Source organism: Haloferula luteola, from assembly GCF_014201715.1.
In the GTDB taxonomy this organism is placed as follows: Bacteria; Verrucomicrobiota; Verrucomicrobiia; order Verrucomicrobiales; family Akkermansiaceae; genus Haloferula; species Haloferula luteola.
Genome location: NZ_JACHFD010000004.1, coordinates 1 through 57671, shown reverse-complemented (window position 1 = coordinate 57671; position 57671 = coordinate 1). Strand labels below are relative to the sequence as shown.

Sequence of the window (57671 nt, the reverse complement as noted above, 5' to 3'; positions counted from 1 at the left end):
TCTCATAATCCACTCCATTGTAAAAATACAATGATCTCTCCTCTGGAATACCATAGTTCCGACGCAAATTCCCAATCGCCGTTTCACTCGGCACGATCACGACATCGGCTTGCCGCGCAGCCAGTCGATCCTTCCGGCCCGCCAGCATTTCCTTCCATTGCCTGTGATAAGGAGGCACCAGCTTGTGCTGCCACTTGCAAGGAAAACACTTGGGAGATCTTACTTCGTAAATCGATGGAATCCCCAGGCTCCGACAAGACTTCAATGCCTCAAGAGATTCACTGCGCATGCAGTGAAAAATGTCCGGCCGCGCTTCCCTGAGGCAATCAGCAAGCTCCTTGGGGGAACGGATTCCGCGGACCTTGACACCATTGTGCACTCCCTCCGAATCGCATGAATCCTCCTCCCGCATCGGGAAGGCCACCGTCAAATCGATGCCTTCCACTTTCGCGATCGCAGAAAGCCCATACCAAATCGCCAGTGCCCCTCCACCATCGGCGTAGCTCGCAGGTGGATAGCCACTGTATGCCAGAACATTCATCATTGCAAATACCTTATCCTCCAACGATATCACCGATCGAATATTGGCGTCTCTCTCTCTGCAACCAAGCCTTTGCCCGATAGGCAACGCCTTGAGAAACCCTTTTTCGGAAGCCAAGTATTCCTCGGTAAAGCGGACTCTTCACAAAGAGCCATCTTTCGAACGTGGAGCCCAAGCGGAACTCCTGAAGGACTCTGGAAAGCTCGTCCAGAATCGCTTGTCGCTCTCCTACCTGAACGGACTCCTGAGCCAAATAGGCGATCCGATAGTACCATGCCCTCCGCAAGGTGAAGGACCATTGTTTGTGGGCCGCCAACTGCTGAAGGCAAATCTCATACGTCTCCACCAGCCTTGAGGCAATCTTCTCACGTCCGACAAGATCGACCATTTGACCATCCTCGTGCTGAACATGCAGAGAATGAACACGGGGCAGGAACCTGACTTTTACGCCGGACAATAAGGTCCGGATGCCAAATTCAAAATCCTGACCTTTCTTCAGTCGTTCATCCCATGGACCGATTTTCGCAAGAATCGCCTTTCGATACAACGGACACATGGTCTGCCACTTCAATTGACAATAGTCACTCGCTCGGGCTTTCAAAGCCGATCCATACCTCATCGGGATGATTCTCATCGAAGCGTCCACCATTTGGGCCACAGAGTAGACAAGATCGACAGGGGAACCCCTCAAATCCAGTTCCTCAAACACAGCAAGTTCCGTCTCGAACTTTTCCGGCAAGAGCAGATCGTCGGAATCCAGAAATTGAACGAAATCGCCCTTGGCAGCCATCGCTCCCAGGTTCCGCGCATACGGTGCGCCTTTGCGCCCTCCCGTTGACAAAAGCCGAAGTTCGCATCCCAAGTGCTGAAATCGCTCAAAAAGCGACTCCACTACCGCCTGAGTTCCATCGACCGAGCCGTCATCCACAACAATGGCTTCGATGGGCCGGTGAGTTTGCGCAGCAACGGACTCCAAACAACGCCCAATATGCCGCTCTCGGTTGAAAGCCGGAATGACTACGCTCACTAGCTGGTCGCTCATCGTTATCATCCAGCTTCAAACTCTCAAGCCTTTGAATCATTGCCAAGATCGCCCAGTTCCTGAGTCAGCTCACGGCTGATAAAGAGAATGTCTTCCTTCCCATCCGGAATATCAAAGACTTCGTTCACCCTCCGAATAGAAGACCTCAAAGAGTCCCCTTGTTCAGTGATGAGGTAAATGTCCCCTTTGGCTTGAAGACCCTTAAAAACTTCTCCCGGATCGGTGCCGGCCTGCTTCAAATTCTGGTGATTGAATTCAATCAAGCCCATGCACCGTTTCATCTCCAGAGCTTTGCGCATTCCCTGAAGAACCTTCCCCTCAAAGCCCTCAACATCAATTTTGAATAGAAGAGAATCACTTGCATCCACCTCCCCAAGAATCTCATCGACGGACGTCATCGGAACCCGCTGGCTTTCCCACGCTTCCGAATCCGTGGGCCCTGCTGCAGTCGATGTTCCTGACCAACGACTATTCACGAAGAGCTCCCCTTCGGTTCCACTATTCAACCCATCGGACGCAAGCGCATGAATAAGATGGATCTTACCGGCCTGGGGATGCCGACTCTTCGTTTTCTGAAGGAATTCATGGAGCGATCGATTTCCTTCAACAAGGAAGATATCCCGAGCCGTGGGATATCCGGTCCCCATCCCAAATTCACCATAGTTCGCACCCACATCCAAAAGGATCGTTGGCTTGCAAATCTGCTCCAACTCCTTCCATAGACGCATGAGAGATGGCTGACTGAAACCATGGGAAGCGAGGAAGCGCCCTCGCTGATCCTTAAGGTTAACTGCCAATCGCCACCGATGCGGACCCCACGCGACTTTGAAGCACGCAGGGTCCATCGTTCTCTCCCTCAGCATGCGGCTGGCGAGCTTCAACAGGGTGCCGGATCGACTCATATGATCTATTGAGGTAAGAAGTTTTACTTTTTGTACCAACAATCAGGAAGAGGCAGAGGGCACCGATCCGTATTCTCCCGATCGATCGGCAGGGGGAATTGGCTTAGAAACTGGCCATCTTCCACAAGATCAAGCCGACAGAAGGTAAACTCCATCAGTCTTGGGAAAACCAGGTCACCCTGCTTCAAAGCCCCCGAACAGTTATTAGGGTGAAGGTGAACACATCGATGCGTTGAATTTAACTTCCGGAAAACCGCAGAGACGAGGTCAAAATATCCGAGGCTCCACCATTGATCAAGGCGATGAAATTCGATGACCATGTACCGGAATCGATTTTGAAGGTCCATGGACAGGGCGAGAAGCGCCTCATACTCCGCACCTTCAATATCCATTTGAAGAAGAAGATCATCACTCGTTCCACTCAATCCTTCCAACTGAGCCCAGCGGTCGAGTGATAAGAAGCCATCACCGACTCCTACAAACTCCTTTCGAAAATGGAACCGTGGATGCTCTAGGGCAGGCCCTTCCACCGATTTGTCGGCAAGATACACTTCCATTCCCATCTCCGCGCAAGCGAGCTCAAAACCAGACTCATCACTCACTCCAGGAGAAATACATGCGCGAATGCCAGAAAAATTGTCGGGCAAAACGTAACCTCCGTCGCTGTCAGGACCCACGCGAATCAGGCGATCTTTAGGCTTCCGCGGCCAAAGCGATTCGAGCAATTGTCGCATGTTGTCCTCGCTCGCTCGCCGGGCGGGGAAGATCGTTGAATTCTGTAAGACGAACTCAAGCTTGTCTCTTAATTTTAGCTGCATTTTATTTTGAGGTTTTATGAAGCCAGTCCTAGAATCTCCCATTTCTCATTCGCCTCATTGAGGCCGACTTCTGAATCAAAATCACTTAAATCAAAACTTCGAAGATCTCTCCCCATCTCCAAGCGTGGAATGTCTCCAAAGAAGGCTGCCCATCGGTTGAAGGAGGACCAGGGACCGATCAAAGCATCGCACTGAGATAGAGCATAAAGATCTCCCAGGAAGCCGAAGTTCAGACAGTGGCAATGGACTTGATTGAATTCTCCGACGCTTCTCGTCTCATCCGAAAAGACCAAAAACTCGATGGCGACGGTCGGATTTGATTCGACCACCGATTTCATCACACGGTGATACTCTTCGACATCAAAATAGAAGGCTCCATTCGCAAACTCTTTATAGTCAGTCCTTCTTATGTGCACACCAATGAGCACCGTTGAGGGGTTGGTCCGGAGATCTTGGAAACGCCGATTGACTGGCTCTCTGATCGCTTCTTCAAAGGAGAAATACTTCCTGATGACGTCGGCGTTCTCCCTCAAGAGACTTTTGCTGGTATAGACCCAATATCCACGAAGGATGACCACCTCCTTGCCTTCGAGGAGACCATTAATCGAGGGGTGATCTAAGATCAGGGGTCGCTCTCGGTGGCCTTCGAGTACCAGATATCTCCGAAAAATTCGCCAATTCCGATGCCTGGACACGATCCGATACCAGAGCCTTCTCCATCGCGTGATCGGGTTTCGAGGATCAAAATCGGATGAACCGTCGAAGAACTTCGCATACTCCCCCATTTGAAGAGGAATGAGCTCCGCCTTGAGATCCGTCGCGAACGCCAAGGAATAGGCTCCAAGCTGGAGGCGATTGCCGAGCCTTCCCAATTGTTCAAGAACTACTACTTTTCTCGACATTCCTGTTTCAATTCGACTTGGAAGCTTTGCCCAAATGGATTTTGATATATTCCAAAGACTCGGCGTAGAGCCATTTTCCGACTGAAGTCTGAAGCTGCATTAAGATATATACGGCGCAAAATAGCGCCCCCTTGAAGATCGTGCTTTGCCAATCATTCAAATCAGATGCCATCGCATTTTTGAGACTCAAGGATAGAGCCACAGCGACAACCGATGCAAATAGAGATGGCATGAAGGAACCTAAAAATCGACTGATTTTAACTTCCGTCCCAGCAAAACACCACATGGCAATAGGAAATGCCATCAAGTAATTCGCGATCGCATAGGAACAGGCAACACCATTGATGCCCCATTTCAATCCTATGACAATCGCACTTGAAAATAGCACCGACGAAACGACACCGATCGAAGCATACTTCCGGCCCAATCCCATGGATGAGACCACCACCGTGGGCAATGAGGTGACCGGCTGAATGATGCCCGCGATGGCAAGCCATCGGAAAACCGAAGCGACTTCCATCCAGTCGGGACCAAGCATGATTCTGACAACTTCGTCGGAGCAGGCATACATCAGGGCCGAAATCGGCATGGAAATCACTGCTAAGACGGAGCTTGCTTTGATGTAATAATTCCCAAATTTCTGGGTCTCGGTGCGAAGCCGACTTAACACCGGAAAAATCACCGCAATGATGGGCGTGCGAATTTGATAGATGGGCAGCATCATCAAATTGTACCCTCGGCTATAAATGCCGAGCGCACCGGATCCAATATATCTCCCAATCAGGATATTATCCAAATTTCGACTGAAGTAGTTGAATAGATTATAAAGTGAAATTCCCAGACCGAATCGAAGAAGTTCGCCAATGCTCTCTCCAGAATCGTACTTCCCCGGTTTGAACCCACTGGCACCGATAAGGTAAGCGGTGGTGACCGCTTCCCCCGCAAGCTTCCCGTAAATAATCGCCCAGAATGACTTGGATTGATACGCGATGGCCACGCTCACGATGATCGTGATCACCGCACCGAGAATCGTCGCACAGGCCTGGGCACGAAAATCGAGTTTTCGGGTCAAGTCCGCCTTATGCTGGGTTCCCAGCGAGGTCACAATGAAAGTGATCGACAGGACACGAATGGCGGTCGCGAGGTTCTCGTGATTGAAGAAACCGGCAGTCCACGTTGCGGTGAGTGTGGTCAAAGCACTCAGCGCGATCCCAACAGCGAGATTGATCCAAAATAGATTGGACTGTTGACCAATCGAAAGAGAGGCCTTTTGGATCGATGCGAAAGACAACCCGAAATCTCGGAGCAATCCAGCAAATCCAATGACCACCGTCGCCATGGCGACGATACCATAATCTTCTGGGGTCAGCAGCCGAGCAAGGATGGCGACCCCAATAAGATTGAGAACCGTCTGTCCAACTTGCGCGACCCCTGCAAAGATCCCACCGTGGATCGATTGCTTTTTATAATCGCTATTCACCTGGGTGGCATGGATACTCTAGAACTGGAAATCCCTCGAGCATTTCCTAGTTGGATCTTATGGTACGCGTGGATCGCGCCGATCAGGAGATCATCAAGCGAATCAGTGATGATCCGTTTTCCTCACTGCATTGCCGATCTTTCTCCGAATCCGTCCACAAAGGCTCTGGCTGAGATCCTCGGGCGAATGGAGATAGAAATCCAGGAGGCGAATCGCTTCGTTTCTCGAAAAGTTGCTCTTTTGACTCAGAATTGCCAGGTTATCGATGCGTTCTTCCAAATGGAGAAACTGCTCCATGATCTGATAATTCGGCCGATGGTAATCGTGGACCAAAACCGTTGCTTTTGGATGATGCAACGCTGCCAAAATGCTACACGCCACTCGAAATCGACCGTCAATTAATATCAAATCCGGTTTGAATGAGATCTCGTAAGGACACAAAGCATAAACAGGCCAGAGGTGCTGATCGCGATCATTGACAGGATACCCCCATTCTTTAGTAGGTCCAATGTTAGGGAAGAGAAATCTGAGCCTGCCATCGGCAAGCGATTTTTGGATGGTTGAATCTACGAATAATACCGATTCCGCAAATCCCCTATCCGATTCCACCGAGCGAATGACCTGGATGTTGTCATGACCCGCGGCGAGTCTTGTGCTGTTCCCTGAACCATATTCCAAATAGACTTTGGACTTGGATAATGCAAAATGCAGGCGCTCGATCTCTTTTTCAGTCATTGTATCTGGAGGGCAATCAATCGGAAACCTGAAGGTTTGATCACGAGGTGGCCATCTCAAAATACTCTGATACTCAATTCATAGAGAAGCTGGAAGCGGCCTCTGCTGATTCGCGGGAGGGCGCAAAGGAATTTTCTGCCTTTTATCGGAGCTCCCTCTTCGAATCTCTAGGACGCCGCGATGATTCGAGATTTTGACCTGTGGCGCCGTCCTTTCAGCTCCCATGATGCGAAATCATGATCGCTCACTTTTCCTTGATTTTGAATACCTTGAGGGAATTCAATCTGACCTTCGGATGGCGGCGGCGTGGCGTTCTTCAGAGGCTGCTCCAACCGTGGAAAGTCATTCTCGAAAGTGCGAAAGAGTGGATTTGAGAGACGGCGACGCTCGTATGGATGAAGGGCCGATCGGGCGAGCCGCTCTGCGGAGGGGGAGAGTTTTTTCACGAGAGCTCGTCGACGCTCCCAGCTCAACGGTTCTCGTCGGGGGAGGAGGTCCGCCCGACGCCCCATCAACTTGACCTCAGGGGAGAGACAGGTGAATTCAAACAATCATCCCCGCCGCCACGGTTTCATTGGTGCCGGGATCGACGAGAATGAAGGAACCCGTGTGGCGATTGCGACGGTAGCTGTCGTGAATCACCGGGCTCGCCGTGCGAAGACTGATCCGACCAATGTCGTTCATCGCAAATCCATCGACGCCCTCGATCTTGTGAAGGGTGTTGATGTCGACCTGGTATTTCACTTCAGTCACAATCGCCTGCATTTCTCGGGTTGTGTGACGCATCAGCAATTTGGCCCGGTGGCCCATGGGCTTGTTCGAGAACCAGCAAATCATGGCCTCTAGGTCTTGCTCGACCTTCGGCGGATTGTTGGCCTTCACAATCATGTCCCCCCTGGAGATATCGATCTCGTCTTTGAGGGTGATGGTTACGCTCTGAGGAGCGAAAGCTTCCTCAAGGTTGCCCTCCGCCGAATGGATCGCCTTGATCGTGGACTTGAAGCCACTGGGGAGTGCGACGACTTCGTCGCCGGGTTTGAAAACGCCTCCTGACACTCGTCCCGCGAAACCTCGGAAGTCGTGCCATTCGTCGCTTTGAGGGCGGATCACCCACTGCACCGGGAACCGAGCATCGACGTGGTTCTCTTCACCCCCAACGTAGACGGTCTCCAAATGGTAGAGCAGGGAAGGGCCCTGGAACCATGGCATCTTGTCGGACTTGTCGACCACGTTGTCGCCATTCAGAGCCGAAATCGGAATCGGAGTGATGTCGACGATGTTATCGAGGCGAGAGGCAAACTCCTGATACTCCTTAACAATCTGGTTGTAAGTCTCCTCCGAGTAGTCGACCAGATCCATCTTATTGATGGCCACGACCACGTGTTGAATCCGCAGAAGGTTGGCAATGAAGCTGTGACGCTTGGTCTGTTCGATCACACCCTTCCGTGCGTCGACCAAAATGATCGCGAGGTTGGCGGTGGAGGCCCCCGTCACCATGTTGCGGGTGTATTGAATGTGCCCGGGAGTGTCCGCGATGATGAACTTGCGCTTGGGAGTCGCGAAGTAGCGGTAGGCCACATCGATCGTGATGCCTTGTTCCCGTTCGGCTTTGAGTCCATCGGTCAGAAGCGCCAGATTGACGTGTTCGTCGCCGCGGCGGCGGGAGCTCTCTTCGACCGCTTCAAGTTGATCTTCGAAGATCGACTTGGAGTCATAGAGGAGGCGGCCGATAAGGGTGGATTTTCCGTCATCAACGGAGCCGGCGGTGGTGAAGCGAAGAAGGTCCATGGGAAAGGAAGGTATTGAGGTCGAGTTGCGAAAGGAGGAAAGGAGGGCCGAAGGCCACCCAGCCAAGGATCAGAAGTATCCTTCTTTCTTACGGTCTTCCATGGAGGTTTCGGAACGTTTGTCGTCTGCGCGATTGCCACGTTCGGTCTGCCGGGCAGCAGCCACTTCTTCGATGATCTTGTCCATGGTGTCGGCTTCCGACTCCACGGCACCCGTGATGGTGGCGTCTCCCATGGTCCGGAATCGGATCATGCGTCGGACGACTTCTTCGCCCTCACGAGGCTGAACAAATTCGCTCACCGCCAAAATGGTATGATTGCGCACCAAGGTATCGCGTTCGTGAGCGTAGTAGAGACTGGGGAGGACGATGCCTTCCCGCTTCATGTACATCCAAATGTCCATCTCCGTGAAGTTGGAGAGAGGGAAAACCCGGAAATGCTCTCCTGGATGCATGCGGCCATTGAAGAGGTTCCACAACTCAGGGCGCTGATTCTTGGGATCCCATTGGCCGAAATCATCCCGGTGGGAGAAGAAGCGTTCTTTGGCGCGGGCCTTTTCTTCGTCCCGTCGGCCTCCACCCAAAACAGCGTCGAACTGTTGCGCGGCGATGGTGTCCAAGAGGGTCGTCGTCTGCAGGCGGTTGCGTGAGGCATCCGGTCCCTTCTCTTCCACCACGCGACCTTGGTCGATGGACTCCTGCACCGATCCGATCACCAACCGCGCACCGATCTGCTCTGCAAAGGCATCCCGGTATTCGATGGTCTCCGGGAAGTTGTGGCCGGTGTCGATGTGCACCAAGGGGAAGGGCAACCGTGCGGGATGGAAGGCTTTGCGAGCAATCCAAGCCATGACGATTGAGTCTTTCCCGGCCGAAAACAAGAGGCCCGGATTCTGAAACTGGGCCGCAGTTTCGCGCAGAATGAAAATCGCCTCAGCTTCGAGCTGATCCAGATGCGACAGATGGTAGTTGGGCATGAAATCCGGGAAGTCTTGGATTCAAAACGAGTTCTGGAGCCGAATGAGCCCCGCGGGGCGGGAAAAATACCGTTCCCGACCCTCTTGGCAACATTTAATTGGTAAACTAAGTGATTTACTAATTATTTGATCATGCCGAGCTGACGGGACCACTCAAGGACCTCAAACACAGAATCTTCAACGGTGAGCTGCTCGGTATCGAGGACCAAACCGGGATCTTGAGGCTCTTCAAAACCGCTATCGCGGCCGGTGAAGTTGGGAATTTGGCCCGCGCTGGCTTTGGCATACAAGCCCTTCGGGTCGCGGGCCTCACAGGCCGCGTAGCTGGCCTTGACGTAGATTTCGTGGAAATCCTCACCGAGGATGCCTCGGGCGAGGTCACGAAATGCTCCCTTCGGGGTGATCAACGAACAGAGAACGATCACACCATTGTCCACCAAGACCTTCGCGAGTTCCGAGGTGCGCCGGATGTTCTCAAGGCGATCCTCATCGGTGAACGACAGATTCGCATTGAGTCCGGAGCGAAGATTGTCGCCGTCGAGCCGGATGACGAATCGGCCTTGGTCGTGGAGAACATGTTCCAAAGCACCGGCGATGGTGGACTTTCCAGAACCCGAAAGCCCGCAGAACCAGAGAACCCCTCCCTTCTGGCCCAGAAGAGTTTCCTTGTGGTGGCGCGGCAGGGTGGCGTGGGGATGAATATGGCTCATGGCGGTAGATGGAATCTTGGTGGGTAATCCCGGAAACCGACTCACGGAAAGAGAAAACTCAAGCTCTGGAGTGATCCAGAAGCGAGTAAAAGATGTAGAGGGAATTGTGAACGAAGTACCTCCGGAACAGTCTCCGGGGTTCCTTCGCGATGCGGTAGGCCCACTCTAAGCCTCGTTTTTGGAGAAAGGCTGGAGCCTGCGAAACCTCTCCTGCGTGGAAGGCAAAGGCCGCTCCAATCCCGAAATAGATCGCGGGAACCAATCGATCTTTGTTCTGGGCAATCCAAAGCTCCTGCTTGGGACAGCCGAAACACACCCAGACGAGATTGGCTCCGGAACTCCAAATCGCCTCCTGAATGCGCTCAAACTCCTCCTCATCCCACTCGCCAAACGGAGGTGAATAAGATCCGACAAGGGCGGTCTCAGGAAACTCTCGAGCGAATCGTTTTTCGAGCTTCTCCAAAGTCCGCGGACTGCCCCCGAGGAGAAAGTGGCGGTAGCCCTTGGTGCGCTCCGCTGCCTTAAGAGTTTCCAGCATCAAAGTCGGACCATAGACGCGATCGTTCAGGCGCTCCTCCTCCGGCAGTTGAAAATTGATCGACCAAACCAACGGCATGCCATCGGGCACGACCAAGTCGAAGCGTTTCATGGCCGCACCAAACTCCGGGTCATGGCGCGCCAAGGCGGCAACGTGAGTGTTGGCAGCCTCAACGGCCAGGGGAGCATCGAGCTTGAGAGCCCGATCAAGAATCCATTGAACCGCCCCTGCATAATCAGTAACGGCCACAGGCAGGCGGATGACGTCAGCCGTTTTCATCGGATTTTGAATCGTTGAAGGGATCGGATTCAGGAGACTCTCCCCACCCGTCCAGAAGTCCATCAGGCATGGAGATTCCGGATCACCATGGCCAAACCGCGAATGAGACTTTCGGCCGCAACGGCCAGAGCTTCTTCATCGGGATTCAACTCTCCCGACTTCATGTCCAGCAGGTAGAGAAACGTCAGGGCATCCCGCTTCGCAAGGCGCAGGGAGGCGAGGAATCCCGCGCCATCCTGGGCGAGAAATCCCTCAGCCAAACGAACCGCCGGAGCTGCGCCCGCATGAGCCAGAGACTCGGAGTCGGCACCCCGAGCCCATCCTTCCAATGAACGACTCAGGATCGCCAGCTCTCTGGCCTCCTGCCAGAAAGCGAGGTTTCCTTGCTGAAATGGTTGCTGAGATCCCATGGAGGATGTTCGTCCGCTGGCTCGCAAGCGGATTATTCCTTGGCCACGGAAACGTGGTGACCGTGCGACTTCAGCAGCGCGTGGCGCTTCGCCTTGTCCAGATCCGACGCCACCATTTCGGCGCACATCTCCTCCACCGTGATCTCCGGTACCCAGCCCAGCTTCTCTTTCGCTTTCGCCGGATCGCCCAGCAGCGTCTCCACTTCCGCAGGACGGAAATAGCGCGGGTCCACTCGCACGATCACGTCTCCCACCTTCACTCCGGGGGCATTCTCGCCGGTCACCGCCGTGACGGTCGCGTGCTCGTCCACTCCCTCGCCACTGAATTCCACCGTGATCCCGGCTTCCTGCGCCGACATCCGCACGAACTCACGCACCGAGATCTGCTTGCCCGTGGCAATCACGAAGTCCTCAGGTTGCTCCTGTTGCAGCATCATCCACTGCATCCGCACGTAGTCCTTGGCATGACCCCAGTCACGCAGCGAGTCCATGTTGCCCAGATAGAGGCAGCTCTCAAGGCCTTGCGCGATGTTGGCGATGCCGCGGGTGATCTTCCGCGTCACGAAGGTCTCGCCACGGCGCGGCGACTCGTGGTTGAAGAGAATCCCATTGCACGCGTAGATCCCATAGGACTCCCGGTAATTCACCGTGATCCAGTAGGCATACATCTTCGCCACCGCATACGGTGAGCGAGGATAGAAGGGCGTGGTCTCCTTCTGGGGAATCTCCTGCACCAAGCCATAAAGCTCAGAGGTCGAAGCTTGATAAAACCGGGTCTTCTTCTCCAGGCCCAGGAAGCGGATCGCTTCGAGCAGGCGCAGAGTGCCGATGGCATCCACATCCGCGGTGTATTCCGGCGCTTCGAAAGACACCGCCACGTGCGATTGGGCACCGAGGTTGTACACTTCGTCGGGCTCCACCTCACGCAAAATGCGGGTCAGGTTGGAGGTGTCGGTCAGGTCCCCGTAGTGGAGCTTGAACCGAGCATGTTCCACATGCGGGTCCTCATAGATGTGATCGACCCGTTCGGTGTTGAAGAGCGAAGCACGACGCTTGATGCCGTGCACCTCGTAACCTTTTTCGAGAAGGAACTCCGCAAGGTAGGAGCCGTCCTGACCTGTGATGCCAGTGATGAGCGCTTTTTTCATGAGAAGAGAAGAAGGGGGATCGGCGAAGGGTCACAGCCGTGCGGCACCGGTCTCAAGCGATGCCAGGAAATCCTGATAGGCGTCCGCCAGGCCCGCTTCGAGGGTGATGGCAGGAGACCATCCGGATTCGCGGAGCAAGGTATTGTCCATCAACTTGCGAGGAGTGCCATCGGGCTTGGTCGGGTCGGTCTTGATCTCACCTTCGTAACCCACGGTCTTGGCAACCAGAGACGCGAGGTCGAAGATCGTGACATCATCGCCGTAGCCCACGTTGACCCAATCGGGAGGGTTCTCCAAGGCGAGCAAATGGAAGCAGGCCTTCGCCAAATCTTCGGTATGAAGGAATTCACGCCGAGGCGTGCCGGTTCCCCAGATGGTGACCTCCGGTGCCGCCGCTTCTTTGGCTTCATGGAATCGACGAAGCAGCGCAGGAATCACGTGGGAATTCTCAGCGTGGTAGTTGTCGCCAGGCCCGTAGAGGTTGGTCGGCATCGCCGAATGATACATCAGCCCATGTTGGGCACGGTAATGCTGACACATCTTGAGGCCGGCAATCTTGGCGATGGCGTAGGCTTCATTGGTCACCTCCAACGGACTGGTCAGGAGGCAATCTTCCGGCATCGGCTGGGGGGCATGCTTGGGATAGATGCAGGAGGAACCCAGGAACAGGACCCGCTCCACACCGGCCCGCCGGGAGCCCTCAATGCCATTCGCGGCAATCGCCAGGTTCTCGTAAATGAAGTCCGCTGGATAAGTCGAATTGGCGTGAATGCCACCGACCTTGGCAGCTGCAATCACCACCACGTCCGGCTTTTCGGCAGCGAGGAAATCAAAAGTGCTCGCTTGGTCGCAGAGATCCACGCGATCTCGGCCTGCGGTTAGAATATCAAAGTTACCAAGTCGTTTCGCCTCTCGGACGAGAGCCGAACCTACCATGCCGCGATGGCCGGCGATGAAGATTTTTTTCATGGGTGAATGGATGGAAATCGCTGGGGGGAAGAGGTTTTTAGGCTTTCACGACCTGACCGCCCGGTGTGTCGATCCCCGCCATGGCATTGCGGGTGTCGACGATGAGGTCAGCAGTGGTGGCCAGCTGTAGCAGATTGAAGGCCTGATGATGGGTCGAGATGACAATGCAGTCCTGGGACCTCAGATTTTCCTCGGTCCAATCGAGGGATTTCATGCCGGCCCACTCCATGTGCTCGCGGGTCGGACCGACCACCGGAACATGCGGATCATGATACGTCACTTCGGCTCCAAGGCGCTTGAACCCGTCGAGCAAGGCAAAGGTTGGCGATTCCCTCATATCATCAACGTCCGCCTTGTAAGCGAGGCCGAGGAGCAGAATTCGGCTGCCTTTCACCGCCTTGCCGCGCGAATTGAGCGCTTCCATGGTACGATGAATCACATAGTCCGGCATCGAGCGGTTGATTTCCCCAGCCAACTCGATGAAGCGGGTGTGAACTCCATATTCCCGAGCCTTCCAAGTCAGATAGAAGGGATCAATGGGAATGCAGTGACCGCCAAGGCCTGGGCCTGGGAAAAACGGCTTGAAGCCAAAAGGTTTGGTCGAAGCCGCACGAATCACCTCCCAGATATCGATGCCCATGCGATCCGCGGCGATCTTGAGCTCATTGACCAAGCCAATATTGACCGCCCGGTAGATGTTCTCGAGAAGCTTGGTCAGCTCGGCGACTTTGCAGGAACTGACCGGCACCACCTGATCAAACACCGAGGTGTATAGGGCAATCCCCGCTTCCAAGCAGGCAGGAGTCACCCCACCGACGACCTTGGGAATGTTGGTGGCGGCAAAATCGGGATTCCCCGGATCTTCCCGCTCGGGCGAGTACACCACATGGATGTCCTTGCCGACCTGAAATCCCGCAGCCTCCACTCGGGTCACCAGTTCTTCATCGGTGGTTCCCGGGTAGGTGGTACTTTCGAGGCTGATCGTTTGCCCCGCCCGCATGTGGGGAACCAAGGACTCAATCGTCGAAACGACGTAGCTGAGGTCAGGCTCAAAGTGCTCGTCCAAGGGCGTCGGCACACAGAGAATCAAGGCGTCGCAATCACGCGCCCGGGAAAAATCCGTGGTGGCGTCCAGTCGACCAGCCGATTGGGCCTCCACAATCTGCGAGTCCGGGATGTGCTTGATGTAGGTTTTCCCCGCCTGAAGAGCCTCCGGCTTGCTCGGATCGATGTCCAATCCGACCGCGGTATAACCCGCCCGGGCATAAGCCAACAGCAAGGGAAGCCCAACGTAGCCGAGACCGACCACACCAACGACGCGGTCGATAGGAAGCTTGGTAGAAGAGTCGCTCATAAAGCGTGGGAGTAGCGTGGATGGACGGCAGAAACCTCGGCCGCCGCCACGGGATAGTGCGGTTCCAGGAAGGAAAGCCAGCCTTTCAAGAACTCGGAGGTTGAGGACGGCTCAATGTTGGCTCCTTCAGAATCCCAGGCCTTGCACGCCAGGGACTCCCTCCTTCATCGGCAAAAGATATCGAACACAACATCGCGAAACTTGCTGGGACCCGATCCCCGGAGATTCGCCACGAGATCCTCGCCACGCTGCCGCCCTTGGTCGCTTGCCCGCAAGTCGGACAAAACCAATGAGATGAGGAGGTTTTCTGGAGGGAGCGCCTGACAACGTCCATGACGTCGCGTGCGACGCCTCGATGCATGGCCGAACGGTACAATTGTTCAATTCAAAATGAACAAAAGGCCGACATCACGATCGGAAAATCGCCCTTTGGAACTCCTCATGAGGTTTCCCGAACTTCCTGAAAACGATAGCCCTCGTCGAAAATGGGCCGCCACCATTCTTCATGATCGAGATACCAATCGACCGTTTCCGCCAACCGCCGATCCGGATCCCTCGATGGCTGCCAGCCCAGTTCCCGTTGAGTCTGAGTCGTATCGAGCGCATAGCGGAAATCATGACCCGGCCGATCCACCACATGCACGATCCGCGATGCATGAGGGCGCCCATCTGAAGCCGGATGACGGTCGTCGACGCGTCGGCAAAGGTCGTGAACCCAATCCAGATTTCTGCGTTCGTGATTCCCTCCGAATAAGTAAGTTTCTCCCGGATTTCCCCGCTCCAGCAGGCAGCAAAGCCCCGCCACATGGTCCTCCACGTGCAACCAATCGCGGACCTGCAGTCCACTGCCATACACGGGAATTCGCTCGCCAGCCATCGCCCGGAGTATCACCTGCGGCACCAGCTTTTCGGGAAACTGAAAAGGGCCGTAGTTGTTCGAGCTGTGCGCCACCAAAACCGGCAATCCGTAGGTCGTGCCCCACGCCCTCACCAAGTGGTCCGAACCGGCCTTGCTGGCTGAGTAGGGGGACCTCGGCGCATACCGGCTTTCTTCAGTGAACTGACCCACCTCTCCCAGTTCACCGAACACCTCATCGGTCGAAACATGGATGAATCGCTTTCCTGCCCAGCTCCCTGACCCGGTCCAAGCCGCCAAAGTGGCCTCCAAGAGCACGAAAGTTCCCACCAGATTGGTCTGAACAAAAGCGGCAGGGCCCAAGATCGATCGATCCACGTGGGACTCCGCCGCAAGGTGCATCACCGCCTCGGGGCTCACTGCCGCAAAAATGTGGTCCAGCGCCATCCGGTCCGTGATGTCCGCTTGGAAAAACCTGAAGCCCGGATGGGAACTGAGCTCCTCCAGCGACGCCCAACGACCCGCATACGTCAACTTGTCGACCACGGCCACCTGATGCCCCTGCCCCAGCAGACGGCGGACGAGATTCGAACCGATGAAACCGGCACCACCAGTGACGAGAACATTCATGAAAAGCTCAGGGATGGGGCCGGGATGGCAAAAGCAGCGAGAACAGGTCCACCTCGACCACTTGCGGCTGCCCGAGAAAGTCCATCAACACGCGCACTCTCTCACGCCCCGGAAGCACTTCGACGACCCGCCCATGAAAGCCTCCAAGAGGCCCATGCGCTACCTCCACCTCGTCGTCCGCCGCAATCTTGGGGATCAGCGTCAGGGTCTCATCGGGACCTTCCTCCACTTCCCGCTCCCGCACCTCCCGGCGCAAAGCTTCGACAAACGCCGTCGCAATTTCTGGCACCTGTTGACCAAATTTGACCAAGCCAGTCACCCCCTGCGCATACTCCACGTGCCGCCGCTTCTCAGCGAGGTCAAAGCGAGCCAGCAGATAGCCGGGAAACATCGCCTCCACCCACCAGATCTTACCCCGTCGGGTGGCCTTTCGGTAGCGAAGCCGCGGGCAAAAAACCTCCACCCCCTCCAGTTCGCGCAGATGCCCCGCCGCCAGATGCTCCCGCTTTGGCGCAGTTTTCACGCAGTACCATTTCGGTCCCTCCTCCATCACTGACCCAGGAACTTCTGCAAAATCGGCAACACCATTCGGCCTCGGCGGATCCATCCTTCCAATCGCTCCACCCGCTCGTCGAAAAACGCTCGATCCGCCGGCTCAATATCCGCGGAAATCGCCTTCTGCAGCGCCGTGATCTTCGTTTGGCCGCTCTCCAAGTGCGGCCTTACCTGCTCACGAATGAACCCACCCACCAACGGTTTCAACTCCGCCGCTGCTTCAAAATAAGTCCGCCGCACCCCCACCACTTCCAACTCCCTCACCGCACCAAGGCTTTTCAAAGTTCGCAAGCCTTGGCTCGCCGAACCTTTGCTGATGCCCAAGCGCGCCACCAAATCATCCAGAGAAAGCGGCTCGCGACTGATGTACAAAAGCCCGTAGATTTCTCCAACGGACCCCGGAAGGCCGAGCACCCGGACGCCATCGACAAAGATATCGATCGCCCGGCGCTCCACCTCCGTCAGCGCCCTGTCCTCATCATCCTGCTTCAACTCCGGCACGCTCTCCCCATACGCGGTCGAGCGGGATTGTTCAATTCAAATTGAACAATCACCCTCCACACGGGCTGGACACCCCCTGCACGACTTCCAGCACTTGTCGTACATCCGATTCATCGTGAGAGATTCCCACCACAAACCGCACCAGCGTTTGTTCCCGGCCCACCTCGGCTTCCAGATCTTCCGGGACCTGCCATTCATAGAATCCCACTCCCGCCTCACGCCAGACCTGAGCCAAGGTGCGCGGGACCACCACGAAGACCTCATTCGTCCGCGGCTCGTAGGCCAAACGAACTCCCGAGCACTGCGCCAACCCCTGACCCAACATTTCGGTCAGGCGATTGGTTTCTTTCGCCAGATTCAGCCACAGCCCGCCTTCGAAATACGCTTCCAATTGGGCCGCAATGAATCGGGTTTTCGAAAACAAATGGGCGGCCCGCTTGCGGATGTAGGGCAATTGCACCGCCATCTTCGGATCAAAGAACACCAGGGCTTCCGCGCACCAACAACCATTCTTGGTCGCTCCGAACGAAAGGATATCCACGCCTGACTTCCAGGTCATTTCCGCCGGACTCACATCGAGCGCCGCCAGGGCATTCGCGAACCGCGCACCATCCATGTGCATGGGCAACCCAAATTCACGGCTCACCGCCGAGAGCGAAGCCACCTCGTCCGGCGAATACACCGAGCCCACCTCCGTCGCCTGTGTGATCGAAACTGCCATCGGTTGGCCGGCATGGATAAACGTCTCCGGATACCGGCCAATCCCCTCTCTCAAGCCACCGGCGTCGATCTTTCCCGCCTTGCCCGGCAGCGTGTGCAGGCGACCTCCACCGGTAAAAAAGTGCGGAGCCCCTCCTTCATCTCGGACGATGTGCGCCTCGCGATGGCAAAAGGTCACTCCGGCCGGCCTCGCAATCGCGCTCAGGGCCAGAGAGTTCGCCGCCGTGCCCGTCCCCACGAAATACACCGCCACCTCACGCTCAAAGATCTCATTGAAGATCCCTTCGACTTTTCGGTCCACCGGGCTCGTTCCATACGCAGGGGCCACACCGCCTGCATGGCGCTCCAGATTCCGCGAAATTGCCGGGTGAGCCCCCGACCAGTTATCCGATGTGAAATTCATGCTGTCAGAAGAAGAAAACGCCCGTTTTCCCGGGCGTCTTCCATCATCCAGCAAGCAAATCGTGGTCCGATTCCACCACCGAATTCCACATCAGGCGGAAACCTGCGCGATCCAATCCTCCAAATTGTAGTACGTCGTGATCCGCGAAATCCGTCCGTCCTTCAGTTCGAAGAACGAACCTGCCGGGAGCACGTATTTTTGCCCCCTCGCCTCCGGCAACCCCTCATCCGTCGTGAGGTATTCGCCATTCACCACAAACTCTGCCGCCGCACGCGTCGGGTCCTCCCCAACAAAAACCTCAACATCCGTCAGCAACTCTCGGTAGCACTTCGTCATGTGGGCGTTGAATTCGGCAAAGCGGGCCTTACCGCGACGCACCCCACCCTGGTTGACATGGTGAGCCACCTCCTCGCTCACCATCTCCAACATCGCCGCCGTATCCCCGGCATTGAAGGCCTCAAAATACGCATGGATTTGATCGCGGGTCGTCATGCCCGAAATCCACCGATCGAGCCCCACCCTGTCGAGAATTTCTCATCTTGTGCCTCAGGCGGTCCTCCCCATGCTGCGCGGTAGCATGACTGCTCCTACTCCGCGAACCGTCGGCATCATCGGCCTCGGCATCATCGGCGCCATCTGGGCCCGTCACTACCACCAAGCCGGGGCCCTCGCCGGGGCCTGGAATCGCACCGCCCAGCCCGATTTCCCCTGTTGGCAAGACCATCCCGCCGAAGTCGCCCGCGCCGCCGACGCTATCCAGATCGTCGTCGCCGACCCCGCCGCCGTGCAGTCGGTTCTCGATGCCATTCTTCCCGCACTCGACTCTACCAAGGTCGTCATCCAATCGAGCACCATCGATCCCGACAGCAGTGAAACCTTTCAGCGTCAGATCACCGCGACCGGCGCCCGCTATCTTGAAGCCCCATTCACCGGCAGCAAGCCCGCGGCCGAAGCGGGAAAGACGGTCTTCTATCTCGGCGGCGATCCCGCCCTTTGCCGCGAACTCGAGCCCCTCCTGTCCTTGGTTTCCGAAACCCGCATGCGCATCGGAATTCCGAGCCAGGCCTGCGCCCTGAAACTCTCGATGAACCTCAACATCTCCGCCCAAATGGAAGCACTGTGCGAAGCCCATGCCATCGCCACCGCTGCGGGCATCGCTGATGATGTGTTCTTCCAGGCGCTCTCCAAAAACGCCTCGCGTTCGGGTCTCAGCGACCTGAAAGAACCCCTTCTCCGGGCTCAAGCATACCCACCTATGTTCTCCGTGAAGCACATGCACAAGGACATGCGCCTCGCGTCCGGCATCGAGGCCGCCAAGGAGTTTCCTGTCCTAGCGGCGGTGACCGCTCGCTTGGCCCAAGCGGAGGCCCGTGGCCTTGCCGACGAAGACTTCGCCGCATTGCGGAAACTTCTCTAAGCTCCGAGCCCCCCCTTGTGCAGGGCTTCCATGGCTCCCTGCGGACATCCCATGGCTTGAGAAAGCGGACCCAAAACCCGCCGTATCCCTCTCATGCGGAAGTCCATTCTCAGTCTGACCCTCCCGTCCATCCTCCTCCATGGGAGCTTCGGCGCAGAGCCCGATTCGTTGGCCGACCGACAATGCCGCTCCGTACACCTCGCCTATCAGGCACCGCCTGCCCAATGGGCCTGCATCGAAGTGACTCCCACCCAGTCCTCCCCGGGCACCTACTTCTGTGCTCTCGGATTCAGCCGCGGCTACCTCGGCATGCAGGAACTGGCTGACGGGCGCAAAGTGGTCCTCTTCTCCGTCTGGGATTCTCCCGATGCCGGCAACCTGACCGATCGACCTGAGCACACCGACCCAGCCAAACGCACCGGCGTCGTCCAAATCGGCAAGGGCGTTCGTGAACAGCGCTTCGGCGGCGAAGGCACCGGAAGCCAGAGCTTTTTCGAATACCCATGGTCCCTCGAAAAACCGGTTCGCTTTGCGGTCCATTCCTACCCTGAAGGCTCCCTCACCACCTATACCGGGTTCTTCTACGATGATTCCCGCCATCAATGGCAACTCATGGCATCCTTCCGCACCGCCACCCGGGATGCGTTGACCGGCCTCTACTCCTTCATCGAAGACTTCCGGAGAAATCAACAATCCGCACACCAACAGCGCCGGGCCGAATTTCATCAAGCTTGGGCCCAAGACCTCGACGGAAACTGGCAGCCGCTGCTCGAAGCCCAATTCACCGCCGACTCCAACCCCTCCCACGCAATCGACGCCGGCACTGCCGGAACTCGATTCTTTCTACAGACTGGCGGCGCCACCCGAAACATCCACCAGCCCCTCGGGAGCTCGCTGTCCTGCGCTCCAGGACCATCCTCGCCACCTGACCTTCCAGTCCTCCCGAATCGGCTCAAATAAGAGAATCGTCGCCCTCCAACTCTCCGCCCTCTTCAAAGTCCACCTCCCGCACCCTCTTCCGATCGCGCCAGAATTCCACCTGCTTGCGCAGCGTTTCCCGCAACCCAATCCCGTCGCTCACCGCTTCAATCGTGACCTTAGGATGCGACCGGTCCGAGGTATCCAGATGCAGATTTGAGAGCCCAAACATTCGGAACCAAAACGGACGATCCATGGTCGTGTCCTTCACTCGGTAAAGTTCCACCTCGTCGATCGTCTGATTCAGCACCCCTTCATAAAGCCGCAGGCGCTCCGTCGTCAGTTCATAAGTCCGACACCGAACCACCAGATAGTTCCACAGCATCCACAGAAGCGGCAATGGAAGCGCAAACCATACCGGAGGAAATAGCATCCCACCCCACCCCAGACCACCCACCACCACCAGGGCCAGCAAATGCCTTCCCAGATGAAGAATCTGAGACGGGCTCCCTTTCCATAGAATTTCCTCACTCATGGCGAAATCCTGACGCCTCTTCTGAATCTCGACCAGTGGAGAATCATGGCGCAGTTGGAATCCGCTCCTGAAAGAAATCGACCGTTCCCTCAACCCGATCGCAACCCAGATCATCCGCCTACCCGAATCCACTTCCGGCCGGATGATTCGGGTCGACCGAGCCTGGTGCAGGCACGCCGCCATCCTGCCGCCGCTTGGCTAGGCATGAGCCAAAGGTCGGCAACTTGACGCCCCATTGCACGTCGAAGGCGCTCGCGCGGCCCCACGCCGGAGCGACGGTAGGGGTGACCCGGCAGGCACGGAAAAGGGAGCCCAAGCGACTGCAGGCCGGAGCTAACGAGGTTTGCGGGTGCCCACTTTTGATTTCGGCGCAAGCCGCACTCGGCACCCACTAGCACGAGGCGTGACGGAGCGGTCGTTTGCTCGTTGACCGGGTGGCCGTTGATCCACCGCCAGGCTCAGCGCGTGTAACAGCTATTCCCCGTTCCAGACTTCTTTGAAGTTCAGCCAAGGAAGCCAAACCAGTTTCGGAGCATCATCGCGTCGGTGGGGAGCGTGCCATGAATCGCGCCGAGTGATGGGAACGCTTCCGCCGTCTTTCAAAAATGCGGAATGCAAACACAGGTTGAGATGCTTCATAAGGGATGAGGAGAGAGATATCGTTGATGACGCTCGAAAGATCGCTTCCCACCCATCATTCATGTCTGGACCGGTTCGATTCTTATCAACCACCAGGAAATCGCACCGCTCGACACCGAAGTTCCCGAAATGCCGGCCGATTTCGACCCCCTCCGCTCATCCACGGATGAGGATCCCGTGCCGCACCGCCCTGGAGCTCCGGTGCCCTCCATCGGAAGCGGACGCGATGCTCTCCGCGATTCGGGGCGTCCTTAACGCTAGCTTCAGCCGTGCCACCCCATGAACGTCGATGCCATACCTCGCAGGGAAAACGGCATCTCACACTCACCCATCCATCCACCGCCCGAGGGCCGCTTCGAGCTTGGTTCCCCGGCGGACGCAGAAATTTTCACCCAGCTCAAGGGTGGCTCGCTTTCCCGCGGAGTTTTGGAAGTGGATCAGCACGGGCGTCTTTCCGGGATGGGCGGCGATGGCCTCCCGGATCTCTTGCAGGTCACGCTCAGAATGGCGCGCGGTCCAAAGCGCCAATTCCACGAATTTCGAATTCGATGCCCCACGGCTCTTGAGTTCATTGAGCTCCGCTCCGGTCAGACGACGGGAGTCCGTGCGGTCGTCGATCTGAATCTGTGCCTTGAATCGGATCACTTTGCCTGAAACGAGAATTCCTGCGTCTCGCGCCGGAACAAAACTCTCGCCCCATACCATCACTTCGCGCGAGCCCGTGAAATCTTCTATGACCAGAATGCCGAATGGCTTTCCCGATTTCGTGACCCGCGAATCAACGCTGCGGATCATCCCGGCAAAGGGAAACCGATCGCGCGGATGCTGGATCTCGATCTCGTCTACCAAGCCGAGTTTGCAGTAGCGGTCAGAGTCGAGCACCGCCCGGAATTTGTCGAGGGGATGCCCGGTGACATAGAAGCCGAGAAGCTCCTTCTCCATCGCCAGCCGATCATCCTTCGTCCACTCCTCGACCTCCACGGCAGAAACCGTACTAGGCGGAGGCGTCCCAAAATCCATCCCATCAAACATGGAAACCTGGCCCGAAGCCCGGTCGCGCTGAAGCGAGGAAGCACTGGCGCACACCTGCTCCAAGCGGGCGTGCATCGTCGCACGGCCTTCACGAGTCCAATCAAAGGCACCGGCCTTGATCAGGTTCTCCAAGATCCGCTTGTTGACCGCCTTCGAGTCCAACCGGTTGGCAAAGTCCTCCAGCGAAGCGAACGCTCCCTTCGAGTCCCGCTCAACAATGGCCTGAGCCATCGCACCCTCACCGACATTCTTGATCGCAGCGAGACCATACCGAATCGCCATCGAACCATTCGGTGCCAGCTCAGGAGCGAAGCGCAAGCGGGAGCGATTCATATCCGGCGGGAGAATCTCGATCTTCATCCGATGACACTCGGCCACAAAGACGCCAATTTTGTCAGTGTTGTTGATCTCGTTCGAAAGCAGGCCTGCCATGAACTCGACCGGGAAGTTCGCCTTGAGGTAGGCAGTCCAGTAGGAAATGTGCCCGTAACAAGCGGAGTGGGATTTGTTGAAACCATACCCCGCGAACATCTCGATCTTCTTGAAAATCGCGTCGGCCAGCTTCTCCTCAATGCCGTTGGTTTCGCGACAGCCTTGGACAAACTTGTCACGCTCTTTCGCCATCTTGGCAGGATCCTTTTTTCCCATCGCGCGGCGCAGCAAGTCAGCGCCACCGAGCGAGTAGCCGGCGAGGAGCTTGGCGGCATTCTGCACCTGCTCCTGATAGATCATGACGCCATAGGTGTTGCCACTCACCTGCTCGAGCAAGGGATGCTCGTAGAAAGGCCGGTTTCGGCCCTTCTTCACCTCGATCATCTGGTCGATGAACTGCATTGCCCCCGGACGGTAGAGGGCGAGAAGGTCAATGATGTCGTCGATCTTCTCGATCTGATATTTCCGGCAGGTCTCGACCATGCCACCCGACTCCAGCTGGAACACCCCCATGGTTTCCCCACGATTCAGAATCGCGAAGGTGGCTTGGTCATCAAGAGGCACATCCTCGATCACAAAGTCCGGCGTGTGGACCTTGATGTGTTCGACGGCGTCCTGAATCACGGTGAGGTTCTTCAGACCGAGGAAGTCCATCTTGAGCAAGCCCACCTCGGTGATCGCGCCCATGTCGAATTGGGTCACGACTTCCCCTTCGTTACCGCGAGTGAGCGGGACATGCTCGTCGAGCGACCGGTCTCCAATCACGACGCCGGCAGCGTGGATGCCGACGTTACGAGTGAGGCCTTCCAGCTTCATCGCGTAGTCCCAAAGTTCCTGATAGGTCGAGGAACTCTCAATGAGTTCGCGCAGCTCGGGCTTGGCATCCCACTCCTTCTTGAGGGTCACGCCAGGCTTGGCTTCGATCATTTTCGCGATCCGGTCCGCCTCTCCGTAGGAAACACCCATCACCCGTGCGACATCGCGAAGCACACTCTTTGCACCGAGAGTGCCGTAGGTGATGATGTGGGAAACACTGCGTTCACCGTATTTATGGCGCACGTAGTCGATCACCTCCGGTCGCCGGCTCTGACAGAAGTCGATGTCGACATCGGGAGGGCTGACCCGCTCTGGGTTGAGGAAGCGCTCGAAAAGAAGTCCGAACTGAAGCGGGCAGATGTTGGTGATGCCCATCACGTAGGCGACGAGCGAGCCGGCTGCCGAGCCCCGGCCGGGACCGACGGGAATGTTGTGATCACGTGCCCACTGAATGAAATCAGCGGTGATGAGGAAGTACGACGCAAAACCCAACTGATTGATGATGCCGACTTCGTACTTCAGGCGTTCCTGGATTTCCGCGCGAGCCGCCTTCTCCTCGCCATACCGTTTCACGAGACCCTCTTGGCAGACCCGCATCAGGTACTCCTCGCGGGGTGAGCCATCGGGAGAATCAAATTGGGGATATTTCTCCGAACTGGTGGAATCCAGCTTCAGCTCAACGTTGCAACGCTCGGCAATCTCCAGTGTCGCATCGCATGCCCCGGGGATCTCGGCGAACAGTTCTCGCATCTCCTCCGCCGATTTGAAGTAGACTTCCGGCGTGTAGCGCATGCGATTTTCGTCGATCAGCAGCTTCCCGGTGCCGATGCAAATCATCACATCATGGGCCTCATGATCATCGCGATTGACGAAGTGGACATCGTTCGCCGCCACGGGTTTGAGCCCGAACTCGCGGGCGAGTTCGAGGAGACCGGGGGTCACCTTCCGCTGGGGTTCCAGGTGATGATGGTGGACTTCGACGTAGACGTTTTCGCGCCCGTAGATATCGACCAACTCAGCCATCGTTTCGCGGGCTTTGTCCATGTCCCCCGCGAGAAGCCATTCATTGACCGGGCCGGAGATGCAGCCGGTGAGGCAGATGACTCCCGTGGAGAACTCGCGCAGGGCCTCACGATCGACGCGGGGCTTGCCGTAGTAGAGTCCTTCCAGATGGCCACGGGAAACGAGTTTCTGCAGATTGCTCCAGCCCTCCATCGTCTCGGCGAGCAGCGTCATGTGGCAGGCCCGCTTGCGACCGGGAATGTCCCGTTTTTCGTCGAGCTTGCCGGGAGCGAGGTAGATTTCGCAACCGAAGATCGGCTTCACTCCGGCGCCTTTGCAGGCCAGGAAGAACTCAATCGCGCCATAGAGATTACCATGGTCGGTCATGGCCACGGCAGGCATGCCGAACTCTTTGGCTTTTGCGGCCAATTGCTTTGTCCGCGCCATCCCATCAAGCAGGGAGAATTCAGTGTGGACGTGGAGGTGGACGAAAGAGTCGGACATCGGGCGCGGGCCAATCTGGAGGGACGGGCGCGGGAGGGCAAGAAAGGGGTGTCCAGGAGGGGGATTTCGCGGGTTTTCCGCAGGGGTCCAAGGCTCCGACGCCGACTTGCCCTTACAATCCCAGACGTGCGGCTTGACGGGCGGCTTCCGCCCGGTTGGAGATGCCGAGCTTTCGATAAATTGCCTTGATGTGGCTCGCTACGGTGCTCTCCGCAATCGCCAGATTCTCCGCGACTTCCGCATTTCGCAGACCGCGGGAAATGGCGGTGAGAATTTCCTTTTCGCGATCGGTCAGACGGGCCGCGACTTCTGGTCCTGCAGCGGGTCCGGTTTGCTGGAAATGCTCCATGATACGGCGAGCGACGCTCGGGGATAAAGCAGGGATTCCCTGCACGAGGTGCTGGAGTTGCCGCGCCAGCAGTTCTCCCGGCTGGTCCTTCAGCAAATACCCGGCGGCACCCAGCGACAGCGCCGCGACCATGGTGGCATCATCCGTGGCCACCGTCGTCACCACGCATTTCGCTGGCATCCCCAGATCCTGAAATCGCCGCAACAGATCCAGTCCCGATCCATCCGGCAACCCGAGGTCAATCAACGCCAAGTCGAAGGCATGCCTTCCGGCCAGTTCCAGGGCACCCGCGACGCTATCCGCCTCAAGGCGGTGGCAGCGGGGAAAGGCTGCCCTTGCCACTCCAGAAAGCCACTCCCGTGAGGCCGGCAGGTCTTCAACGATCAAAACCAAATTCATGATAGGACACCTTCTTTCATCATCGGAAAGCTCGCCCGCAGACGTACCCCATTTTGCAACCCCTTGCATTCGAAGGAACCTTTCAATCCTTCAAGTCGTTCCCTCATCCCTGCCATCCCCGTACTTCCTTTCCGCACCACGCCGTCCCAGCCTCCACCATCGTCCTCCACCACCAGTTGCAGGAACTGCTCAGAAACCTCAAGCGAGAGCTCAACCCGCTCGGCACCGGAGTGTCGGATCACATTGGAGAGCGACTCGCGAATCACCGCTCGCAGGGCTTTCATCGCGTCTCCGGACAGGCGCACATTTTCTACCAAGTCCTGCTTCCAGCGAAGATGGATGCCGCTCATTTCCAACCGTTCACCGCTTTCGCTTCGGAGATCCGCAAGCGCTTCCCCCAACGAAAGTCCGGCATGCCCACGATCATTGATCACCTCCCGTAAGTCGGCGAGGGATTCGCGAATGCGGAGGTCCTTATCGCTCGCCTCCTGAGCCTGCAAAGCTGCCAACAAATGAGCGCCGATATGATCGTGAAGATCCCGGGAAATCCGACCCCTTTCCTGCGCGACTCCCGATTGATATGAAGTATGGCTTTGAATCGCGTGCTCCAGCATGGATCGCAGTTCACCCGCCTGCCGCGCCTCCGCAGGACCGAACAACGCCCGCCCCCTTCGGAGAAATTCTAGCCGCAAGGCCGGCATGCCACCCACGCCAGGGAGCAGCAGAGACTGCCCGTCCTGGCCGATCTCCTCGATGCTCGATGTTCCCACTGCGACGTCCAGAGACAAGGGGTCGAAAACCCTTTGGATCAAATGCTTCCACCCTTCCCACCGACGTTCATCTCCGGGTGGCAGTGCGGAAAGATCGAGCACCTCGCGAAACAATCCCAAGCTCTCCGCTTCACGACGGCGCGTCATCCGCCGCCACACCCAGGCCCGAAATGGCAACCAAACCCCACCGCACACCAACAGCGCCGCTGATAGCGAAAAGCTCTCCGACCACTCCAGAGTGAAGACAAAAAAACCATCAAGGATCACGAGCAGCAGAACCATCGCCGCCCACCCCACAGATTGACGCCACCATTGACCAATTTCGAAGAGCCGAAATCGCAAGATCCCCACCGCCAACCCACCATACACTAAAAGAAAAAGCAAAAAGGCATACCCCTGAAGCGGCGAGGTATCGATCCCAAACATCTGTGGCAGCAGAATGAAACCCGCGAACAGAAAGGTGCCCAACAACCACGAGCCCAGAAACCACTGCAACGCCGCCCGTTCAACCGGCGATCGCGAGGTCCGAAACCAATGCCAACCCGCCAGCCCCAATGTGGCCGGCATCGCCAACATCACCAGAAACCTCCGAGCAAAGGTCATCGAGGAAAACACCCCGATCTGCTGAAGGACGAACCAAAGCACAAACACCCCCACCACCGAACGACCCACCCACCGGGGTGCCATCGGACGCGGATAATAGAGGAGCAAGCCCACGAAACTGGCAGCAAACAAGCTGCCACCGAAAAAATTGAGATCGCAGGCACTGTGAAAAATCCCTGCCGGAACCGCCAACTCGCGAGTGGTGTAAATTGCCGCCGCCGGCGCAAACAACAAGGTCGCAAAACCACTCAGCAACAGGTATCTCGCCCCATTTCCCCCGGGCCGGAATGCGATCACCGCGGCCGACACCCACCACGCCACCAGGCCCACAGCCAATTGGACCCAGAAGTCCGTTGGTAGGCTGCCCAGGGGACGCTGGGGCTGCGGACGAACGGGATACGCCCGGCCATCTTCCGCAATCCATTCCACCTCCTCCGCTCGCTGAATGGCGGCCAGACGATCCTGCCGCGCCAAGAATTCCCCATAGATCTCGTAAGTCCCCATGCTTCCATCGGGCTCGATGGTGAGGTCGAGGGGGCGCAAGTCCATCCGATCCCCCCCTCCCTGAATCGCCACCAATGGAGTCCCCACCGGCACCGCCGCAGAAGGGCCAGCCGTGTTCATCGCCACCACCGCCCTGGTGTCCGAGGCAAGACCCAGACGCATGCCCAATCCCGGCTGCTGGTGAGCCAATCCCACAACGACCCCCAGCACGATCACGCCGAGGATCCAGGACATCGCGAGCACCTTGGCCGGGGGGATGCGAAGCTTGGGGACAGGAGGCAAACTCACGCCCGCACGCTTTCACATCTTCACCCCCCAAGGCAACGTCATTGCCTCCTCCTTCTCCCCCATTCAGAAAGATTTCTTCGTCCTCTTCTGGACTCAAGTTCAGCCACCCCCGTACGATCCCTCTTTCACCACCTCAACGTCGATCACCTCACCCTCCAACTCGGCTCGGCGGGGTGCGCCCGGCGGTTCAGGAGAGACCGTAGTCGCTCCCGGAACCACAAGGCGAATACGATCCTTCAGTGCCGATTGGAGACGCTTGACCACCGCGGCGCGCACAGGCGGCGTCAGCAGAAGAAAGCCGATCGCATCGGTCAGGAATCCGGGAGTCAGCAACACGGCTCCGGCGATCAAAATTAGCAGGCCTTCGACCACCTCCTCGTGGGGAAGGCGACCTTCCGCCAGAGATTGCCGGTAGCCCTGCAGCACCTTCAGTCCCTGTTTTTTGGTGAGCCAAGCGCCAAGGAAACCGGTGAGTAGCACGATCGCCAAGGTCACCGGAAGGCCGATTCGCTCGCCCACCGAAAGAAACAAGGCCAGCTCGATCACCGGGACGGTAATGAAGAGTAGAAAAAGACGTCCGAACATCGCGCCAAGACCCTAGCACTCATCCCTCGCCGATCCAGAGAGACTGCTCGGCCCCCCATCACTCCTGCCTGCATCGATGGCCTCCGTCATTCAAACTTGTGTGCTCCACCGAGTTTGTCCGGATTGCGCACCACGAAGACCGCCTTCACCCGCCCATTCTCCAGCGCCAAGGTCATGGCGGATCGCGAGCCATCTCCGCTGCGGATCAAGGCACCGAGAGAACCATTGATGCGCACCCAACGCACAGGGGGTGGCGCCGTTTGGTGAAAACGCCGGAGGCCGATGAACATCCGAGCAATGCGGTCAGCTCCACGAATCGGGAGCAAGGCGGCACGAACTTTCCCGCCGCCGTCGCTGTAGAGCACCGCATCTTCTGTGAGCAGACGCAGCAAATCCGCCATCTCCCCGGTGCGAGTGGCTTCCACAAACTCCCGAACCAGCCGTTCAGCTTCGTCATGGGCGCTCGACTTTTGATCGTCTGGGCGGGCCAGGCGCACCTTGGCGCGCGAGACGATTTGGCGGCAGCTTGCCGCCGACTTGCCCACGATCCCCGCAATCGATTCGTAATCATGTCCAAAGGCCTCGCGGAGCAGAAACACCGCACGATCGATCGGAGAAAGCGTCTCCAACATCAGTAGGAACGCCATCCCCAGCGTGTCAGCGAGCGCCGCATCCTCGGAAGGAGGTGCCGAACGGTCCTCCAGCAATGGCTCCGGGAGCCACACCCCCACATACTCCTCCCGCTGACGGCGGGCGAGCCGGAGTTGGTCGATGCACAATCGGGTCAGGGTGGTCGTCAGCCAGGATGCCTCATTTCGAATCTGCGATGGCTCCGCACGGTGCCAGCGCAGGAAAGTCTCCTGCACCATGTCCTCGGCCTCCACCGCGCGACCGAGCATCCGGTAGGCGATTGAGAACAGGCGACGACGGTGGGCTTCGAGATCACTCATTCAGCTCAAATCAAAATCAGACGGCCAGCTCGACCGGCAAGCGGAAGCCGACTCCAAAACGATTCCAGGCGTTGATCGTGGCAATGGCCAGCGTGATCCAAGGGATCTGTTCATCATCGAAGTGCTCGCGCAATGCGGCGAAGTCTCCATCGCTCACCGCGCCGCCGGCGAGGCGGGTGAGCTTCTCCGTCCAAGCCAGAACCGCCTGCTCAGCGGGCGAGTAAAGATGGGCCACCTCTCGCCACACCGGCAGCAGCTGGAGTCGCTGCGGCGAAATCCCCGACTTCACAGCATCCTGAAAATGAAGATTCATGCAGTAGGCGCAGCCGTTGATCTGGGAGGCACGAAGCTTGATGAACTCGAGCTGCACAGGATCGATGCCGGCAGCACGCACGGCAGTTTCAAGGGAGAGCATCGCCTGCATCGCATCAGGTGCGGTTTTCCAATGCTCGAGACGGGCGCGTGTCGTGTCGGTCGTTTCCATACACCGTCATAGGACGGATTCGGCCGGGTGCTTGTGACAGGACGACGGAATTCGATCGAAAAACTCCTCTGGTGCCTTCCCCTTCACGACCAGGAATCCGGAAACAAGCCGCCAGCTCCCGACGTATCGAGAGCCATGAAGTGCCTCCATCGTTCTCAAACCGCGCCACTCCTGGCCCTGTGGTCGCTTTGCCTGATCCCAGCCGGCTTGGCTCAGAAAGTCGGAGATTCCGTCACCCCCGATGCGCTTCAGAAAGCCGATTGGGTGCAAGGAGAAGCTCCGACCGCCTGGGAGCCCGGTAAGCTCTACCTCATCGAATGCTGGGCCACATGGTGTGGCCCCTGCATCGCCGCGATTCCCCACGTCGACGAGCTCTTCGACAAGTATGCCAGCCAAGGCCTCCGCGTGATTGGCATGAATGTTTGGGAAGATGGGCGCGAGAAGGTCGCCAAGTTCGTCGCCGACAAAGGAGAAGGCATGTCCTACCCCGTGGCTTACACGGGACGCAACGGCGCCTTCGAAACCGATTGGCTCAAACCGGCAGAAGTCCGCGGCATTCCCCACGGCTTTCTGGTTCGGGATGGCAAGGTCATTGGCATGGGCCACCCCTCTGGATTCACGGACGAAGTGATTGGCACCCTCCTCAAAGGGGGGGATGCCGCTCAAGCCGCCCTTGATGAACTCCAGGCCAAAGCGCAACAACAACAGGCGGTTGCCGCCGCCCGTGCCGCCTGGAGCGAAGCGAGCAAGGCACAAGACCCCGTGGCCATGAAAGCAGCGGCCGACCAACTCGAAGCCGCCAGCCCGGGCGATCTCTACCTTCCCCTCCTCCGCAACGAGACCCTCATCGCGGCCAAGGATTTCGACAGCCTTGAAAAACGCATTGAAGAGTGGGGGCCCGAAGATTCGCTTCGCCCCCTGATCCTGACCTCGCTTGCCCGCTCCATCGAACAGGTGGAAGACCTGCCGGAGAGCACCTCAACCAAGCTCATCGCCGCCTATGAAGCGATGGTTTCCGAGCAAGGAAACTCCGCCAACCACTCGATGTTGCTGGCACGACTGAAATGGAAAGCTGGCGACGAGGATGCCGCGAAAGAAGACGCCGCCCGAGCCGGTGAGCTGGCCAACGATCCCTCCAACTACCTGCCGAGCGAACCTTATCAGAAATTCGCAGAGTCCATGAAAACAGGAACAATGCCCAGCCATGCGGAGTTCACCGCCTGGATGCAGGCAGCCATGAAAGCCGCCCGCGAGAAGAAGGAAGCCGAGAAAAAGAGCTGAGAGCAGAAGGGTTCCCACCCGCCAACTTTGCGTGGGAGCCACCCCGTCAGCGCAGTCCCTATCCCGTCCACGACCGATCTTCGGCCGAAAAATGGGAGAAGCATTTGACAACCCGTGGGACGAGGAGGCGAAGCTGGAGATCCTGACGCGATGAAGCCTGCGAAAAGCAAACTCATCCCCTCCCTCGTTCTTCTCTTCGTTCTTGCCACCTGCGGGATGCTCGGACGTTGGATCACTTCCCTTCGCTCCAACAACGAACTCCTCGACTCATCCAACACCCGGCCAAATTCGACCGAGACTGATGATTCAAAAGTCGTCAAACGGCTCTCGACCGCATCACGGGACAGGGATCTCGACCGCAATTTATTTCGGCTCCTGTCCATTGTCGGATCGATCCGAGAACAAGGAGAGTTCCGCCTACCGGTAGCCAGGGACCTTCAGGCCGCTTTGGATGAAATCCCGATCGATCAGCTTCTCGCATTGCTGGATCGGTTGGATTCAAAAGGCTTACCGAGTCAACATCATCAACAACTCATCGATTTCATCTTCGGTTCCCTTAGCCGACGGGATCCCGCGCTCGCTCTCAATACCTATCAGGGCCGGAAGCACCCCAGCGCGAAAGCCCATCAACACCGAATGGCAATCTGCCTTCGTTCCTGGTCCCAACGTGATCCCCAAGCGGCCTTGGAATGGTTTCAGGCAAAACAAGCCGAGGGTTCCGTCCTCCTCAGCGACGAGACGACGACGGTCGATTGCACCACCGTACTGAAAAGCATCCTCGTCCAGAGATTCGCCGCTGAAGATCCAACCACGGCGATCGAGCTCTGGTCGTCCATGAGCCAAGCCGATCAGGCGACCTGCCTGAAGGACGATTGGTTTTCGCGAGTTTCACCCGATCACCAAGTCGCCATCGCAAACTTCCTTCGAGAACAGTCCGATCACGATCCAGATCTCCTTGCGACCGCCGCCAGCCTGAGACTCCGTCAAGGTGATCTGAACGACCTCCACGGATTTCTCGACCTCCTTGCTCCATCAGCGGAGGAACGCGCCGCCATGGTCTCAGAAGCCCTGCGGGTGCGGATTCAGGATACCCATGAATTGCGCATCAACCTTCCTGAGGCTCGGGAGTGGATCATGACCCAATCTCCCGAGCAGGCCGCCGCGCTCACCGGCACCACTCTCGCCCAAATGCTTGAATGGAGGGATTTTGCGGAGATGTCCGAGGCCGCGCTGCGCTACGATGCCCACGACCCCACTCAGCCGACACTCACCTCTTTCCTGCTGCAAGCACCGGAGACCCAAAGGACCGAAATCCTCCACTGGGCAAGCCGCCTTACCGACGCTGCAGCTCGAGAGAAAATTGTCGCTCGCATCTCCACTCCCACCCGAACTGGGGCAGCGAATTGAGAGGTTTCATCCCGCCTTGCGGCGAGAATCACCATGCCACTCCCAGGCCGGATGCCTGATGTAAGCCAAGGCCTCGGCGACAGTCAGCCCTCCGGACGCGGCTTTGGCTAACTGCTCCCGTCGTTGGCGCCACAGGGTGGTCTCTTCCGGCGTGGCGGGGTGACGTTTTTCGTACGGCGCCTGCTGGCCTACCAGCATCACCAAATAGCCCTCGATCCCAAAATCACTGTTGGTTCGACCGGTCCGATAACGACAGAATCCTGTGGGGCCATTTTCACGATAAAACTCGAGCAGCGAGGCAATCCCCGACAAATCGGTTTCCTCGCGGCAGCGACGCCAGAAGTCCGTCTTCCCTGCCGTGTTCAGCTGATAGTGCAGACCGAGAAAATCTCGGATGTCCTTCCACCCCTCACTGGCTTGTTCATTGTACAGCGCCACCATGCTCGGAGTCGGCTCCAACTCACAGTGCAGGAGAAAATCGATCAAAGTCCGCGAATGGGAGCACACCACCATCAGGGCCGTCGCCTCCAGCGGTTCGACAAAGCCCGCGGCATTTCCAATCGCCACCACATTCTTCACCCACATCCGCTGGTAGGCGCCACTCCGGAATCGAACCACCCGTGGACTCTCCGGTGCTTTCGGATTCTTCCGGCGAAACTCCGCCGCTGCCTCCTCGTCGGAAATCATGTCCGAACAGTAGACATAGCCGCGGTTGATCCGGTGCTCATGCTCAATGCGCCAGCACCAACCCACATCCATTTGCTCGGCCGTCGTGTATGGCAAGATCGGCTCACGGGTTCGCTCCCAACCCCCAACCACGGCACGATCGCAAAACAAGGTTTTGTCGAACGGCTCGAAAGGTTCCTCAAGCGCCCTTCCCATCAACTCCGAACGGAAGCCCGAGGCATCCACAAAAAAGTCCGCCTCCAAACGTCGGCCATCCCCCAATACCAAGGCGGTGATGCCCGTGGCATCCTGTTCCGTCGATACCAACTTGCCATCCGTGATCTCCACCCCCCACTCCGCCGCGTAGCTCTCTAACACTTCGACAAACTTCTCGTTTTCAATGTGAAAGGCATGCCATGGCTGAATGTCCGGACAGCCATTCGCCTGCCGTAAAAACACCTTGTCCTCACGCATCAACGCAGCCGGCAAATCCACGTGGCTGAACTCGTCGTCGCAATAGAATCCCACGGGGCGCTCCAACCCCGGCCAATGCGAATCGAGCTGCCGCCCGAACGTGTAATCAAAGCGCCCGCGCGGACCCCAATCGAATCGAATCCCAAGCTTCCATGTCGGCTCGGCACGGCGATAAAACTCCCCACGGGAAATCCCCAGATAATCAAACAGATGGGTCGGAAAATTCGGGGTGGTCCCCTCCCCCACACCGATCACGCCCAAGTCGGGATCACGAACGATCTTCACCTCCAAACGAGGGATTTTCTTCTTCAACGAGAGTGCTGCAATGAGGCCAGCACTTCCGGAGCCAACGACCAGGACCTTTTGAATCATGATCCCCCTACCTTGCGGACCTGAGATCGAAGACGGAAGACCGGAGTGCATCATTTATCGGCATGAATCCCCCCCTCCGCTCCGGCTCTCTCATCCTTTTCTCATCCTCCGCAGCATGAAATGATCGGCCCATGCGCTGCCTCATCATCGAAGACTACCCTCCCCTTCGCGAAAACATTGCTGAATGTCTCCGCGAAGAAGGCTATGCGGTCGACTCCAGCGCCACTGGCGACGAAGGACTGTGGTACGCCCGCAATCATCCCTACGACGTCCTCATTCTCGACATCATGCTGCCCGCAGTCGATGGACTCACCATCCTGCGCCAGCTCCGCGACCTTCAGGACAAAACTCCGGTCCTGATTATCAGCGCCCGCGACTCCATCCACCAACGCATCGAGGGCCTTGATGCCGGTGCCGACGACTACCTCGTCAAACCCTTCGCCCTCTCGGAGATGGTCGCCCGCGTTCGGGCCTTGGTCCGACGTCTCTACGACCGCGAAACCGCAGGCCTGCAGGTGGCCGACCTCACCATTGATACGATCACCCGCTCGGTCCGTCGCGGCTCCACCGAAATTACCCTCACCCCACGGGAGTACGCCTTGCTGGAATACCTCGCCTATCGGGCTGGTCAACCCGTCAGTCGCACTGACATCTGGGAACACGTGTACGAAGACCACGAGGGGGGCTCCAGCAACACCGTCGATGTCTACATTGGCTACCTCCGAAAAAAACTCCACCTTGAGGGCCTGCCCGAGCTCATCCACACCCGCCGTGGCTTTGGCTACCTCCTTGCCCCCCCTGTCCCATGAGCCACCCTTCCATGCGCAACCGGCTACTCGCCGGAACGGCGCTCATCGTCACCCTCGTTCTGCTGGTTTCGATGGTGATCATCTACCAGTCGTTCGCCCGCATCTTGCGCAAAGAGATCCGCATGCAGCTGGTCGAAAGCGCCGCCCTGCTCGCGAAATCCGCCGAACTCGAGCCCGAAGGCGTCGTCTACGAATGGCATGAGGCGCTGGAATCCGGATCGTCCATCGGCGTCCCAGGCTTGTTTCAGTTTTGGAACTTGAACCAAGGCACCACCCTTTCTTCCCCAGCCCTCAAGGGCGCCAGCCTCAAACCGTTTCACGGCGAGCTGGACGAGATCGTCGTCCGCCCGGTCAAGCTGCCCGATGGCCGCCCTGCCATGGCCGCCGGGCTCCTCCACCTCCCCTTCCTGGATGCCGAGGGCATCGAGGAAATGAAACAACGCGGACAGGTGCTCACCCCCTCCGATTTCCCCCAGGTCCTCGTCTGTGCCCGCGAAACGGAATCTCTCGATGCCAAACTACGAAGAATCCAGTGGCACCTCATCCGCGCAGGATCCGCGACCCTGCTCGCCATCGCCATTTCCACCGCCTTCATCATTCGTCGCAACCTACGACCCATTCACTCGTTGACGCGTCGACTCGACGCGCGCTCGCTCCAGGACGGCGGCCCCATTCCACCCACACCTGAAGATCTTCCCCGCGAACTCACCGGACTCGCCAATGCCTTCAATCGCACCCTCGAGCGTGTCGAGGCCGCTCGCGAACGCGAGCGCCAGTTTGCCCTCCACGCCGCGCACGAACTGCGCACTCCCATCGCGGGCATTCAAGCCACTTTGGAACAGGCAGTCAGCCGCCAGCGTAGCAGCGAAGAACTTCAAACCCGTATCCACTCTGCCCTCAACCTTGCCCACGACATGGGCGCCACCATCCACACCCTCATGCGGCTCGCGCGACTGCGCGGAGGCCTCGAGATGCCCGTCGCCGAATCCTTCGATCCCGCCGCTCTGGTACATGCCCTCTTCCAGGAAGGTGCCGACCGGTTTTCAGCACGCAGCCTGCTCCTCCAAATCGAAGGACCTATGAGCGGACCGTTGCTCAACAGCGACCCCGAACTCCTCCGTGTCGTCCTCGCCACCCTGATGGACAACATCCTCCGCCACGCTCCCAGCGACTCCGACGTCTCCATCGTCATCGAAGAGAACTCCGAGGGCTTCTCCCTCCAGCTCACCAACTCCGCACCTCAGCTCATCCATCACGAGCTGGTGGATCTCTTCGAGCCCTTCCAGCGCGGACAGCAAGTTGCCGCCTCCGAAGGCTCCGGTCTCGGCCTCAGTTTGGCTCGGGAAATCGTCCGCCTGCTCGGCGGAGCGATCACCCTAAAGCTTCAACACGGCCAATTCACCGTCGCCCTCACACTGCCTCGCCACGGTCGCCACGCCGACGCCTGAACAAAGCCACCCCCGCGAGAGCGCCGAGCGCAAAGCTGCTCGGCTCCGGCACCAGTTGACCGCGAATCTCGCCGCCCGGGAAACTGGCTGAGTGGACATTCACGTAGTACGACTCGCTCTGGAGATCGGACATCTGCGTCAACGTGAACGTCCCCGAACCACTCAAAGTGCCGGAAGTCGTCCCCGTCACCGTAAGGGCCGTGATCACGCCTCCATTCACACCTGCCGGTCCGAGGTGGATGTGAGAAGCCGTCACGTTGCCCACCAAGCCTGCATAAGTACCGTTCAAGGTCCATGCCCCCGTCACATCATCGAGTGACAATGTTGCCGATCCGCTTCCCGGGGAAGCATTCGGCGGCACCTCTTGGCTCCCCTCGAGAGTGGCGGTGAAAATCATCGTCGCGGCGGAAGCAGCGTGAGTGAGGAACCAAGCGGAGACCAAAGTGGACCAAATCAGGGATTTCATCGGAGATGTTTGCGGGTTGGGTTGGGTAGGGTTCCCATCAAGCCCAGCTCCGTCCGTGAGCACAATGACGAAAGGCACCGGATTGCTTGATGATCCTTCAGCAAAACGTCACGGGGGCGTCCCCCACGCTGAATGGCCGGTCTGAGAGCTCAAAAACTCTTTCCGAAAATCCCCCGAGATCGTCGCCTCTCATCATTCTTTCATCTTCGCTTCGCTAGGCAGGTGGCGTTCATCATGACTCCTCCCCACCGCTCCCCTTCCGGATTCTCTCTGAACTCCCGCCAACGGGTCGCCGTCATCTCGAGCTTCGGCCTGCTGCTCCTGCTTCGCGTCCTCGCGATCTTCGCCGTGCCCTTTACCGACACCACCGAAGCCCGCTACGCCGAGATCGCCCGAAAAATGGTCGAGACCAACAACTGGATCACCCCCCAGTTCGATTACGGCGTTCCCTTTTGGGGAAAGCCTCCTCTCCACACCTGGCTCGCCGCCGCCGGCATGGAGCTCTTCGGTGTGAATGAATTTGGAGGCCGGATTCTGATTTTCTTCACCGCTTGCGGACTCCTCGCCCTTCTCCACCACTGGGTCAAGAAGGAGCGCGGCCGCGACACCGCTTGGCTCTCCACCACTCTCCTCACCGGCTGCGCTCTGTTTTTCGTGTCGATGGCCACCGTGATGACCGACCTCGCCATGCTCGCCGGCACCGCACTGAGCATGGTCGGGTTCTGGAATGCGTTGCAGGGCGGAAAGCACTCGCAGCGGTGGGGATACGGGTTCTTTGTCGGCCAGGCAATCGGCCTCCTTGCCAAGGGACCGGTGGCCATGGTGCTTACCGTACTTCCCCTTGCCCTGTGGGTCCTCCTCCATCGCCGTTGGCGCGATACCTGGCAACGCCTTCCCTGGCTTTCTGGCACCGCTTTGATGCTCCTCCTCACCGTTCCTTGGTATGCGGCTGCGGAGATCAAAACTCCGGGATTTCTTCGCTACTTCATCATCGGTGAGCATTTCCAACGCTTCCTCGTCAGCGGTTGGAAAGGTGACCTCTACGGCTCAGGCCACGCCAAGCCACGTGGTATGATTTGGGCCTTCTGGGTGATTGCCATGCTACCCTGGACTCCCCTGCTTCTCGCTCCTCTGGCCCGGTGGAAGCAGGTCCTTCAAGGCTTCCGCGGTGACGCCGGATCATGGCGAACTTACCTCCTGTTGTGGGCCGTTACCCCCATGATCTTTTTCACCCTCGCCACCAATATCATCCCCACCTACGTCCTGTCAGGAGTGCCGGCTGCCGTGATTCTCGGCCTGGAAGCTTGGGTTCTCGTCGGCTGGCATCGCGGCCGCGCCTTTCCCCGTGCCTTTATGGGTACCTGCTGGGCTTCCCTTGCGATCTTCACCGTAGGAATCGTCCTCATCGGCGCCGGGGATAGCACTCTCACCAAAGGCTCCCAGAAACTCGCAGTCGCGTGGAGCGATGTGCCAGGCTACGACTTCAATTACTACGGAAAACGCAGTTTTTCCGCTGAGTTCTACTCCGCTGGCAGTGCTCACCAGCTGCGCGATTTCGCGGCCCTGCGCTCACTGACCACCAATGGTCAGCCGGACGTTCTCGAAATCCGGCGCGAGCTCCTCCCACTGATTCCCCCAGAAGTGCTCTCCCACTTCGAAAAGCGCACCGAAGTGGGCGATGACCTCGTGTTCATCGAAAAACCCGAGATCCGAAAGGAGGTCGCCAGTGCTCACTGATTCCTGTCCGCGCCCACACGCCAGAAACATCGTCCCCATTCCCCTGCCTGAGCCTCCCCCACTCGCTTCCCCCAGAGAGTGCGATCCAGAGGTCTCCTGCATCATCCCCGCATTCAATGAATCGGGAAACATCACCAAGGCCATCGAGGCCGTCGCCCTCGAACTTCAACGCCTTGGCCGCCACTTCGAAATCATCGTCGTCGACGATGGCAGCACCGATGGCTGCGGGGCCGAAGCCGCCTCCATGATCGATGAATTCCCCGTGCGGGTCCTGCGCCTCTCGCGAAACTTCGGCAAGGAAAACGCCATGACGGCCGGGCTCGAACGCGCCAAGGGCCAAGCCGTCATCGTCATCGATGCCGACATGCAGGAACCCGTCAGCTACCTCGAGGTCTTCCTGCGCCAATGGGACGCTGGCTACGAAATGGTCTATGGGGTGCGTGCTGATCGCGACGATGAATCCGCGCTCAAGCGTCTCGGCTCCCATCTCTTCTACCAGCTCCTCAATCGCCACGCTGCCGTCCGCATTCCGGCTCATGTCCGGGACTTCCGGTTGATGGACCGCAGGGTGGTCGACGCCCTGCTCTCCCTGCCGGAACGCGACCGATTCATGAAGGGCCTCTACAGCTGGGTGGGATTCCGCTCGCTCCCGGTACCGGTAAAGATTGAGCCCCGCCATCTTGGAAAATCGAAGTTCAACTATCGCCGCCTGGCCAGCCTGGCTCTGAGCGGACTCACCTCCTTCTCCGATTGGCCCCTGCGCATGTGGACCGGGGTTGGTCTAGCGATTTCAGCGGTGGCCATGTTCTACGCCGGATGGATCGCACTCCGGACTCTTCTCTTCGGCGCCGATGTCCCCGGCTGGGCCACCTTGGTCGTCGCAGTATTCTTCCTTGGCGGCATCCAGATTTTCTCGATTGGCGTCCTAGGCGAATACCTCGGAAAGATCTTTGTCGAGGTGAAGGGTCGTCCGAGCCACATCGTGGCGGAAGAAATCCAGGGCAGTGCTATCGGAGTCCGCTCATGAAACCGACCGGGCACCAACTTCTTATCTTCAGCACCGTCGAAGGAGTTGGCATGCTCTTCGATTACGCCCTGTCGGCAACGCTTCACGAACAAGGATGCCCACTTCCCGTCGCCAGCATGTTGGCTTTTGCCGCTGGCTTCGCTCTCCGCTTCGCGGGAAACTTTCGGTGGACGTTCCGGGGTCAGGATGCCGAATTTGCTCCCGCTCTCACTCGCTATGCAGCCGTTGCCTTTGCCCGGTTCGCCCTTCGCCCGGGAGCATTTGGAGCCTTTCCCGGACTGCTTGAGGAAACCTACGATGCTACTCGGATTGGCTGGATTCTGCTGGAGTTCGGTTTGGGTTTTGTCGTTTCCAAATACTGGGCCTTTCGGATTTCCATGAAAGGAGGCCAGGAATGGTGATCCGCACCCTAGGGGGAGTTCCCATGGTGATGGCGCTGTTCGTTTCGTGCCAGGCACCCCGCGAAGAGATCCTCGATCCCACAGCCACTCTCGCCGCCTACCGGCGCAGTTCCCTGCATTCGCCGGAGGCCATCGCCAGCCTGAGGAAGGCTGGCGAATCCCCGGGTGGCACCTGGACGGTGAGGAAAATGGTGGCCGCCGTCGAGACCACCCATCCCTCCTTGTCACGGGCGCGCGCCCAACTCCATGCCGCCCAGGCGGGCATCGATGTTGCCGGCACCCACCCGCCCGTCGGAATCTCCCTCGACCTTCAGCGGGCCCTTCAAGGAGCGAGTCCGTGGACCTGTGGGTTGATGCTCGACTACACCCTTGAGACCGGTGGCAAGCGCGCCGCACGCATCGTCAAAGCCCGAGCCGAAGCCGACCGGGCCGCCATCGCCATCACTCAGGCACGAGGCGACATCCACAGCGCCGTCGCCCGCGCGTTCATCGACCACCACGCCGCCGCCGCCCAACTCGCAGCCCTCGAAGAAAGTTCGCGCGACCTCGATGCCTGGGAACAAGCGAGCACCCAACTCGCCAAGCTGGGGGAAACCGATCGTCTGCAGAGCTACACTCTCGAACGCGAGCGGTCTCTGCTGGAGCGGGAAATGGCCACCACGCGCAAGCAATCCCGGGTCGCCGACGCCGCTCTGGCTCGCGCTTTGGGAATTCCCTTCAGCGAAGTGGCTCACCTTCCGCTCGCCCCCCTCCCCGAATCCCTGCCCGCCGTCCCGTCGCGATCGGCCATTCAAAACACCACAGCCCTGTCCAAACCGGAGGTCCTCGATCCCCTCGCGGCCTATGCCATCGCCGAAGCGGCCTTGCGAATCGAGGTCTCTCAGCAATATCCAGATCTCCACCTCGGTCCGGGCTACAGCTACGATCAAGGACAGCAGAAATGGCAGCTCGCCGCTTCGCTCGCAATCCCGAGCGATATCAACGCCGCAACCATTCGTCGCGCCGAAGCCGATCGCACCGCCGCCGCTGCGGTTTTTGTCGAAACCCAAAACACCGCCCTCGGTAACTCCGCCGCGGCCCTCGAAGCCTACTCGGGATGCCTCCAACAATGGCGCCAAGCCACAGAACTGGTCGTGAAATCGGAAGCCATCCATCGAGCCCAAACTCAAATCACCCGCGCCGGGGCAGGTGACCGCCTACCCCTTCTGCAAGCCCAATACTCCACCTGTCAGGACCGCGCCGCCGAGATCGCCGCCCGATTCGATGCCTGGCGAGCATGGGTCGACCTCCTCGATGCCACCCGCGGACCCATCGCGGGAAATCTCCTCTGATGCTGCCATGCTCCAATCCGCCCTCCCTGTCCTGAGCTGTGTCTTCCTCGCCACCTTCCCCGCAGCCGGGCAGGGGGTGAGAGTCGATGCGGCACAACAGAAACTTTACGGCGTCGAGACCGCCTCCCTCCAACCCGCAGAGATCACCCCCTCCGTGAAAGGTCGAGCTGAGGTGATCGATCCGCTGCCCCTCCTCCAACAATGGAGCGCCCTCACCATGGCTCAACTCGCAGCCGAGGTCGCTCACACCGAGGCCACTCGAACCGAGACCCTCAATCGCGAAGGACAACTCGCCTCCGACCGTGCCATGGAGGATGCCCGGCAACGCGCAGCCACCGCCGATGAAGCCGTCCGTCAAGCGGAACTGAGTCTCAGCGCCACCTGGGGCGCGGAAGCTCTCCAGGGACTCAAATCCCAATCCTGGGAGAACGACCTCCGCCTCGGAAAATCCGTCCTGATCCGACTCTCATTGCCGGCGGGCACCCAATTCCCGGATCACGCGAAGACCGCTTCGGTCTCCCCACTGGCCTTCGACGAATCCCTGGAAATGCAGGAATTTCCGGCACTAACGCACTGGTCCGATCCACGGGTCAACGCCAGTCGCCAACCCGGCTACTACCTTCTCGTCCACCCTGAGTCCTCTGGATGGCCCATCGGCACGCCTCTCCAAGGCACCGTCCAAACCTCAGATAAAACTCTCCAGGGATTCAACCTCCCAGCCGATGCGATCCTCATCACCCAAGGGCGGGCTTGGGTCTTCCAGGAAGGAGAAAGCGATCACTTTGAACTAAGGCCGATCTCCACTCGCCACGCCACGCGACATGGCTGGTTTGTCGAAGCCAACGCTCTCGACGCCCATCAGCCTCTGGTCATCCGAGGGGCCCAGGGCCTTCTAAGCCAGAAGATCCAAGCTTCTTCCGGCCCAAAAGTCTCTGACTGACATGCTGCGAAATCTCCTCTCCACCGCGTTGCGCTTCCGCACGCTCGTGTTGCTCAGCGCCGTTGTGCTTCTCGCCTACGGAGCCTTCGTCGCGATGCATGCCCGGCTCGACGTCTTCCCCGAGTTCGTGCCGCCTCAAATCACCGTTCAAACCGAAGCGCCTGGATTTTCACCCGAACAGGTGGAGGCCCTCGTCACCTTCCCGATCGAATCCGCCATCGGAGGCATTCCTGGCTTGGAAACCACACGTTCCGAATCCATCCAGGGCCTCTCAGTCGTCGACCTCATCTTTCAAGACGGCAGTGACGAACTCACCGATCGCCAACTGCTTGCCGAGCGCCTCACCGAACTCGCGGGAACTCTTCCTCGTCAAGTCGGAGTGCCCACGCCCTCCCCCATGGTCTCCTCCACCATGGACCTTTTGAAAATCGGACTGGTCTCCGATCAAAAATCAGGCAGAGACCTGCGAACCCTCGCCGATTGGACCGTCTTGCCCCGACTCAAGGCCGTTCCAGGCGTCGCCGAGGTCACCGTCGTCGGAGGAGAAGTCGAAGAACTCGAAATCCTTCCCCAACCAGCAAAAATGGCTGCTTTGGGCGTCGGTCTCACCGAACTGACCGCCGCTGCCCGCCAAGCCGTCGACGTTCGGGGTTCCGGCTCGATCGAAACCCGCAACCAACGGCTCACCATCCACGTCCACGGCCCCACCCCCGACGTGGACCACCTCTCCCAGTTGATCGTTCGCGGCCAGGGGGCCGATGCGATCCGTTTGAGCGACCTTGCCGAGATCCGCTGGGGGGCCATGCCCAAATTTGGCGATGCCTTGATCAACGGCCGCCGCGGAGTCCTCCTCGCCCTCACCAGCCAAGCAGGAGCCAACACCCTGGAGACCACTCGAGCCGTCGAGCAAGCCCTCGATGAACTTCGGCCCCTCCTTACCTCGCAAGGAATCGAACTCATGGACGGGCTCCATCGTCCCGCCAACTTCATCGAAGTCGCTCTGTCCCATCTCACTTCCTCCTTACTGTGGGGTGCAGTTCTCGTCGCTGTCGTCCTTCTGCTATTCCTCCTCGACCTGCGCACCGCGTTCATCTCGTTCATCTCCATTCCGCTGTCGCTTCTCGGTGCCATCGCGGAAATGCATTTTCTGGGCGTTCCTCTCAACACCATGACCCTGGGAGGCCTGGCAGTCGCCGTCGGCGTGGTCGTCGACGATGCCATCATCGACGTCGAAAACATCCTCCGCCGCCTGCGTGAGAACGCCTCGCTGCCGGCGCCACGCCCGCCCCTTGGCGTCGTTCTCGAAGCCTCCATCGAAGTCCGCGGGGCCGTCCTCCACGCCACCCTCATTGTGCTGGCGATGTTCGTTCCGGTGTTTGCCCTCAGCGGACTGCAAGCCCGATTTTTCCAGCCCCTGGCGATCTCCTTCATGCTCGCGGTGGTCACCTCCCTCGTCATCGCCATGACGGTCACACCCGCCCTCTGCCTGTTCCTCATCGGCCGCGCTCGCCCCCGCCGTGAGCCCATTCACCTGAGGGCTCTGGCATCCCTTCACGAAGCGTTGCTGCGGCCTTTATGCCGGGCTCCTTGGGCAGTAATCGGCATCGCTGCCATCGGCATGGTGGCCGCAGGAATCCTGGCCAAGCGCCTCCCAACCGAACTTCTGCCACCATTTCGCGAAGGACACTTTGTTGTCCAAGCGATCGGTCTGCCGGGAAGCTCTCTGGAGGAAACGATGCGCTTTGGAGAAAAAGCCAGCCAGCAACTCCTCGCCATGCCCGAGGTGGCCTCCGTCGAAATGCAGGCTGGTCGCTCAGAACGCGGCGTCGACACCTGGGGCCCGGAGCGTTGCGAATTCCACATCGAACTGCACCACGACCCCAACATCGATGAAGCCCATGTCCAACAACGCATCCGCACCCTCTTCGAAGCCTATGGAAACATGCAGACCGAGACGCTCACCTTCCTTGGCGATCGAATCAGCGAATCACTAAGTGGCGAAACCGCCTCCGTCGTCGTCAGCCTCTACGGAAAAGACCTCGATGTGCTCGAAGCTCCGACCCAGCAAGTGGCTCAGCTTCTGCGGGAAACCCCAGGCGCCCATGGCGTGCAATCGCTCGGCAGCGATCGGGCCCCAGCTTGGGATGTCACGCTGGAGAACGCACGACTCGAACCGCATGGGCTGCGCCCTGTCGCTGTCCAGGAATCCATTGAGACCGCCATGCAAGGAACGGAGGTCGGCCAGATCGTTGATGCCAACCGCATCGTGCCCATCCAAGTCCGCTTCGACCACGCCACCCGCCAGGACCTTTCCTCCCTCGCGCGCCTCCCGATCGACACCCCCGTCGGCGGTCTCGTGCCTCTCTCCGAACTTGGCAATCTTCAACTCACCGAGCAGCGGGCTCAAATTCGGCATCAGGATGGTCGACGGCGTCAGGTCGTCACCGCCAATGTTGAAGGCAGACCCGTCACCGAATTCGTCGCTGAGGCCCGCCAACGCATCCAGGATGCTCACCTCCTGCCGGAGGGCGTCTACCTCACTGTGAGCGGAGCCGCCGAAGCCGAAACCCGCGCCCATCGAGAACTGCAAGCCGCCACCGCCATCACCCTACTCGTTATCGGGGTGTTCCTCGCGATGGCATTCCGGCAGTTGCCGAACTTCCTTCTCGTCATCTCCATCCTTCCCATTTCAGCAGCTGGCGGAATCACCGCCGCCGCTCTCACCGGCATCCCTCTCTCGCTCGGTGCCCTGATCGGCCTCGTCACCTTGTTTGGACTAGGAGTTCGCAATTCCATCATGCTGATGAGTCACTACGAACACCTCGTACTCCACGAAGGCCATGAATGGAATCTCACCACGGCCATTCAAGGCGCCCGCGAGCGCTTGGTCCCCGTCCTCATGACCACCGCCGTCACCGGATTGGCGCTGCTTCCCCTAGCCCTCCACCCCACCACCGCGGGACGCGAAGTCGAGGGCCCCATGGCCATCGTGATTCTCGGTGGACTGACACTTTCCACCGTGGTCACTCTCCTGATTCTCCCGGTCGCGGCCCACCATTTTGCACGATTCCGCCCCGTCTCATCATTCTCTCATGTTCCATGAAGAGAATCCGTGGCGTTCTCATGAAATCGGATGCCCCCAATTTTCCACAAACGCTAGCCGAGGGTCCCATCGACCCTCCCATCGACCGTGTTTTCGAGGCTCCGGATGCGAGTGTCGCTGACTTCAAATTCGGCAAAAAGGTCGCCTCGGTTTTCGACGACATGGTCAGTCGCTCGGTCCCATTCTATGGGGAGGTCCAACGCATGGTTGCGGAAATGGTCGCCGATTATGCCGTAACCGGCACCCATGTTTACGATCTCGGTTGCTCGACCGGCACCACCTTTCTGGGCATCGACGGAGAGGTGGCGCCGGGCGTGAAATTCATCGGCATCGATAACTCCCATGAAATGCTCGACCGCTGTCGCTCAAAACTCGCCGAAAAGCCCATGGCCCACGAAGTCGAACTCCAGTTCGGCGACCTCAATGCCGGCGTGAAAATTGAGAATGCCTCAGTGGTCCTGCTGGTCCTCACCCTGCAATTCGTCCGTCCCCTCTACCGGGATCAACTGATTGCCGACATTCTCGGCGGCATGCACGAAAATGGAGCTCTCATCCTCGTCGAAAAGGTCATCGGCGAGGACTCGCTCTTCAACCGTCAATTCATCAAATACTACTATGAGATGAAACGCCGACACGGGTACAGCGAACTGGAAATCTCCCAGAAACGTGAGGCTCTCGAAAACGTTCTCATCCCCTACAAGCTTCTCGAAAACCGCGAGATGCTACTGCGTGCCGGCTTCCGCTACTGCGACACCTTCTTCAAATGGTACAACTTCACCGGCATGATCGCCGTCAAGTGAACCCCTCCCCTCCCGATCATGAAAGTTCGTCTTGGCAACTTCCTCTATCACTATCGGAACATCCTATTCCCGTTGGTCTACTCCCTTCTCTTCATCAAGGGCCCCACTCTTCTTCCGGACTACCGCATGGCGGCTGTCGCCGGGTTTCTCATCGCCCTTTCCGGTCAGTTACTGCGAGGCGCTACCGTCGGGCTCGATTACATCAAGCGCGGAGGTAAAAATCGCATGCCCTACGCCGACGACCTCGTCACCGGGGGGCTCTTCAGCCACTGCCGCAATCCTCTCTACGTTGGCAACGTCACCATTCTCATCGGCACCGGAGTCGCATCCAACTCGCTTCTCTTCATGACCGCAGGATTGCTGTTCTTCTTCATCGCCTACTCCTGCATCGTCGCTGCCGAAGAGAACTTCCTGCGCGGGAAATTCGGCGCCACCTTTGATGACTATTGCTCCAAAGTTGGGCGTTTCACCTTCAACCCAAAGGGCCTCGGCGAGACCCTCCAATCAATGCGCTTCAACTGGCGCCGGCTCATCAGCGCGGAATACAACTCGGCCTTCATTTGGATCCTCGCTGCCTCATTGGGCGTCCTCCAAAACGCTCATCATGCCGACGACCTCGACGGCCCCGTGGCGACGGCCGCCGTTGCCATCCTCGCCATCGGCATTCTCGGCTACGTCATCGCGCGTATCCTCAAAAAGGCCGGACGCCTGCGCACCGCAGTCACCAGTTGAATCCAGCCCCATCAAGGCTCGACCCCGAGTTTGGTCCGGGCTTTGCTTGCCGCCCTCATGCCCGTGACGTCCACCCCGCTCGAGCTTCTGAAATCCTGGATCGGCCCCATGGTTCGCTTCGGGATCGTTGGTGCATTCGCCACTGCCGTTCACTACGGCAGCGCCATGGCTGCCGTCAGTAGTGGCATCGATCCTCTGGCCTCCAATGCCGTCGGATTTGCAGTCGGCTTCAGCGTCGGATTTTCCGGGCACTTTGGGTGGAGCTTTCGCGAACAACGTGCCGGACTGACTCGGTCACTCACGCGCTATGCAGTCGTCGCCGCCCTAGGCTTCGCGCTCAACCATGGCTTGTTCACCTTGGCCGTTCGTCATGGACTCCCGACTGCTCCCTCCTTGGCATGTGTCCTCGGCATCGTCGCCGCCAACAGCTTCCTGCTCTCCAAGGTTTGGGCATTCCGACGCGACCGTCGTCAGCCCGATCCCGCCTGAGATCCCCTTCCACGAAAAACCCCGTCCACCTGAGGTGGACGGGGTCGAAGGATTTCCAAGAAAATCAGGATTCGCCAATTCCCACGCGGAGGAAGCCACGGTCCGTCAGACCTTCCGATGCGTCCAATCGGAAACTACGATACTCGTAGCCCGCTGGCGCGTCTTCCAGGCCGTCCACCTGTGGAGACACCTCGGTGACCGGGGAGTCGAAGCTGCTCAAATCCGGGCCGCCCTGAATCTCAATCCGAGCACCCTCGTAGATCGCAAATGGCGCCGTCGCCGCCGTAAACGCAGGGGTCGCGGTCGGTACCGCCACCGTCAACACCAGCTCGTCCATCTCATCTCCATCGGTATCCACCGTCGAAACGACGATTTTCGCTCCGTCACCCCCATCGGCCGGATTTCCACCCAGCAGGAATTCGACGAGATTCGATTGGCCATCGCCATCCGGATCCGCCGTCGGAAGCAAGTCCTCCACATCGGAGAAGTATCCAGCAATCCACGTTGCAAACGCATCCGCCGTCGCCTCACCCACCCGGATCGATCCCGTACCGGTAAGTGCTCCCGAAACATGCGTCGAATTGTAAACACCAGCTGGCAGCGCCACGCCATTCAACGTGAGCGAAGCCACCGTTTCCTCACCCGTGAAGTTGAGATTCCACTGAGCTCCCAGGGAGATCTCGACGGAAGCCGTATCCACGAGCGTCTCGGCACTCTGCGTGATGAGCGTGCCGGCTTCCACACGAGTCGTCCCGGTATAGGTCTGCGTCGATTTCAACGTCAGCATCCCGCTGCCTCGCTTGGTGATACCGCCGGCTCCTGAAAACACCTGGGTGGTGGCAACAATGAATCCCCCGGAATCGATCGTCCCGCCTTGCGCGGAGATCGTGGCGGTGTCGACCTTCATGAACTCGGAGCTGTCGCCCAGCGCCACCAAGGTTCCGCCATCGAATTCCACGGTACTGCTGCCGCCCGTACCGGTGCCCTCATCCACCACCCGCGTCTCCAGCGTTCCGCCGGTTTGCAGATGGATCGTGCCGACACCTTCGGCCGTCGGAGCCAGGGCCGTGCGAGCGCCATTCACAGCCACCCGACCTCCATTCGAAATGAAGATCTCGCCCGTACCATTTTCACCCACGATCAAATACTGATCCGCACTGGTCAGATTCAAGGTTCCGCCCTCCACATAGGCCGTCCCCTTACTGTCGACATAGCGACCCAAGGTGAACCACCGCTGCGGCGTGAACACGGCATCATCTTCCACGTAGAGTGTCCCGGAGCCATTGCGCCCAAAGTGCACCGTGTCAGCTGCCTTCAGCTGGGCCGTATCTCGCAGGGTCACGATGGCATTCGCTCCGACGTTTTCGCCAATGATCATGTCGTCCGTCGTGACATTCCACACGGTGCTCCCCTCCAACGTGAGTTCTTGCACGCTATCGTTGTCAGCGAGATTGTTGTTGTAGCCAAGGCTCATCGCGAAGCTGCTCACCGTGGCATCCACAAAAGTCGCGCGACCGGTCTGTCCACTGCCGTTGCCACGGCCCATCGCGAACCATCCGCCGATCTCCACAGTCGTCCCGGTGGCCTCCAAGCTCGCGGAAATCCCTTCGAGGTGGGAAACCCACAAATCGCCGGTGAGGTGCAACTCCTGGCCCTCACCACCGCTCGGCACCACGGTGCCGCCACCGATATGCAAGGCTCCGACCCCATTCATGTTCGTAGCGAACTCCAGCTTCCCGGATCCGGTCTTCGAAAGCACTCCCCCCTGGCCAAGAAACTCACCCGTCAGGGTCAGATCCGCCGTGTGGCTCAGCCCACCCCCAGCCGCGGCGATCGTTAGACCGCGGTTCGTCGAAAAGGCTTCCGTGCTACTGAAGGCCAGTGTGCCGCCATCCAACACCAAATTCTCCGGCGCCGCAGAGGCCGCCCCCAGGGGCGAAGCCTCGCCGCCCGCACCGAGCGACGGCACCTCAAGGGTGCCTCCAGCGATGCGGGTCGTCCCGGTGTAGGTGTGGGCCATCGCGTCGATGGTCAGCGAGCCCGCACCCTCTTTGACCAGGCCTGTCGAACCATCGATCGATCCGCTGCCGCTCAAGTGGTAATCGATCCCTTTCGATGGCGTGAATCGGACCGAACTCGGCGCCACCACGGCATTCAACTCAACGTCCATCAAGTCCGCGTAGTCATCGAAAGTCAGCCACGCCATCTCTTCGTAGCTGGCATCAGAGAAGTCCGATTCGAGATCCCAGTTGTGGGTGGCCATCCAATCGCTTCCCTCCGAACCGGCCCATAGAAGATGAGGGGCGATGCTTTGAATTTCCAGCACCACCGCACCCTTGCCCGTGCCAAACTTGTTGGGAGATTCGACCACCTGAGCCGTCAGCCCCTGCGGAATGCTGCCGAGCACAAAGCTCCCGCTGCCCGTCCGCTTCGCCGAATCGAAGGTCAGCATCACCACCTCACCCGTCACCAAATTCTCTCCGCTCAGGTCGATCTTCACCTCCCCGTTCACGGTGAGAGTATCCGTCACTTCAACGACGGCCTGCGTTGGCAAAACCTCGCTCGCATCCCCCAACTCGACGCCGAAATGGCAATCGCCCAAGGTCATTTGAGACGGTTGCAGGAAGTCATTGATCAGCTCCGTTTCGATCTGCAACGAAGCACCATCCTGCACCTCCAGATTTCCCGACGTATCCAAAGTGAAAGGATCATCCGCCAGCATCACCAAAGTCCCAGCTTCCACCGTGGTTGCGCCGGAATACAAATTGTAGCCGCCGAGACGCAGCCGACCTTCACCTGATTTCACCAATCCACCGCTGCCTTCCAGCACCTGGCCAATTTCCAACGAATGCCCGGCAGTATCTATCTGAAGACCGGCTCCCACCAACTCCACCGTATCCAGACCCGACATGAAATCATCATTGTCGGCAGTCGCGATCACCTGACCCCCCTCAAAGGTGGCGACCGCATATCCCCCTCCACCACGCAGGAACGACGTATTCATCTCCGCCGTGCCAGTAAGGCTCAGCGTACTCGACGACGCCTGATTCACCGCGATCGTCACCCCGTCGGGAGCCTCCAGTACCGCCGTTCCCGACAAATCATACGTGGCGGCACCGTTCTCCCCGACCCATACCGTGCCAACGGCAGAAAGTTCCCCGCCCGATTGATTCAGAACGCCAGTTCCACCAGCCGCGATGATGAAGTGAGTATCCGCCGAGCCCGTCTTCGAAAAGCTTCCGCCCGACATGTTCAGCGTTCCGTTGCCGTCCGTGCGACCGATCGCCACCCAGTTGTCCGTCGTGATTTCCCCCGATCCAGTCAACTCCAACTTGCCGAGACTCGAAGCTCCTTCGCCAATCCAAACCTCCTTGAGCGCCTGAATCGAACCTCCGCTGACCACGGAATCGGATGCCCCGTTGTAGCCGAAAATCAATCGGCCTCCACCACTCGTGTGGATCGAACCGCCGCTCATCTCCAAGCGACCATTGCCCCCTTCGAAACCGAACAACATCCGCCCAGTCGATGTGATCGCACCCGCAGAAAGATTCAACGAACCCGTCCCCGATTGGGTACCAATCAGCGACTCATCCACCACCGAAATCGATCCGCCAGTCATGTCGACCTGGCCTGTCGCCCCGGACTCCGAACCCACATAAAGCACCTGGGGAGCCTCAGAGATGACGGAAGAAATAGTGGCGACGAAAGGAGTCGTGAGATTGACGACGGCCTGCTCAGGACTCGCCGGCACTCCTGCCGACCAGTTAGTTGCCGTGGCCCAGTTGGCATCCGTGGCACCGGTCCAATCCGAGGCCTGGGCACTTTGCGGAAAAGTCATGGCAGCCCCAGCAAGGAGGCAGGAAGTGGCGGGAAACATGCGTACAGCCGCCTGCAGAAGACGCTCCCTTCCCGGGAGCGACAGGGAATTCAGATTCATGGGTTGATACAGGGTTGAAGCCACCGGAGACCGCACCTGCGAGCTCCACCCGGAACGGGTCCCTCCAGAACTCTTTCCGGAAGGGGCGCAGGGAACCCTACGGGTTCCAAAACCCCCATTCGTCAGGCATTGCGCAACGATTCTGTCATCTTTCTACAAACTCCTGAACCTCATCGATCACCTACTCGGCCCCTTCCATTCCTCGATGCTAATCTCCTCCACTTCCCCCCATAACGAAGGTTGACCTGAGAGCCATCCTGCCAGAGCTAAAGCAGCATGAAACCTTTCTTGTGCTGGTTCCTCCTACTCGCCTCGGTCGCCTTCGGCCTTCCCCGCGAGACCCTCTTCACCGACGACTGGAAGTTTCACCTTGGTGACCTCGCTGGGGCCGAAACTCCCGAGTTCGCTGACCAGCAATGGCGCCCGGTGACCCTTCCCCACGACTGGTCCATCGAAGGAGAGTTCTCACCCGACCATGCCAGTGCCACCGGCTTCCTCCCAGGCGGCATCGGCTGGTACCGCAAATCCTTCACTCTTTCCCCCGAAGCCCACGGAAAGAGAGTCCTTCTCCGCTTCGAAGGAGTCTACCGGAACAGTACCGTTTGGATCAATGGCCAGCTCCTCGGACACCGCCCTCATGGCTATATCGACTTTGAATACGACCTCACCGAGGCCCTCGTAGCCGGCGGAACCAACGTCATCGCCGTTAAAGTTGAACGCGCGAACATTGCCGACTCCCGCTGGTATCCTGGCACCGGGATCTATCGCGATGTTTGGCTCACGATAGTCGATCCCATTCACATCGTCCGTCATGGTGTCTTCCTCACCACACCCCACGTCACCGAAGCCTTTGCTGAGGTGAACAGCACCTGCGAAGTCACCAACACCTCCACCGAATCTCGCACCCTGACCGTCTCCGCCGAGATCCACGATTCTCCCCAAGGAAACCCGCAATCCCTCTCCCGCGCCACCACCACCCGCACTCTCGCCGCTGGGGAGACCTGGGCATTTCCCCTCTACCACCCGATCGAGCATCCCCACCTGTGGAGCCCTTCCGATCCCTACCTCTACCAAGTCACCCACCGGATCGAGGTTGATGGAAAGCAGGTGGATGAAGTCACCACACCCCTCGGCATCCGCGCCTTTCACTTCGATGCGGACCATGGCTTCTTCCTCAATGGCAAGCCCCTCCTCATCCAAGGAGTCTGCAATCATCACGACGCGGGCTTCCTCGGTGCCGCTGTCCCCCGCGCCGTCCTCGAACGCCGCATGCGCCTCCTCAAAAACATCGGGGTCAATGCATTCCGCTGCTCTCACAACCCCATGCAGGACGACCTCTACGAAATCTGCGATGAACTCGGGTTCCTCGTCATGGACGAAGCCTTCGACGAATGGGAAATCGGCAAACGGAAATGGGTTCAGGGCCGCAATGCCGGCACAGCCGAACGCTTCGGCTACAGCGAGGACTTCGCCGAATGGGCGGTGCGTGACACCGAAGCGATGGTCCGTCGCGCTCGCCAGCATCCCTGCGTGATCCTCTACAGCATCGGCAATGAAATCGACTACCCGACCGACCCCTATGTTCACCCCAAATCCCGTCAGGTCGAAATCTTCAAAGACTCTCCCGGCCAGCCGTCCATGACCCGCCTTGCCGCCGTCGCCCCTTCGCTCATTGCTGCCGTGAAGCGCCACGATCCCACTCGTCCCGTCACCATGGCCCTATCGAACGCTTCCGCTGCCAACGCCATCGGCTTGGCAAACATGCTCGACGTCGCCGGCTACAACTACCAAGAAGCCGCCTATCCGGATGACCACGCCGCCTTTCCAGACCGCATCCTGATCGGCAGCGAAAATGGCGATTCCCCTGAGGCTTGGGCGGCAGTCCGCGACCTTCCCTACATCTCTGGTCAGTTTCTCTGGACGGGCTTCGACTTCCTCGGCGAAGCCAACGAATGGCCCAATCACGGCAGCGAAGCCGGAATCTTTGACATCGCTGGATTTCCCAAACGGGATGCCCTGTGGCGCGAAGCCCTCTGGTCGGAAAAACCCGTCCTTCACCTTTCCGTCTCCCAAGGCCGCCGCGGATGGCGAGAAAGCGATTGGAACGAGCCACGTCGCCCGAACGAACCCGTTCAAGTCCTCGCTCTCACCAACCTGCCCAAAATCACCCTCAGCCTCAATGGTCGGTCCATCGGCACCTCCAGTCCTCAGAACGGGATCGCCCGCTGGGAACTGCCTTGGGAAAAGGGAGAACTCATCGCCACCGGCACCGACCCTCAAGGCCAGGTTCATCGCGCCACCCTCGCCACCACCGGCCGAGCCACCGCCCTGAAACTTCACGCCGAACGCCTCGAACTCCGCGGCGATCAACGCGACGCCCTCCACATCATCGTGGAACTGCTCGATGATGCAGGTCGTCGCGTTGCCCGCGACGATCGCGACGTCAAAGTCACCGTCACGGGGCCCCTGAAGCTCGCGGCCTTGGAAAACGGCGATCAAAACGACCCCACATCCCCCCGTTCTGATCACCGAACCACCCGCCGAGGTCGGGCCCTCATCATCCTTCAAGGTCGAGCCCCGGGCACCGCCACCCTCACCGTCGAAGCCGATGGCCTCCCGCCTGCGAACCTTCCCATCGAGCTGAAATAGACCACCCCAGAGAAAGCTTCGACGATGAGTCCGACCTGAAACCCCGGTCGCTGCGCACGTCCTAGTTGAACCAGAAACCGGAGCTTCCTCGCCCGCGAAATTCTACTCTTGGCACCTCCAGAAATTTTGATAGAGGAAGCTTCCGCTCACATGAACGCACCGTACCATCATCAGCTTCACAACTGTCTTCCCGTCGGGATGGCAGCTGCTTGGGCATGGGTCTCGGTGATTTCCCTCGTCACGAAAGAAAAGACCGATCGTCTCGATAATTCCTTTCCCCTGATGGGCCCGGGCGGGCCCGGTGAGCCCTGAAAATTTTTTCATTTCCCAACGCTTTCACCAGCCCCGCCCACCTCTCCGGTGCGCGGGGCTTTTTTTGTCTCCTCATGAATGCCCATGCCCCAACCCCATCGAGTCTCTGGAGTGACCTCCGGCAGCTACCCCGGTGCTATTGGATCCTCTTCAGTGGCACTCTCATCAACCGTTTCGGCCACTTCGTGATGCCCTTCCTCGCTCTCTACCTGAAGCGTGAAGGACATCCCGCATGGGTGACCGGAGCCAGCCTCGCCGCCTATGGTGCTGGAGGCCTCATCGCCAACATCACCGGCGGCTACTGTGCCGACCGACTGGGGCGCAAACCGACCATTCTCTTCTCCTGCTGCAGCGCCGCCTTGGCGATGTTGGCCCTCTCGCAGGCCCATACGGCAAATGCCATCATCACCTGCAGCGCGATGGTCGGGCTGGCCAGCTCCATGTATTTCCCTGCCTCCAGCGCTCTCCTCGCCGACCTCGTTCCCGAGCCACTGCGGATTCGCGCCTTCGGATGCCAGCGGCTCGCCGTCAACCTCGGCTTCGCTCTGGGGATGATGACGGCAGGCGCTCTCGCCGCGCATTCCTTTCTGTGGCTTTTCATCGTCGATGCCGCGACCACTGCCGTGCTCGGATTGCTGGTCCTCATGGGTCTGCCGGGGGGCCAGGCTCCTTCCCGGGATAGCGCTGGATGGGGCATCGCCCTGCACGCCATGCAGAGGCATCCCGCCTACCTTCGGGCCGTCTTCGCCTCGTTCTGCATCGCGATGGTCTTTTGGCAGCTCAGCAGTTCCTGGGGACTCCACGTCACCGAAATCGGAGGCCATAGCGAAAAGACCTATGGTCTTCTCATGGCCATCAACGGCCTGATGATTGTCGCGCTTGAGCTTCCCCTGACCTCCGTCACCAGGCGCTACCCGGCTCCTAAAATCATCGCCCTGGGCTATGTCGGCGTCGGCGTTGCCATCGGGCTCAGCCTCTTGGGAGGCTCGCTGCCACTCCTGACCACCATCATGGTTCTCTTCACCCTTGGAGAGATGATCGCTCTTCCCGTCTCTCACAGCTTCATTGCCCAACTGGCTCCCAATGCGATGCGGGGACGATTCATGGGCATCCTTGGAGTTGCCTGGAGCAGCGCCACCATGATTGGCCCCGCCGCGGGCCTGGCACTCTTCGAACACTCCCCGGAAGTCCTCTGGATCTCATGTCTCGGGCTCGGACTCGCCGCCGCAGCCACCGTTGCAAGCATCCCAACCTCGGCTGAAGAACCGGTCCCAACTCCACGCGCTTCGCGCCCGACGAAGCTCTCGGGTCATTGAACCCCTCCAGCAACTTGAAAGCCCCTTGGTAAGTTGGCCAGCTGATCGGTTCCAACGACCCAAGGGGCGCGGGATGCCCGTGAACGGCCATGTTCCTCAGCTCCGGCCTCTGGCGATGCGAGCGACGAATGCATGCGACATGAAGCTCTTGCGAAGTAACGAACGGACCCACTCACTAAACTCTAACAAAGGAGCTACTCTCGTCGACGATCCGTCTTCTGATGTCGCGGGGGGGAATAAGGGGGTACGTTGAGCGGTGAGGAGCGATGAGATCCACCCCAAGTTCTTCCATCCTCGTATCGAGCTTGTCGGAGTCGCAAGCCTTGTCGCCAATGAGCGGATCCGGGACATCCACCGTCGCCATGAAATCGAAGAGGAGCTCAACCAAGGTGCTTTCGTGGGGACTCACGCAGCCCGTGTCGACGGCGACGCACTGCGACGTGTTCTGCGCAGATGCGGGCAAGACGAAGCTCGCGAAAACCGCGAGGAGGACGGCGATCCGTTCGATTTTTTATGATCTTCAGAGTGCGGGGAGGCGCACTGTGGAGCGACTTTAGGAGCGCAACACCCCGGAGCCTGGTGCCATGCACGGAGGCCGGAGCTTCCTTGCCCCTACCTATGGCAGCTAACTTTTTGTCTGGAGCGTCGATCGCTCTGGAGTTTCCGAACCTTCGCCAGCCACCCCAAAAAACCGGGGAAGCGGAGGCGGGAGTGGGCACCCCTTCAAAACACATCGCCGCAAGGCGCAAGAGTGCCGGCACACGCCCGCTCCCGCCGCAGCGGATCGAGGGCGCCTGACAGACCCGGACCAAGGGAGCTTCAAGCGACCGCAGGGCCGGGGCTGGCAGGTCTGCGGCTGCGTCTGACGCGATAGCGGCAGCGGGCGCAGCCGACGACCGGCCGCCAACACGACGAAGGGAGCGGCTGGAGGCCTGCACGATGTGGCGAGGAACGAGCCGCTGAGGAAGGCCGCAAGCCCAGCGACCTCCCCACGAACCACCAGCGCTCGAGCGGAGGCACGGCCCGTGCGAGGTGCCCATTTTTTGCAACCGGCGATAGCCGCACGGGGCGGGCCGCAGTGGTCGTTTGCAGATTGACCGGGTGGCCTCCGCCTTTGCGCCAGCGTTGCGGGCAATCAGTCCAAAAATTCGACTTGCTTCCAATCCGCTTCCGCGTGCTTCGATTCCATGAACTCTTCGAACTGCACGTAGCTATAAAAGTCTTCAGTGGACTCACCTACCCTGAGAGCTTCGCATTCTTGGCACAAGACAACTCTAAGGTTTTCGAGGTTCTTCAACAAGGCGTCCTGCAGGCCGCTTTGTCCACATCTGGGGCACGGCTCTTTTCTCATGGCGTCAGCCCGGAAACTGGATAAGCCGTGATTGTATCGCCCGCCTGTAGTGCTCCCTTGGAAGTTGGACAGCCTTGGTTTTTATTCAGGCTGCGGTGTTGCATTGTGCTTGGTGGTATTGGGTTGGTGACTTGTATTTG

Annotated in this window: 48 protein-coding genes (1 of these 48 running past the window's edge); 18 read left to right on the top strand and 30 right to left on the bottom strand. The window is 58.8% G+C overall.

Going from position 1 to position 57671, the window contains the following annotated elements:
- The 7 genes from HNR46_RS05025 to HNR46_RS04995 all read right to left on the bottom strand — a co-directional run.
- Positions 1-544: the beginning of a glycosyltransferase family 4 protein gene (locus HNR46_RS05025; protein ID WP_221285020.1), read on the bottom strand. The gene continues 590 nt to the left of window position 1, outside the view; 544 of the gene's 1134 nt are visible here — the first part of the coding sequence; it begins with the start codon at positions 542-544; the stop codon falls past the left edge of the window.
- Positions 545-554: 10 nt separating this feature from the next.
- Positions 555-1583: a glycosyltransferase family 2 protein gene (locus tag HNR46_RS05020; RefSeq protein WP_184016416.1), complete on the bottom strand. Its 1029-nt coding sequence runs from the start codon at positions 1581-1583 to the stop codon at positions 555-557.
- A 23-nt stretch (positions 1584-1606) separates the two neighbouring features.
- Positions 1607-2311, bottom strand: a complete 705-nt coding sequence (locus tag HNR46_RS05015; protein ID WP_184016414.1) for an FkbM family methyltransferase — start codon at positions 2309-2311, stop codon at positions 1607-1609.
- A gap of 197 nt (positions 2312-2508) precedes the next feature.
- Positions 2509-3345, bottom strand: a complete 837-nt coding sequence (locus HNR46_RS05010) for a class I SAM-dependent methyltransferase (RefSeq protein ID WP_184016412.1) — start codon at positions 3343-3345, stop codon at positions 2509-2511.
- Positions 3318-3881, bottom strand: coding sequence for an alpha-1,2-fucosyltransferase (locus HNR46_RS05005; RefSeq protein ID WP_221285019.1), 564 nt, complete (start codon positions 3879-3881; stop codon positions 3318-3320). The genes HNR46_RS05010 and HNR46_RS05005 overlap by 28 nt, the downstream gene beginning before the upstream one ends.
- Before the next feature lie 331 nt (positions 3882-4212).
- A complete protein-coding gene (locus HNR46_RS05000) occupies positions 4213-5685 on the bottom strand; it encodes an oligosaccharide flippase family protein (RefSeq protein ID WP_184016408.1) in 1473 nt (490 codons plus the stop codon).
- Positions 5686-5787: 102 nt separating this feature from the next.
- Positions 5788-6420 (bottom strand): hypothetical protein, encoded by a 633-nt coding sequence (locus tag HNR46_RS04995; RefSeq protein ID WP_184016406.1) that lies wholly within the window; start codon positions 6418-6420, stop codon positions 5788-5790.
- Positions 6421-6656: 236 nt separating this feature from the next.
- Here HNR46_RS04995 and HNR46_RS04990 point away from each other — a divergent pair, with 236 nt between their 5' ends.
- Positions 6657-6794, top strand: coding sequence for a hypothetical protein (locus tag HNR46_RS04990; RefSeq protein WP_184016404.1), 138 nt, complete (start codon positions 6657-6659; stop codon positions 6792-6794).
- A 169-nt stretch (positions 6795-6963) separates the two neighbouring features.
- Here HNR46_RS04990 and cysN read toward each other — a convergent pair whose 3' ends face one another.
- From cysN to HNR46_RS04925, 13 genes are all read right to left on the bottom strand, one after another.
- Positions 6964-8208, bottom strand: coding sequence for a sulfate adenylyltransferase subunit CysN (cysN, locus tag HNR46_RS04985; RefSeq protein WP_184016402.1), 1245 nt, complete (start codon positions 8206-8208; stop codon positions 6964-6966).
- 69 nt (positions 8209-8277) lie between these two features.
- A complete protein-coding gene (gene cysD, locus HNR46_RS04980) occupies positions 8278-9183 on the bottom strand; it encodes a sulfate adenylyltransferase subunit CysD (protein ID WP_184016400.1) in 906 nt (301 codons plus the stop codon).
- A 122-nt stretch (positions 9184-9305) separates the two neighbouring features.
- Positions 9306-9893, bottom strand: coding sequence for an adenylyl-sulfate kinase (gene cysC / locus HNR46_RS04975; RefSeq protein WP_184016398.1), 588 nt, complete (start codon positions 9891-9893; stop codon positions 9306-9308).
- A 58-nt stretch (positions 9894-9951) separates the two neighbouring features.
- Positions 9952-10710, bottom strand: a complete 759-nt coding sequence (locus HNR46_RS04970; RefSeq protein WP_184016396.1) for a WecB/TagA/CpsF family glycosyltransferase — start codon at positions 10708-10710, stop codon at positions 9952-9954.
- A 62-nt stretch (positions 10711-10772) separates the two neighbouring features.
- Positions 10773-11120 (bottom strand): hypothetical protein, encoded by a 348-nt coding sequence (locus tag HNR46_RS04965; RefSeq protein ID WP_184016394.1) that lies wholly within the window; start codon positions 11118-11120, stop codon positions 10773-10775.
- Positions 11121-11152: 32 nt separating this feature from the next.
- Positions 11153-12268: a GDP-mannose 4,6-dehydratase gene (gmd, locus tag HNR46_RS04960; protein WP_184016392.1), complete on the bottom strand. Its 1116-nt coding sequence runs from the start codon at positions 12266-12268 to the stop codon at positions 11153-11155.
- A gap of 30 nt (positions 12269-12298) precedes the next feature.
- The gene (locus HNR46_RS04955; protein WP_184016390.1) at positions 12299-13237 is read right to left on the bottom strand and encodes a GDP-L-fucose synthase family protein; all 939 of its coding nucleotides are present in this window, start codon (positions 13235-13237) and stop codon (positions 12299-12301) included.
- A gap of 37 nt (positions 13238-13274) precedes the next feature.
- Positions 13275-14591, bottom strand: a complete 1317-nt coding sequence (locus tag HNR46_RS04950; RefSeq protein ID WP_184016388.1) for a nucleotide sugar dehydrogenase — start codon at positions 14589-14591, stop codon at positions 13275-13277.
- 439 nt (positions 14592-15030) lie between these two features.
- The gene (gene rfbB / locus HNR46_RS04945; RefSeq protein ID WP_184016386.1) at positions 15031-16077 is read right to left on the bottom strand and encodes a dTDP-glucose 4,6-dehydratase; all 1047 of its coding nucleotides are present in this window, start codon (positions 16075-16077) and stop codon (positions 15031-15033) included.
- Between the two features lie 7 nt (positions 16078-16084).
- A complete protein-coding gene (gene nusG / locus HNR46_RS04940) occupies positions 16085-16600 on the bottom strand; it encodes a transcription termination/antitermination NusG family protein (protein WP_184016384.1) in 516 nt (171 codons plus the stop codon).
- A gap of 26 nt (positions 16601-16626) precedes the next feature.
- Entirely contained in the window at positions 16627-17133 is a 507-nt protein-coding gene (locus HNR46_RS04935; protein WP_184016382.1) for a MarR family transcriptional regulator, read from the bottom strand.
- A 49-nt stretch (positions 17134-17182) separates the two neighbouring features.
- Positions 17183-18256 (bottom strand): threonine aldolase family protein, encoded by a 1074-nt coding sequence (locus tag HNR46_RS04930; RefSeq protein ID WP_184016380.1) that lies wholly within the window; start codon positions 18254-18256, stop codon positions 17183-17185.
- A 90-nt stretch (positions 18257-18346) separates the two neighbouring features.
- Complete coding sequence (locus HNR46_RS04925) at positions 18347-18748, bottom strand: ketosteroid isomerase-related protein (RefSeq protein WP_184016378.1); 402 nt, start codon at positions 18746-18748, stop codon at positions 18347-18349.
- 85 nt (positions 18749-18833) lie between these two features.
- Here HNR46_RS04925 and HNR46_RS04920 point away from each other — a divergent pair, with 85 nt between their 5' ends.
- Both HNR46_RS04920 and HNR46_RS04915 read left to right on the top strand, forming a co-directional pair.
- Complete coding sequence (locus HNR46_RS04920) at positions 18834-19673, top strand: NAD(P)-dependent oxidoreductase (protein WP_184016376.1); 840 nt, start codon at positions 18834-18836, stop codon at positions 19671-19673.
- Between the two features lie 93 nt (positions 19674-19766).
- Positions 19767-20633, top strand: a complete 867-nt coding sequence (locus tag HNR46_RS04915; protein ID WP_184016374.1) for a DUF3472 domain-containing protein — start codon at positions 19767-19769, stop codon at positions 20631-20633.
- Here HNR46_RS04915 and HNR46_RS04910 read toward each other — a convergent pair.
- The 7 genes from HNR46_RS04910 to HNR46_RS04880 all read right to left on the bottom strand — a co-directional run bounded on the left by HNR46_RS04910 (position 20626) and on the right by HNR46_RS04880 (position 30483).
- Positions 20626-21126, bottom strand: a complete 501-nt coding sequence (locus HNR46_RS04910; protein ID WP_184016372.1) for a PH domain-containing protein — start codon at positions 21124-21126, stop codon at positions 20626-20628. The two genes, HNR46_RS04915 and HNR46_RS04910, sit on opposite strands and share 8 nt — an antisense overlap.
- Positions 21127-22089: 963 nt before the next feature.
- Positions 22090-25551, bottom strand: a complete 3462-nt coding sequence (gene dnaE, locus HNR46_RS04905) for a DNA polymerase III subunit alpha (protein ID WP_184016370.1) — start codon at positions 25549-25551, stop codon at positions 22090-22092.
- 112 nt (positions 25552-25663) lie between these two features.
- Positions 25664-26299, bottom strand: a complete 636-nt coding sequence (locus tag HNR46_RS04900; protein WP_184016368.1) for a LuxR C-terminal-related transcriptional regulator — start codon at positions 26297-26299, stop codon at positions 25664-25666.
- A complete protein-coding gene (locus HNR46_RS04895) occupies positions 26296-28410 on the bottom strand; it encodes an ATP-binding protein (RefSeq protein ID WP_184016366.1) in 2115 nt (704 codons plus the stop codon). Before HNR46_RS04895 ends, HNR46_RS04900 begins: the two co-directional genes overlap by 4 nt.
- Positions 28411-28563: 153 nt before the next feature.
- Positions 28564-29049, bottom strand: a complete 486-nt coding sequence (locus HNR46_RS04890; protein WP_184016364.1) for an FxsA family protein — start codon at positions 29047-29049, stop codon at positions 28564-28566.
- A gap of 86 nt (positions 29050-29135) precedes the next feature.
- Entirely contained in the window at positions 29136-29999 is an 864-nt protein-coding gene (locus tag HNR46_RS04885; RefSeq protein WP_184016362.1) for an RNA polymerase sigma-70 factor, read from the bottom strand.
- A 16-nt stretch (positions 30000-30015) separates the two neighbouring features.
- Positions 30016-30483 carry a carboxymuconolactone decarboxylase family protein gene (locus HNR46_RS04880; RefSeq protein ID WP_184016360.1) on the bottom strand — a complete coding sequence of 156 codons (468 nt, stop codon included), beginning with the start codon at positions 30481-30483 and terminating at the stop codon, positions 30016-30018.
- A gap of 135 nt (positions 30484-30618) precedes the next feature.
- On the opposite strand from HNR46_RS04880, the gene HNR46_RS04875 reads away from it, so the two are divergent.
- Together HNR46_RS04875 and HNR46_RS04870 are read left to right on the top strand one after the other, a co-directional pair.
- Positions 30619-31764, top strand: coding sequence for a TlpA disulfide reductase family protein (locus tag HNR46_RS04875; protein ID WP_184016359.1), 1146 nt, complete (start codon positions 30619-30621; stop codon positions 31762-31764).
- A gap of 150 nt (positions 31765-31914) precedes the next feature.
- A complete protein-coding gene (locus HNR46_RS04870) occupies positions 31915-33171 on the top strand; it encodes a hypothetical protein (protein WP_184016358.1) in 1257 nt (418 codons plus the stop codon).
- A gap of 6 nt (positions 33172-33177) precedes the next feature.
- Here the strand turns inward: HNR46_RS04870 and HNR46_RS04865 are convergent, their stop codons facing one another.
- Positions 33178-34683, bottom strand: a complete 1506-nt coding sequence (locus HNR46_RS04865) for a tryptophan halogenase family protein (protein WP_184016357.1) — start codon at positions 34681-34683, stop codon at positions 33178-33180.
- Positions 34684-34814: 131 nt separating this feature from the next.
- On the opposite strand from HNR46_RS04865, the gene HNR46_RS04860 reads away from it, so the two are divergent.
- Together HNR46_RS04860 and HNR46_RS04855 are read left to right on the top strand one after the other, a co-directional pair.
- Entirely contained in the window at positions 34815-35492 is a 678-nt protein-coding gene (locus HNR46_RS04860; RefSeq protein ID WP_184016356.1) for a response regulator transcription factor, read from the top strand.
- Entirely contained in the window at positions 35489-36940 is a 1452-nt protein-coding gene (locus HNR46_RS04855) for an ATP-binding protein (protein WP_184016355.1), read from the top strand. The genes HNR46_RS04860 and HNR46_RS04855 overlap by 4 nt, the downstream gene beginning before the upstream one ends.
- Here HNR46_RS04855 and HNR46_RS04850 read toward each other — a convergent pair.
- Positions 36903-37406, bottom strand: coding sequence for a CHRD domain-containing protein (locus tag HNR46_RS04850; protein WP_184016782.1), 504 nt, complete (start codon positions 37404-37406; stop codon positions 36903-36905). The two genes, HNR46_RS04855 and HNR46_RS04850, sit on opposite strands and share 38 nt — an antisense overlap.
- 234 nt (positions 37407-37640) lie before the next feature.
- On the opposite strand from HNR46_RS04850, the gene HNR46_RS04845 reads away from it, so the two are divergent.
- Genes HNR46_RS04845 through HNR46_RS04805 form a run of 9 tightly spaced genes read left to right on the top strand, consistent with a single transcriptional unit; the run spans position 37641 to position 47966 of the window.
- Entirely contained in the window at positions 37641-39143 is a 1503-nt protein-coding gene (locus HNR46_RS04845) for an ArnT family glycosyltransferase (RefSeq protein ID WP_184016354.1), read from the top strand.
- Complete coding sequence (locus HNR46_RS04840) at positions 39133-40170, top strand: glycosyltransferase (protein ID WP_221285018.1); 1038 nt, start codon at positions 39133-39135, stop codon at positions 40168-40170. Before HNR46_RS04845 ends, HNR46_RS04840 begins: the two co-directional genes overlap by 11 nt.
- Positions 40167-40571 carry a GtrA family protein gene (locus tag HNR46_RS04835; RefSeq protein ID WP_184016350.1) on the top strand — a complete coding sequence of 135 codons (405 nt, stop codon included), beginning with the start codon at positions 40167-40169 and terminating at the stop codon, positions 40569-40571. Before HNR46_RS04840 ends, HNR46_RS04835 begins: the two co-directional genes overlap by 4 nt.
- A complete protein-coding gene (locus HNR46_RS04830) occupies positions 40565-41902 on the top strand; it encodes a TolC family protein (protein ID WP_221285017.1) in 1338 nt (445 codons plus the stop codon). Before HNR46_RS04835 ends, HNR46_RS04830 begins: the two co-directional genes overlap by 7 nt.
- Positions 41903-41909: 7 nt before the next feature.
- Positions 41910-42842: an efflux RND transporter periplasmic adaptor subunit gene (locus HNR46_RS04825; RefSeq protein ID WP_184016346.1), complete on the top strand. Its 933-nt coding sequence runs from the start codon at positions 41910-41912 to the stop codon at positions 42840-42842.
- A 1-nt stretch (position 42843) separates the two neighbouring features.
- Positions 42844-45945 carry an efflux RND transporter permease subunit gene (locus tag HNR46_RS04820; protein WP_184016344.1) on the top strand — a complete coding sequence of 1034 codons (3102 nt, stop codon included), beginning with the start codon at positions 42844-42846 and terminating at the stop codon, positions 45943-45945.
- On the top strand, positions 45942-46745 hold the full coding sequence (gene cmoA, locus HNR46_RS04815; protein ID WP_221285016.1) for a carboxy-S-adenosyl-L-methionine synthase CmoA: 804 nt from the start codon (positions 45942-45944) through the stop codon (positions 46743-46745). The genes HNR46_RS04820 and cmoA overlap by 4 nt, the downstream gene beginning before the upstream one ends.
- A gap of 18 nt (positions 46746-46763) precedes the next feature.
- Positions 46764-47477, top strand: coding sequence for a methyltransferase family protein (locus HNR46_RS04810; protein ID WP_184016342.1), 714 nt, complete (start codon positions 46764-46766; stop codon positions 47475-47477).
- A gap of 57 nt (positions 47478-47534) precedes the next feature.
- A complete protein-coding gene (locus HNR46_RS04805; protein WP_184016340.1) occupies positions 47535-47966 on the top strand; it encodes a GtrA family protein in 432 nt (143 codons plus the stop codon).
- Positions 47967-48030: 64 nt separating this feature from the next.
- Here HNR46_RS04805 and HNR46_RS04800 read toward each other — a convergent pair whose 3' ends face one another.
- Positions 48031-51903 carry an autotransporter-associated beta strand repeat-containing protein gene (locus HNR46_RS04800; RefSeq protein ID WP_184016338.1) on the bottom strand — a complete coding sequence of 1291 codons (3873 nt, stop codon included), beginning with the start codon at positions 51901-51903 and terminating at the stop codon, positions 48031-48033.
- Positions 51904-52179: 276 nt separating this feature from the next.
- On the opposite strand from HNR46_RS04800, the gene HNR46_RS04795 reads away from it, so the two are divergent.
- Positions 52180-54552, top strand: a complete 2373-nt coding sequence (locus tag HNR46_RS04795; RefSeq protein ID WP_184016336.1) for a glycoside hydrolase family 2 TIM barrel-domain containing protein — start codon at positions 52180-52182, stop codon at positions 54550-54552.
- A 386-nt stretch (positions 54553-54938) separates the two neighbouring features.
- Complete coding sequence (locus HNR46_RS04785; protein WP_184016332.1) at positions 54939-56180, top strand: MDR family MFS transporter; 1242 nt, start codon at positions 54939-54941, stop codon at positions 56178-56180.
- Positions 56181-57671: the final 1491 nt, after the last annotated feature.

Excerpts from the sequence above, each read along its gene's own strand:
- HNR46_RS04800 (WP_184016338.1), bottom strand. The coding sequence starts at position 51,903 with ATGAATCTGAATTCCCTGTCGCTCCCGGGAAGGGAGCGTCTTCTGCAG.
- cysD (WP_184016400.1), bottom strand. The coding sequence starts at position 9,183 with ATGCCCAACTACCATCTGTCGCATCTGGATCAGCTCGAAGCTGAGGCG.
- HNR46_RS04835 (WP_184016350.1), top strand. The coding sequence starts at position 40,167 with ATGAAACCGACCGGGCACCAACTTCTTATCTTCAGCACCGTCGAAGGA.
- HNR46_RS04805 (WP_184016340.1), top strand. The coding sequence starts at position 47,535 with ATGCCCGTGACGTCCACCCCGCTCGAGCTTCTGAAATCCTGGATCGGC.
- HNR46_RS04925 (WP_184016378.1), bottom strand. The coding sequence starts at position 18,748 with ATGACGACCCGCGATCAAATCCATGCGTATTTTGAGGCCTTCAATGCC.
- gmd (WP_184016392.1), bottom strand. The coding sequence starts at position 12,268 with ATGAAAAAAGCGCTCATCACTGGCATCACAGGTCAGGACGGCTCCTAC.
- HNR46_RS04795 (WP_184016336.1), top strand. The coding sequence starts at position 52,180 with ATGAAACCTTTCTTGTGCTGGTTCCTCCTACTCGCCTCGGTCGCCTTC.
- HNR46_RS04865 (WP_184016357.1), bottom strand. The coding sequence starts at position 34,683 with ATGATTCAAAAGGTCCTGGTCGTTGGCTCCGGAAGTGCTGGCCTCATT.
- HNR46_RS05020 (WP_184016416.1), bottom strand. The coding sequence starts at position 1,583 with ATGAGCGACCAGCTAGTGAGCGTAGTCATTCCGGCTTTCAACCGAGAG.
- dnaE (WP_184016370.1), bottom strand. The coding sequence starts at position 25,551 with ATGTCCGACTCTTTCGTCCACCTCCACGTCCACACTGAATTCTCCCTG.
- HNR46_RS04880 (WP_184016360.1), bottom strand. The coding sequence starts at position 30,483 with ATGGAAACGACCGACACGACACGCGCCCGTCTCGAGCATTGGAAAACC.
- HNR46_RS05010 (WP_184016412.1), bottom strand. The coding sequence starts at position 3,345 with ATGGGAGATTCTAGGACTGGCTTCATAAAACCTCAAAATAAAATGCAG.
- cysC (WP_184016398.1), bottom strand. The coding sequence starts at position 9,893 with ATGAGCCATATTCATCCCCACGCCACCCTGCCGCGCCACCACAAGGAA.
- HNR46_RS04965 (WP_184016394.1), bottom strand. The coding sequence starts at position 11,120 with ATGGGATCTCAGCAACCATTTCAGCAAGGAAACCTCGCTTTCTGGCAG.
- HNR46_RS04825 (WP_184016346.1), top strand. The coding sequence starts at position 41,910 with ATGCTCCAATCCGCCCTCCCTGTCCTGAGCTGTGTCTTCCTCGCCACC.
- HNR46_RS04915 (WP_184016374.1), top strand. The coding sequence starts at position 19,767 with ATGCGGAAGTCCATTCTCAGTCTGACCCTCCCGTCCATCCTCCTCCAT.
- HNR46_RS04890 (WP_184016364.1), bottom strand. The coding sequence starts at position 29,049 with ATGTTCGGACGTCTTTTTCTACTCTTCATTACCGTCCCGGTGATCGAG.
- cysN (WP_184016402.1), bottom strand. The coding sequence starts at position 8,208 with ATGGACCTTCTTCGCTTCACCACCGCCGGCTCCGTTGATGACGGAAAA.
- HNR46_RS05015 (WP_184016414.1), bottom strand. The coding sequence starts at position 2,311 with ATGCGTCTATGGAAGGAGTTGGAGCAGATTTGCAAGCCAACGATCCTT.
- HNR46_RS04920 (WP_184016376.1), top strand. The coding sequence starts at position 18,834 with ATGACTGCTCCTACTCCGCGAACCGTCGGCATCATCGGCCTCGGCATC.
- HNR46_RS04995 (WP_184016406.1), bottom strand. The coding sequence starts at position 6,420 with ATGACTGAAAAAGAGATCGAGCGCCTGCATTTTGCATTATCCAAGTCC.
- HNR46_RS04970 (WP_184016396.1), bottom strand. The coding sequence starts at position 10,710 with ATGAAAACGGCTGACGTCATCCGCCTGCCTGTGGCCGTTACTGATTAT.
- HNR46_RS04910 (WP_184016372.1), bottom strand. The coding sequence starts at position 21,126 with ATGAGTGAGGAAATTCTATGGAAAGGGAGCCCGTCTCAGATTCTTCAT.
- HNR46_RS04870 (WP_184016358.1), top strand. The coding sequence starts at position 31,915 with ATGAAGCCTGCGAAAAGCAAACTCATCCCCTCCCTCGTTCTTCTCTTC.
- HNR46_RS04950 (WP_184016388.1), bottom strand. The coding sequence starts at position 14,591 with ATGAGCGACTCTTCTACCAAGCTTCCTATCGACCGCGTCGTTGGTGTG.
- HNR46_RS04875 (WP_184016359.1), top strand. The coding sequence starts at position 30,619 with ATGAAGTGCCTCCATCGTTCTCAAACCGCGCCACTCCTGGCCCTGTGG.
- HNR46_RS04810 (WP_184016342.1), top strand. The coding sequence starts at position 46,764 with ATGAAAGTTCGTCTTGGCAACTTCCTCTATCACTATCGGAACATCCTA.
- HNR46_RS04860 (WP_184016356.1), top strand. The coding sequence starts at position 34,815 with ATGCGCTGCCTCATCATCGAAGACTACCCTCCCCTTCGCGAAAACATT.
- HNR46_RS04990 (WP_184016404.1), top strand. The coding sequence starts at position 6,657 with ATGATCGCTCACTTTTCCTTGATTTTGAATACCTTGAGGGAATTCAAT.
- HNR46_RS04830 (WP_221285017.1), top strand. The coding sequence starts at position 40,565 with ATGGTGATCCGCACCCTAGGGGGAGTTCCCATGGTGATGGCGCTGTTC.
- HNR46_RS04900 (WP_184016368.1), bottom strand. The coding sequence starts at position 26,299 with ATGAATTTGGTTTTGATCGTTGAAGACCTGCCGGCCTCACGGGAGTGG.
- HNR46_RS04955 (WP_184016390.1), bottom strand. The coding sequence starts at position 13,237 with ATGAAAAAAATCTTCATCGCCGGCCATCGCGGCATGGTAGGTTCGGCT.
- HNR46_RS04845 (WP_184016354.1), top strand. The coding sequence starts at position 37,641 with ATGACTCCTCCCCACCGCTCCCCTTCCGGATTCTCTCTGAACTCCCGC.
- HNR46_RS04895 (WP_184016366.1), bottom strand. The coding sequence starts at position 28,410 with ATGTCCTGGATCCTCGGCGTGATCGTGCTGGGGGTCGTTGTGGGATTG.
- HNR46_RS04850 (WP_184016782.1), bottom strand. The coding sequence starts at position 37,406 with ATGAAATCCCTGATTTGGTCCACTTTGGTCTCCGCTTGGTTCCTCACT.
- HNR46_RS04855 (WP_184016355.1), top strand. The coding sequence starts at position 35,489 with ATGAGCCACCCTTCCATGCGCAACCGGCTACTCGCCGGAACGGCGCTC.
- rfbB (WP_184016386.1), bottom strand. The coding sequence starts at position 16,077 with ATGAATGTTCTCGTCACTGGTGGTGCCGGTTTCATCGGTTCGAATCTC.
- HNR46_RS04785 (WP_184016332.1), top strand. The coding sequence starts at position 54,939 with ATGAATGCCCATGCCCCAACCCCATCGAGTCTCTGGAGTGACCTCCGG.
- HNR46_RS04820 (WP_184016344.1), top strand. The coding sequence starts at position 42,844 with ATGCTGCGAAATCTCCTCTCCACCGCGTTGCGCTTCCGCACGCTCGTG.
- HNR46_RS04885 (WP_184016362.1), bottom strand. The coding sequence starts at position 29,999 with ATGAGTGATCTCGAAGCCCACCGTCGTCGCCTGTTCTCAATCGCCTAC.
- HNR46_RS04930 (WP_184016380.1), bottom strand. The coding sequence starts at position 18,256 with ATGAATTTCACATCGGATAACTGGTCGGGGGCTCACCCGGCAATTTCG.
- cmoA (WP_221285016.1), top strand. The coding sequence starts at position 45,942 with ATGAAGAGAATCCGTGGCGTTCTCATGAAATCGGATGCCCCCAATTTT.